Annotated in this window: 55 protein-coding genes and 2 riboswitches; of the genes, 30 read left to right on the forward strand and 25 right to left on the reverse strand. The window is 60.2% G+C overall.

Translation table 11 applies throughout. The features are described from left to right. The first annotated feature begins 142 nt into the window (after positions 1-142). The 5 genes from LH464_RS13180 to LH464_RS13200 all read left to right on the forward strand — a co-directional run bounded on the left by LH464_RS13180 (position 143) and on the right by LH464_RS13200 (position 7,786). On the forward strand, positions 143-1,084 hold the full coding sequence (locus tag LH464_RS13180; protein ID WP_226786858.1) for a phosphoribosylaminoimidazolesuccinocarboxamide synthase: 942 nt from the start codon (positions 143-145) through the stop codon (positions 1,082-1,084). Between the two features lie 52 nt (positions 1,085-1,136). Next, positions 1,137-1,739 (forward strand): TetR/AcrR family transcriptional regulator, encoded by a 603-nt coding sequence (locus tag LH464_RS13185; protein ID WP_226786859.1) that lies wholly within the window; start codon positions 1,137-1,139, stop codon positions 1,737-1,739. Positions 1,740-1,891: 152 nt separating this feature from the next. Next, positions 1,892-3,094 carry an efflux RND transporter periplasmic adaptor subunit gene (locus tag LH464_RS13190; RefSeq protein WP_226786860.1) on the forward strand — a complete coding sequence of 401 codons (1,203 nt, stop codon included), beginning with the start codon at positions 1,892-1,894 and terminating at the stop codon, positions 3,092-3,094. Between the two features lie 23 nt (positions 3,095-3,117). Then, on the forward strand, positions 3,118-6,222 hold the full coding sequence (locus LH464_RS13195) for an efflux RND transporter permease subunit (RefSeq protein WP_226786861.1): 3,105 nt from the start codon (positions 3,118-3,120) through the stop codon (positions 6,220-6,222). Between the two features lie 127 nt (positions 6,223-6,349). Next, positions 6,350-7,786 carry an efflux transporter outer membrane subunit gene (locus tag LH464_RS13200; protein WP_226786862.1) on the forward strand — a complete coding sequence of 479 codons (1,437 nt, stop codon included), beginning with the start codon at positions 6,350-6,352 and terminating at the stop codon, positions 7,784-7,786. Between the two features lie 78 nt (positions 7,787-7,864). On the opposite strand, the gene efp is transcribed toward LH464_RS13200, so the two are convergent. Then, positions 7,865-8,434: an elongation factor P gene (gene efp / locus LH464_RS13205; protein ID WP_226786863.1), complete on the reverse strand. Its 570-nt coding sequence runs from the start codon at positions 8,432-8,434 to the stop codon at positions 7,865-7,867. A gap of 172 nt (positions 8,435-8,606) precedes the next feature. Between efp and epmA the strand changes: the two genes are divergently transcribed. From epmA to LH464_RS13225, 4 genes are all read left to right on the forward strand, one after another. Further along, complete coding sequence (gene epmA / locus LH464_RS13210) at positions 8,607-9,677, forward strand: EF-P lysine aminoacylase EpmA (RefSeq protein WP_226786864.1); 1,071 nt, start codon at positions 8,607-8,609, stop codon at positions 9,675-9,677. Beyond that, the gene (locus LH464_RS13215) at positions 9,674-10,723 is read left to right on the forward strand and encodes a lysine-2,3-aminomutase-like protein (protein WP_226786865.1); all 1,050 of its coding nucleotides are present in this window, start codon (positions 9,674-9,676) and stop codon (positions 10,721-10,723) included. Before epmA ends, LH464_RS13215 begins: the two co-directional genes overlap by 4 nt. A gap of 308 nt (positions 10,724-11,031) precedes the next feature. After that, positions 11,032-11,916 (forward strand): formyltetrahydrofolate deformylase, encoded by an 885-nt coding sequence (purU, locus tag LH464_RS13220; RefSeq protein WP_226786866.1) that lies wholly within the window; start codon positions 11,032-11,034, stop codon positions 11,914-11,916. Between the two features lie 482 nt (positions 11,917-12,398). Then, positions 12,399-12,596: a hypothetical protein gene (locus tag LH464_RS13225; RefSeq protein ID WP_226786867.1), complete on the forward strand. Its 198-nt coding sequence runs from the start codon at positions 12,399-12,401 to the stop codon at positions 12,594-12,596. A 56-nt stretch (positions 12,597-12,652) separates the two neighbouring features. Here LH464_RS13225 and LH464_RS13230 read toward each other — a convergent pair whose 3' ends face one another. Then, positions 12,653-12,889 (reverse strand): Lrp/AsnC ligand binding domain-containing protein, encoded by a 237-nt coding sequence (locus LH464_RS13230; protein WP_226786868.1) that lies wholly within the window; start codon positions 12,887-12,889, stop codon positions 12,653-12,655. Between the two features lie 3 nt (positions 12,890-12,892). Continuing rightward, the gene (locus tag LH464_RS13235) at positions 12,893-13,879 is read right to left on the reverse strand and encodes a LysR family transcriptional regulator (RefSeq protein ID WP_226786869.1); all 987 of its coding nucleotides are present in this window, start codon (positions 13,877-13,879) and stop codon (positions 12,893-12,895) included. A 98-nt stretch (positions 13,880-13,977) separates the two neighbouring features. On the opposite strand from LH464_RS13235, the gene LH464_RS13240 reads away from it, so the two are divergent. After that, positions 13,978-15,261, forward strand: a complete 1,284-nt coding sequence (locus LH464_RS13240) for an NAD(P)/FAD-dependent oxidoreductase (protein ID WP_226786870.1) — start codon at positions 13,978-13,980, stop codon at positions 15,259-15,261. Positions 15,262-15,398: 137 nt separating this feature from the next. Further along, complete coding sequence (locus tag LH464_RS13245) at positions 15,399-16,388, forward strand: P1 family peptidase (protein WP_226786871.1); 990 nt, start codon at positions 15,399-15,401, stop codon at positions 16,386-16,388. 4 nt (positions 16,389-16,392) lie between these two features. Here the strand turns inward: LH464_RS13245 and cobD are convergent, their stop codons facing one another. Next, the gene (cobD, locus tag LH464_RS13250; RefSeq protein ID WP_226786872.1) at positions 16,393-17,403 is read right to left on the reverse strand and encodes a threonine-phosphate decarboxylase CobD; all 1,011 of its coding nucleotides are present in this window, start codon (positions 17,401-17,403) and stop codon (positions 16,393-16,395) included. A 25-nt stretch (positions 17,404-17,428) separates the two neighbouring features. Between cobD and cbiB the strand changes: the two genes are divergently transcribed. Beyond that, on the forward strand, positions 17,429-18,397 hold the full coding sequence (cbiB, locus tag LH464_RS13255; RefSeq protein ID WP_226786873.1) for an adenosylcobinamide-phosphate synthase CbiB: 969 nt from the start codon (positions 17,429-17,431) through the stop codon (positions 18,395-18,397). Here the strand turns inward: cbiB and LH464_RS13260 are convergent. From LH464_RS13260 to LH464_RS13275, 4 genes are read right to left on the reverse strand one after another with little or no spacing between them, the layout of a single operon-like run. Beyond that, the gene (locus tag LH464_RS13260; RefSeq protein WP_226786874.1) at positions 18,381-19,838 is read right to left on the reverse strand and encodes a cobyric acid synthase; all 1,458 of its coding nucleotides are present in this window, start codon (positions 19,836-19,838) and stop codon (positions 18,381-18,383) included. The genes cbiB and LH464_RS13260 overlap by 17 nt on opposite strands. Positions 19,839-19,841: 3 nt before the next feature. Continuing rightward, positions 19,842-20,456: a cob(I)yrinic acid a,c-diamide adenosyltransferase gene (cobO, locus tag LH464_RS13265; RefSeq protein WP_226786875.1), complete on the reverse strand. Its 615-nt coding sequence runs from the start codon at positions 20,454-20,456 to the stop codon at positions 19,842-19,844. Further along, complete coding sequence (locus tag LH464_RS13270) at positions 20,453-21,238, reverse strand: CbtA family protein (RefSeq protein WP_226786876.1); 786 nt, start codon at positions 21,236-21,238, stop codon at positions 20,453-20,455. The genes cobO and LH464_RS13270 overlap by 4 nt, the downstream gene beginning before the upstream one ends. A gap of 12 nt (positions 21,239-21,250) precedes the next feature. Beyond that, on the reverse strand, positions 21,251-21,427 hold the full coding sequence (locus tag LH464_RS13275; RefSeq protein ID WP_226786877.1) for a CbtB domain-containing protein: 177 nt from the start codon (positions 21,425-21,427) through the stop codon (positions 21,251-21,253). A gap of 37 nt (positions 21,428-21,464) precedes the next feature. After that, a riboswitch (cobalamin riboswitch) is annotated at positions 21,465-21,661 on the reverse strand. A gap of 59 nt (positions 21,662-21,720) precedes the next feature. Next, positions 21,721-21,929, forward strand: a riboswitch (cobalamin riboswitch). Between the two features lie 104 nt (positions 21,930-22,033). Here LH464_RS13275 and LH464_RS13280 point away from each other — a divergent pair. Genes LH464_RS13280 through LH464_RS13310 form a run of 7 tightly spaced genes read left to right on the forward strand, consistent with a single transcriptional unit; the run spans position 22,034 to position 30,235 of the window. After that, positions 22,034-22,429, forward strand: a complete 396-nt coding sequence (locus LH464_RS13280; RefSeq protein WP_226786878.1) for a DUF1636 family protein — start codon at positions 22,034-22,036, stop codon at positions 22,427-22,429. Further along, complete coding sequence (gene cobW / locus LH464_RS13285; protein WP_226786879.1) at positions 22,426-23,463, forward strand: cobalamin biosynthesis protein CobW; 1,038 nt, start codon at positions 22,426-22,428, stop codon at positions 23,461-23,463. The genes LH464_RS13280 and cobW overlap by 4 nt, the downstream gene beginning before the upstream one ends. 11 nt (positions 23,464-23,474) lie before the next feature. Next, positions 23,475-26,795, forward strand: a complete 3,321-nt coding sequence (gene cobN, locus LH464_RS13290) for a cobaltochelatase subunit CobN (RefSeq protein ID WP_226786880.1) — start codon at positions 23,475-23,477, stop codon at positions 26,793-26,795. Continuing rightward, positions 26,792-28,102 (forward strand): precorrin-3B synthase, encoded by a 1,311-nt coding sequence (gene cobG / locus LH464_RS13295; RefSeq protein ID WP_226786881.1) that lies wholly within the window; start codon positions 26,792-26,794, stop codon positions 28,100-28,102. Before cobN ends, cobG begins: the two co-directional genes overlap by 4 nt. Further along, positions 28,099-28,728, forward strand: a complete 630-nt coding sequence (locus LH464_RS13300) for a precorrin-8X methylmutase (protein ID WP_226786882.1) — start codon at positions 28,099-28,101, stop codon at positions 28,726-28,728. The genes cobG and LH464_RS13300 overlap by 4 nt, the downstream gene beginning before the upstream one ends. Then, positions 28,725-29,462: a precorrin-2 C(20)-methyltransferase gene (locus LH464_RS13305; protein WP_226786883.1), complete on the forward strand. Its 738-nt coding sequence runs from the start codon at positions 28,725-28,727 to the stop codon at positions 29,460-29,462. Before LH464_RS13300 ends, LH464_RS13305 begins: the two co-directional genes overlap by 4 nt. Further along, positions 29,459-30,235: a precorrin-3B C(17)-methyltransferase gene (locus tag LH464_RS13310; protein WP_226786884.1), complete on the forward strand. Its 777-nt coding sequence runs from the start codon at positions 29,459-29,461 to the stop codon at positions 30,233-30,235. The genes LH464_RS13305 and LH464_RS13310 overlap by 4 nt, the downstream gene beginning before the upstream one ends. On the opposite strand, the gene LH464_RS13315 is transcribed toward LH464_RS13310, so the two are convergent. Continuing rightward, positions 30,214-30,966, reverse strand: coding sequence for a cobalt-precorrin-6A reductase (locus LH464_RS13315; protein WP_226786885.1), 753 nt, complete (start codon positions 30,964-30,966; stop codon positions 30,214-30,216). The genes LH464_RS13310 and LH464_RS13315 overlap by 22 nt on opposite strands. 1 nt (position 30,967) lies before the next feature. Between LH464_RS13315 and cbiE the strand changes: the two genes are divergently transcribed. From cbiE to cobM, 3 genes are read left to right on the forward strand one after another with little or no spacing between them, the layout of a single operon-like run. Continuing rightward, positions 30,968-32,227: a precorrin-6y C5,15-methyltransferase (decarboxylating) subunit CbiE gene (gene cbiE, locus LH464_RS13320; RefSeq protein WP_226786886.1), complete on the forward strand. Its 1,260-nt coding sequence runs from the start codon at positions 30,968-30,970 to the stop codon at positions 32,225-32,227. Further along, on the forward strand, positions 32,224-32,613 hold the full coding sequence (locus tag LH464_RS13325; RefSeq protein ID WP_226786887.1) for a cobalamin biosynthesis protein: 390 nt from the start codon (positions 32,224-32,226) through the stop codon (positions 32,611-32,613). Before cbiE ends, LH464_RS13325 begins: the two co-directional genes overlap by 4 nt. Further along, on the forward strand, positions 32,610-33,389 hold the full coding sequence (gene cobM, locus LH464_RS13330; RefSeq protein ID WP_226786888.1) for a precorrin-4 C(11)-methyltransferase: 780 nt from the start codon (positions 32,610-32,612) through the stop codon (positions 33,387-33,389). Before LH464_RS13325 ends, cobM begins: the two co-directional genes overlap by 4 nt. Here cobM and LH464_RS13335 read toward each other — a convergent pair. Then, a complete protein-coding gene (locus LH464_RS13335; protein ID WP_226786889.1) occupies positions 33,368-34,477 on the reverse strand; it encodes a cobalt-precorrin-5B (C(1))-methyltransferase in 1,110 nt (369 codons plus the stop codon). The genes cobM and LH464_RS13335 overlap by 22 nt on opposite strands. 53 nt (positions 34,478-34,530) lie before the next feature. On the opposite strand from LH464_RS13335, the gene cobA reads away from it, so the two are divergent. The 4 genes from cobA (at position 34,531) to LH464_RS13355 (ending at position 38,002) form a co-directional block, all read left to right on the forward strand. Beyond that, positions 34,531-35,322: a uroporphyrinogen-III C-methyltransferase gene (gene cobA / locus LH464_RS13340; protein WP_226786890.1), complete on the forward strand. Its 792-nt coding sequence runs from the start codon at positions 34,531-34,533 to the stop codon at positions 35,320-35,322. Continuing rightward, positions 35,319-36,632 carry a cobyrinate a,c-diamide synthase gene (locus tag LH464_RS13345; protein ID WP_226786891.1) on the forward strand — a complete coding sequence of 438 codons (1,314 nt, stop codon included), beginning with the start codon at positions 35,319-35,321 and terminating at the stop codon, positions 36,630-36,632. The genes cobA and LH464_RS13345 overlap by 4 nt, the downstream gene beginning before the upstream one ends. Before the next feature lie 12 nt (positions 36,633-36,644). Further along, on the forward strand, positions 36,645-37,232 hold the full coding sequence (locus LH464_RS13350) for an IMPACT family protein (RefSeq protein WP_226786892.1): 588 nt from the start codon (positions 36,645-36,647) through the stop codon (positions 37,230-37,232). 218 nt (positions 37,233-37,450) lie between these two features. Continuing rightward, on the forward strand, positions 37,451-38,002 hold the full coding sequence (locus tag LH464_RS13355; protein ID WP_226786893.1) for a hypothetical protein: 552 nt from the start codon (positions 37,451-37,453) through the stop codon (positions 38,000-38,002). A gap of 170 nt (positions 38,003-38,172) precedes the next feature. Here the strand turns inward: LH464_RS13355 and LH464_RS13360 are convergent, their stop codons facing one another. From LH464_RS13360 to LH464_RS13370, 3 genes are all read right to left on the reverse strand, one after another. Then, on the reverse strand, positions 38,173-38,655 hold the full coding sequence (locus tag LH464_RS13360) for a YciE/YciF ferroxidase family protein (protein WP_226786894.1): 483 nt from the start codon (positions 38,653-38,655) through the stop codon (positions 38,173-38,175). A gap of 459 nt (positions 38,656-39,114) precedes the next feature. Then, positions 39,115-39,597: an AAC(3)-I family aminoglycoside N-acetyltransferase gene (locus tag LH464_RS13365; RefSeq protein ID WP_226786895.1), complete on the reverse strand. Its 483-nt coding sequence runs from the start codon at positions 39,595-39,597 to the stop codon at positions 39,115-39,117. A gap of 28 nt (positions 39,598-39,625) precedes the next feature. Then, positions 39,626-39,859: a hypothetical protein gene (locus LH464_RS13370; RefSeq protein ID WP_226786896.1), complete on the reverse strand. Its 234-nt coding sequence runs from the start codon at positions 39,857-39,859 to the stop codon at positions 39,626-39,628. A 263-nt stretch (positions 39,860-40,122) separates the two neighbouring features. Here LH464_RS13370 and LH464_RS13375 point away from each other — a divergent pair, with 263 nt between their 5' ends. Beyond that, complete coding sequence (locus LH464_RS13375) at positions 40,123-40,428, forward strand: hypothetical protein (RefSeq protein ID WP_226786897.1); 306 nt, start codon at positions 40,123-40,125, stop codon at positions 40,426-40,428. Between the two features lie 175 nt (positions 40,429-40,603). Here LH464_RS13375 and LH464_RS13380 read toward each other — a convergent pair whose 3' ends face one another. Then, positions 40,604-42,226: an ABC-F family ATP-binding cassette domain-containing protein gene (locus tag LH464_RS13380; protein ID WP_226786898.1), complete on the reverse strand. Its 1,623-nt coding sequence runs from the start codon at positions 42,224-42,226 to the stop codon at positions 40,604-40,606. 179 nt (positions 42,227-42,405) lie between these two features. Here LH464_RS13380 and LH464_RS13385 point away from each other — a divergent pair, with 179 nt between their 5' ends. Then, positions 42,406-43,467: a class I SAM-dependent methyltransferase gene (locus LH464_RS13385; protein WP_226786899.1), complete on the forward strand. Its 1,062-nt coding sequence runs from the start codon at positions 42,406-42,408 to the stop codon at positions 43,465-43,467. A 20-nt stretch (positions 43,468-43,487) separates the two neighbouring features. Here the strand turns inward: LH464_RS13385 and LH464_RS13390 are convergent, their stop codons facing one another. The 3 genes from LH464_RS13390 to nirK form a co-directional block, all read right to left on the reverse strand. After that, a complete protein-coding gene (locus LH464_RS13390) occupies positions 43,488-44,183 on the reverse strand; it encodes a Crp/Fnr family transcriptional regulator (RefSeq protein WP_226786900.1) in 696 nt (231 codons plus the stop codon). Between the two features lie 84 nt (positions 44,184-44,267). Then, complete coding sequence (locus tag LH464_RS13395; protein WP_226786901.1) at positions 44,268-45,173, reverse strand: SUMF1/EgtB/PvdO family nonheme iron enzyme; 906 nt, start codon at positions 45,171-45,173, stop codon at positions 44,268-44,270. Positions 45,174-45,272: 99 nt separating this feature from the next. After that, positions 45,273-46,406 (reverse strand): copper-containing nitrite reductase, encoded by a 1,134-nt coding sequence (gene nirK, locus LH464_RS13400; RefSeq protein WP_226786902.1) that lies wholly within the window; start codon positions 46,404-46,406, stop codon positions 45,273-45,275. Between the two features lie 181 nt (positions 46,407-46,587). Here nirK and LH464_RS13405 point away from each other — a divergent pair, with 181 nt between their 5' ends. After that, positions 46,588-47,799: an NnrS family protein gene (locus tag LH464_RS13405; RefSeq protein ID WP_226786903.1), complete on the forward strand. Its 1,212-nt coding sequence runs from the start codon at positions 46,588-46,590 to the stop codon at positions 47,797-47,799. Between the two features lie 40 nt (positions 47,800-47,839). On the opposite strand, the gene LH464_RS13410 is transcribed toward LH464_RS13405, so the two are convergent. Genes LH464_RS13410 through LH464_RS13425 form a run of 4 tightly spaced genes read right to left on the reverse strand, consistent with a single transcriptional unit; the run spans position 47,840 to position 50,297 of the window. Next, positions 47,840-48,142: a metal-sulfur cluster assembly factor gene (locus LH464_RS13410; RefSeq protein ID WP_226786904.1), complete on the reverse strand. Its 303-nt coding sequence runs from the start codon at positions 48,140-48,142 to the stop codon at positions 47,840-47,842. Continuing rightward, entirely contained in the window at positions 48,126-48,659 is a 534-nt protein-coding gene (locus LH464_RS13415) for a DUF2249 domain-containing protein (RefSeq protein WP_390624977.1), read from the reverse strand. The genes LH464_RS13410 and LH464_RS13415 overlap by 17 nt, the downstream gene beginning before the upstream one ends. Then, complete coding sequence (locus LH464_RS13420; RefSeq protein WP_226786906.1) at positions 48,656-50,014, reverse strand: hypothetical protein; 1,359 nt, start codon at positions 50,012-50,014, stop codon at positions 48,656-48,658. Before LH464_RS13420 ends, LH464_RS13415 begins: the two co-directional genes overlap by 4 nt. Before the next feature lie 10 nt (positions 50,015-50,024). Beyond that, on the reverse strand, positions 50,025-50,297 hold the full coding sequence (locus LH464_RS13425; RefSeq protein WP_226786907.1) for a DUF2249 domain-containing protein: 273 nt from the start codon (positions 50,295-50,297) through the stop codon (positions 50,025-50,027). A 220-nt stretch (positions 50,298-50,517) separates the two neighbouring features. On the opposite strand from LH464_RS13425, the gene hemN reads away from it, so the two are divergent. Next, the gene (hemN, locus tag LH464_RS13430; protein WP_226786908.1) at positions 50,518-51,870 is read left to right on the forward strand and encodes an oxygen-independent coproporphyrinogen III oxidase; all 1,353 of its coding nucleotides are present in this window, start codon (positions 50,518-50,520) and stop codon (positions 51,868-51,870) included. A gap of 80 nt (positions 51,871-51,950) precedes the next feature. On the opposite strand, the gene LH464_RS13435 is transcribed toward hemN, so the two are convergent. The 4 genes from LH464_RS13435 to LH464_RS13450 are packed head-to-tail and all read right to left on the reverse strand — an operon-like array spanning position 51,951 to position 56,546. Beyond that, positions 51,951-53,849, reverse strand: a complete 1,899-nt coding sequence (locus LH464_RS13435; protein WP_226786909.1) for a nitric oxide reductase activation protein NorD — start codon at positions 53,847-53,849, stop codon at positions 51,951-51,953. A 7-nt stretch (positions 53,850-53,856) separates the two neighbouring features. Then, positions 53,857-54,669: a CbbQ/NirQ/NorQ/GpvN family protein gene (locus LH464_RS13440; RefSeq protein WP_226786910.1), complete on the reverse strand. Its 813-nt coding sequence runs from the start codon at positions 54,667-54,669 to the stop codon at positions 53,857-53,859. 59 nt (positions 54,670-54,728) lie between these two features. Further along, positions 54,729-56,072, reverse strand: coding sequence for a cbb3-type cytochrome c oxidase subunit I (locus LH464_RS13445; protein ID WP_226786911.1), 1,344 nt, complete (start codon positions 56,070-56,072; stop codon positions 54,729-54,731). A 21-nt stretch (positions 56,073-56,093) separates the two neighbouring features. Continuing rightward, positions 56,094-56,546, reverse strand: a complete 453-nt coding sequence (locus LH464_RS13450) for a c-type cytochrome (protein ID WP_226786912.1) — start codon at positions 56,544-56,546, stop codon at positions 56,094-56,096. Positions 56,547-56,647: the final 101 nt, after the last annotated feature.

A 56,647-nucleotide genomic window follows, 5' to 3' on the forward strand; every position in this document is an offset into this window, starting at 1 on the left:
ATCCCCCACACCCTTCTTATAAGGGCCGAAAAACTCGCTCCTTTGTAATCCTCGGATCGTACCGACCAAGGCCCCTCCGCTTGTATTGCGGCGGCATCGCATGCCATAGGAAAGCCGCCTGAATTATACGAGAAGGTGAACCATGCGCGTCCTGTCCGAAGCCTTTATTCCGGAACTTCCCAATTACTATCGCGGCAAGGTGCGCGAGAACTACGACCTTCCCGACGGCCGCCGCATCATTATAGCAACCGACAGGCTCAGCGCCTTCGACCGCATCCTTACATGCATCCCCGACAAGGGCCATGTCCTGACCCAGACGGCGCGCTACTGGTTTGAAGCCACCAATGACATCTGCCCGAACCATGTCCTGGCCTACCCCGACCCCAACGTCGTCATCGGCACGCGCCTCGATATTCTCCCGGTGGAGATCGTGGTCCGCGGCTATCTCGCCGGCACGACCGGGACATCCTTGCTGACACTCTATAAGCAGGGCGGGCGCAAGATGTACGGTCTAGACCTGCCCGATGGGCTCAGGGACAACGAGGCGCTTCCGCAGCCGGTCATCACGCCGACCAGCAAGGCGTTCCATGGGGGACATGACGAGCCCCTGACCCGGACCCAGATCATCGAGGAAGGACTGCTGACCGAGGCCCAATGGGATACAGTCTCGCGCTATGCACTGTCTCTATTCCAGCGCGGGCAGGAGATGGCAGCGAAACAGGGCCTGATCCTCGTGGATACAAAGTACGAGTTCGGAACCGACAAGGATGGCAACATTGTCCTTGCAGATGAGATCCACACGCCCGACAGCAGCCGCTACTGGATAACAGATAGCTATCAACAGGCCTTTGAAGGCGGAGACCGGCCGGCCAGCTTCGACAAGGACTTCGTGCGGGCCTGGGTGGCTGAGCGGTGCGACCCATACAAGGATGATATTCCGGAGATCCCGGACTCCCTGGTCGAGGCTACAGCGCAGGTCTACCGGACAGCATTCGAAAAGATCACCGGACGCTCCTTCCAGCCGGACACCAACGGCCCGACGGTTCTCGACCGTGTCAGAAAAAATCTGCAGCCCTACTTCTGAGAGAGGGCAACTGGGCGCCGACAATCAACGAACGGACCAAAGTGAGGGGCGATTGCGCAGACCGAGACGCAAGGCAGAAGAAACCCGGCAGGATATTCTCGCCACGGCGGAAGAACTGTTCCGACAGCGCGGCATCGCCAAAACCTCGATAGCGGATATCGCTCTCGAACTCGGAATGTCGCCCGCAAACGTCTTCAAGCATTTTCACACGAAGACCGTGTTGGTGGATGCAATCTGCGAGCGGCACATCAACCGCATGATCGAGAGTTTCGCGACACACGATCACGCTGCACCGGCGCCGGAGCGTCTGCCTCTGGTCGTCTGCAAACTCATGGAAGCCCATCTCCAGCACATCCGCGAGAACCCCTTCTTCCTTGAGATGATGTTTGTGAGGTCCGACACGCAATCGCACAGCGGTCAGCGTTACGGAGCGCTGATCGAGGAGCTTTTCGGCGAACTCATTCGCCAAGGCACTGAAAGTGGTGTCTATCACTGCACCGATCTCGCAGCGACCAGTCGCTACGTCACCGCGGCGTTTGTCAGCGTGCTGCATCCGGTCTTCCTTGCCGACGCGAAGAAGGACGAACTGCAGGATCGCTGCGGCGGTCTTGCCGAACTTGTGAATGCTGCACTGCAAAGTCCGCTTGCAAAGTGACGGTATCTAATTTACGTCACTTCATCTCGGGTCTCTTTGATTCCCACACTCCGTGCGTTCCAGCCTCGATATCAACTCAAGTTTACGCCCATTTGTCGTGGCCCATCCTCGCACCGCCTCAACGCCCACCCTCTTCTTCCCGGATAGTCTCAATGCTCGCACGCAAGCTTTTCCTCCCCCTTTTCCTTTCGCTGGCGCTAGCCGCCTGCAGCGATTCCGGCCAGGGTGGCAACACAGATGCCGGCAACAAGGCCCAAGAGCGGCCGCCGACGCCGGTCAGTGTTGTCGCGATGAAGGCGGGCGACTACCCGATCACGAGGGTGCTTCCCGGACGCGCCACCGCCTTCCAGAATGCGGGCATCAGGCCGCGGGTAACCGGCGCTGTCCGCGAGATCGCTTTCAAGGAAGGCAGCGAAGTGCAGGCGGGCGATCTGCTGTTCCAGATCGAGGACGACACCTACATGGCTGTTGTTGCGCAGGCGCGGGCATCGGTTGCCAAGGCGGAAGCCAGCGTCCCGAGTGCCCAGGCAAACCTTGCGCGTTACGAGCGATTGGTGAACAGCGGCGCGACCCAGATGGAGTATGAAACTGCCCGGGTGACCCTGCTTCAAGCCGAAGCGGACGTCGCGCAGGCGAAGGCTGCGCTTCAGGCGGCGGAAATCGACCTTGGCCTCACCAAGATCCGCGCCCCGTTCGACGGTATCACCAACATTTCGAATGTCAGTATCGGCAACATCGTGACGGCCAATCAGGCTGAGGCTCTGACCACCCTTCGGAAAATCGATCCGATCTATATCAACCTGACGGAATCCAGCACCAACCTCCTTGAAGTGCGTAATGCACTGGCCTCAGGGCGCCTGACAAGCGACCCTCATGAGGCTGAAATTTCGCTCAGGCTGGAGGACGGAACCGTCTATCCGCAGGCCGGCAAGCTCGACATGTCCGAAATGGCGGTCAGCGAGACAACCGGCACCTATCAAATCCGCGCACTTTTCGAGAACCCGAGCAACGTCATCCTGCCGGGAATGTATGTGCGTGCGACCGTCATTCTCGGTATGGAGAAGGGCTATCTCATCCCGCAGCGAGCAGCGACCCGTAACGCTCGCGGCGAACTCGCTGCAAAGTTCGTCACCGGCGAAGGCAAGGTGGAGACCAGGATATTCCCGGTCAGCCAGGTATCCGGAAACAATTGGCTGGTGGCGGAAGGCGTAAGCGAAGGCGATCGCCTGATCGTAGACGGCTTCCAGTGGATCGCCGACGGCGCCGCCGTCGCTCCGGTAGATGCGACGGTTGATGAAAATGGTCTCGTCGTCGAGACCCCGAATAATGCCGCCGAGCCGGCTGCAAAACCGTAGACCGTCGCGGCAGAGGATTTTACATGGCCAAGTACTTCATCCGGCGACCGGTGTTCGCCTGGGTCATCGCAATTGTCATCATGTTGGGCGGGGCGCTGGCGATTTCGACGCTGTCGATCTCGCAATACCCTGACATTGCGCCCACGACAGTGCGCATCTCCGCTTCCTACACGGGCGCAAGCGCTGAAACGGTCGAAAAATCGGTGACGACGATCATCGAGGACGGCATGACCGGCCTTGACGACCTCACCTACATGACTTCTTCGTCCAGCACCGGCAGCTCATCCATCACGCTGACGTTCGGCACGACCGTCGATCCGGAAATCGCACAGGTCCAGGTGCAGAACAAGCTGCAACTGGTCCAGTCGCAGCTTCCCGACGTCGTCCAGCAGAGCGGCATTTCCGTAACCCGGTCCACCTCAAGCATCCTGATGGTCGGAGCTCTTGTTTCGACGGATGGAACGCGCAGCTCGGTCGACCTCGGCGACGTTTTCACGACCAGCATCGAAGACCAGATCAAACGCCTCGAAGGCGTCGGAAGCATTGATATCTTCGGCTCGGGCTATGCGATGCGGATCTGGATGGACCCGCTGAAGCTGCAGAAATATCAGCTGACACCGTCCGACGTCACCACCGCCATCCAGGCGCAGAACACCCAGGTCTCGGTAGGGTCACTCGGCGGACAGCCGACTGCAGAAGGTCAGCAGCTAGCAGTCACCATGACCGCGCAAAGCCAGTTGACCACGGTCGATGACTTTGAAGCGATCATTCTGAAGGTGGAGCAGGACGGCGCAACCGTCAGGCTGAGCGACGTCGCGCGCGTTGAGATCGGACAGGAAAGTTATGGCGGCTCCTCCCGCCAGAACAATCTTCCCTCCACCGGCTTCGCCGTCAATCTCGCGACCGGCGCCAACGCACTCGACACGGCAGATCGTGTCAAGGCGGCCCTTGCCCAGATCGCCCCGACGCTACCGGAAGGCGTCGAAATCACTTATCCCTATGACACCACGCCGTTCGTGCAGCTCTCGATCGAGAAGGTTGTGCATACGCTGATCGAGGCCATTGTTCTGGTCTTCGTGGTTCTCTTGATCTTCCTCCAGAACCTGCGCGCCACGATCATTCCGATGATTGCCGTTCCTGTCGTCCTGCTTGGCACGTTCGGTATTCTTGCGATTACGGGCTACTCCATCAACACGCTCACCATGTTCGCCATGGTGTTGGCAATCGGTCTGTTGGTGGATGACGCGATCGTCGTCGTCGAGAACGTCGAACGCATCATGGACGAGGAAGGTTTGTCGCCGCTGGAAGCAACCGAGAAGTCCATGGACGAGATCACCGGTGCCATTATCGGCATCGCCCTGGTTCTTACCGCGGTCTTCATTCCAATGGCATTTTTTGGAGGCTCTACCGGCATCATTTACCGGCAGTTCTCCGTGACGATCGTGTCTGCCATGCTGCTGTCGGCAGTCGTGGCGGTCGTGCTGACGCCTGCGCTCTGCGCGACCATGCTGAAACCTATTGATCACCACAAAAAGCGTCGTGGCATCGGAGCCTGGTTTAACCGCGGCTTTGACCGTTCCACCAAGGGCTACGTCAGCTCGATCAGTCACCTTCTCAAGCGCCCGCTGCGAGTCGTGATCATGTTTGCTGTCGTGATCGCCGGTTGTGCATGGCTGTTCACGAGACTGCCGAGCTCCTTCCTGCCGCAGGAAGACCAGGGCGTTCTGCTGACCCTCGTCCAGACACCGCCCGGATCCACAACAGCGCGCACCGATGCGGTCGTAAAACAGGTCGAGGCGTATTACCTGGAGCAGGAAAAAGAGAACGTCGATGATGTATTCGGCGTTCTTGGCTTCAGCTTCGGCGGCTCGGGCCAGAATTACGCCTTGGTCTTCACCAAGCTGGCGGACTTCGACAAACGTACCGGTCCGGGACAATCTGCGGCAGAAATCGTGCAGAGAGCAAGTGGCTACTTCTTCACCCTGCGGGATGCTCAGGTCTTCGCCCTGCTTCCCCCTGCAATCCAGGGACTGGGCACGTCAAGCGGTTTCTCCATGTACCTCGTCGACAGCGGCGGTAACGGTAACGATGCGCTTACAATAGCTTCCCAGCAGTTGATGCAGACAGCGGCAACAAATCCCAACATCAGTTCGTTACGCAGCAACAGCCAGCGCTCGGAAACCCAGCTCAAGATTCTCCTCGACCAGGAGAAACTGGGAGCCATGGGCGTTGACCTCTCGGGCGTCAACTCGATGCTCGCGACCATCTTTGCCGGCAGGGATGTCAACGACTTCACCCTGAACAATGAACTGAAGCCGGTCTACGTTCAGGCAGACGCCTCCTACCGCATGCAACCGGACGACCTGAAGTACTGGTATGCCCGTAACAGTGCGGGCGAGATGGTGCCCTTCTCCGCCTTCAGTACCGTGCAGTGGGAGGGCGGTACACCACAGCTGGCCCGATTCAACGGTACAAGCGCCATCTCGCTGGACGGCGCCTCAGGACCAGGCATAAGCACCGGGCAGGCCATGGATGAAATGGAACGTCTGACGGCCGAGCTTCCCGGCGGCTATAGCGTGGCCTGGCAAGGCATCTCTTACCAGGAGAAACTGTCCGGCTCGCAGGCTCCAATGCTCTATGCGCTGTCCGTGCTGATCGTCTTTCTATGCCTCGCCGCCCTTTACGAGAGCTGGTCGATCCCGTTCTCGGTTGTCCTGGCGGTTCCGGTCGGCATTCTCGGAGCGCTCGCGGCGGCCTACCTGTTTGGGCAGTCCAACGACGTCTATTTCAAGGTTGGCCTGCTCACGACCATCGGGCTAGCTGCCAAGAATGCGATTCTGATCGTGGAGTTTGCCAAGGACCGACAAGAGCAGGGAATGGGCATTATCGAGGCAACGCTGGAGGCCGCACGCCTGCGTCTGCGCCCGATCATCATGACCTCGCTTGCGTTCATTCTGGGTGTCGTACCGCTCGCAATTGCCACCGGCGCGGGCTCTGCAGCCCAGAATGCGATCGGTATTGGCGTGCTCGGCGGTATGCTTTCTGCAACACTCCTCGGAATTTTCTTCGTTCCGTCCTTCTTTGTTGTGGTTAGACGGTTATCAAATCGAGAAAAAAAGACGACATAAGACAACAATGATATTCGCTGAATGGCGGATTGCGTTTCGCGGCCGGGTTGCTTTGGGATTCTCGGCCGCGCAAGTGGCTCCAACGGCGCCAGTGTTTTGGTTTTGATAGGGCATTTGGGACAAAAAGATGAAATCTGTTCACGTAACGGCTCCACTCGCCTTGCTCCTCCTGTCTGGCTGCGTTGTCGGACCGGACCATAAAGCACCGGAAATCGCCCTTCCCGCCAAGTTTGCGGAAGGACCGACGAGCAGTAACGGCGACGTATCGACCAACGCCTGGTGGACAGCGTTTAACGACCGTATGCTCAACAGCTATGTTCAGCAGGGCCTTTCCCAAAACCTGGATGTGCTACAGGCACTGGAGCGAATCAATCAGGCGCAAGCCAGCGTTGTGATCGCCGGCGCACCGGGACTGCCCGCGGTAACAGTCGCTGCTGATGCCTCGCGTGCCGGCGCCAGAGGTTTCCGTACCACCCCTAACATATCGCCAACCACAAGCGCCCGCGGTGTCGTTGATGCATCGTGGTTCCTTGATCTGTTCGGTCGCTACAAGCGCTCCAGCGAAAGTGCACTTGCCCAGTTGGATGCCGCCTATGCGGGTGTTGACGTTGCACGTCTGACGCTGCTCTCACAGGTCGCGGGAGCCTATATCGACGTTCGTTTCTTCCAGGAGCGGATCGCCTTGGCGAACCAGAACCTTGCATCGCGCAGGGAAACCCTGGACCTGACCCGCCTGCAGCTTGAAGCCGGCGCCGCCTCAAGGCTTGACGTCGTCCAGGCGGAAGGCCTCGTGAATTCAACAATTGCAGAGCTTCCCGGGCTGGAGACTTCGTTCCGTGGGGCCTCGCATCGCGTTGCAACGCTGCTTGGGCTACCAGCCTCGACGCTGATCCCGGAATTGCAGAAGGGCGCCCGCCAGCCGGTAGCGCGCTTCAACGCCAAGGCCGGTGTTCCTGCCGATCTCGTGCGTAATCGCCCGGACATCCGTGCCGCGGAACGCCAGCTTGCCGCCGCCGTCGCGGACATCGGCGTAGCCCAGTCGCAGCTCTATCCCAGTATCAGCCTTGGCGGCTCCATTACGCCGACTTACGCCCGCACAGGCAGTGCCGACACGCGTCTTCTTTCCTGGTCCTTCGGGCCGGCACTCAACCTTCCTATCTTCGACGGTGGCCAGTTGAAGGCCAACGTGACCGCTTCTGAATCCCTGGCGCGCGAAGCTTACCTTATCTGGAAGCAAACCGTTCTTAACGGGGTCGAAGAGGTCGAAAATGCTCTTGCGGCGATCGCGCGTGATGCCCGGACTGTTGCCGCGCTGCGCGACACCGTGGCCTCCTACGACGAAGCGCTCGAGTTGGCGACCGCCAGCTATCGCGACGGCGCATCCTCGCTACTCGACGTCCTGGACGCACAGCGGGAAGTCTCGACCGCTCAGGCAAGTCTCGCAGCGGCCGTACAGCAGATGGCGCAAGACTTCGTATCCCTGAACGTTGCAGTGGGCGGGGGTTACGCTTACGGCAGCCCCAATACCCAGGTTGCATCCGCTGCCGCTGGTCCGGCAAAGTAAGCGGAAGCAGTTCCACTTCACTAAAAAACCTCCGGTGCGACGCATCGGAGGTTTTTTATTCCCGCAAAACTTTACGGATCAGTCCTTGGCGCGTTCGACGTAGGAGTTGTCTTCCGTTGCGATAACGACGCGTGTACCGGCATTGATATGCGGGGGAACCAGGGTGCGCAGGCCGTTCGACAGGATGGCCGGCTTGTAGGACGAAGAAGCCGTCTGGCCCTTCACGACCGGTTCGGTCTCCATAATTTCGAGTGTGACATGGCGCGGCAACTGCAGGGCCAGCGCAATGCCGTTGTACATGGACAGGATGCAGGTCATGCCTTCCTGCAGATAGGCTTTCTGGTCGCCCATCGTGTCAGCATCGACAACAATCTGGTCGTAGCTTTCCGGGTTCATGAAGTGGAAGCCTTCGCCATCTTCATAGAGATACTGGAAGTTCACGTCTTCCACGAAAGCGCGTTCGACCTGCTCGGTAGTGCGCCAGCGTTCCGATACCTTCACACCGTCGACGATGCGGCGCATATCCACCTGCGTGACCGGCGTTCCTTTGCCAGGATGGAAGTTCTGTGCCGTGAGCACCACATAAAGCTTGCCCTCGACTTCGAGGACGTTGCCCTTGCGGACGGAGGAAGCGATGACCTTGACCATGAATATCCCTTGTACATGCCGGCTTGTAACCGCCGGAGATGCGTCGTAGAGGAGCGGAAGCCAATCCGCAGGGCGGATAACCTCTTTCCTGGCGCACCTAGCCTAAAAACAGGCAAATAGGAAGCCTTGCCGGACAGCGCACGCCAGAAAAGCTGACGATCAGGATCATCGAATGCACCGAGCGGGCTCAACATCCAACCGATCGCCGTGGTGGGAACCGCAAGTTCATGCGGACCGCCGCCCGTTTCTGCTCGGCCGCAATCGCGTTCTATCCAGGCTTCGCCGACATTTCGAAGATGGCGGGTTCCTGGAAGTCGATCCTGCGGCACTGCAGGTTTCCCCCGGCAACGAAATGCATCTGCACGCCTTTGCAACGGAAGCGCTGACCACCGACGGACAGCCGACATCTCTTTTTCTGCATACCTCGCCGGAATTTGCCTGCAAGAAGCTCCTCGCCGCCGGCGAAACACAGATATTCTCCTTCGCACACGTCTACCGTAATCGAGAAAGGGGCCCGCTGCACCATCCGGAATTCACCATGCTGGAGTGGTACCGCGTAGGAGTTCCCTACGAAGTCCTGATGACGGACTGCGCAGAAATCCTTGCACTGGCGGCCGAGGCGGCAGGCACGCGCCAATTTACCTACCGCGGCATTTCGATCGATCCCTTCGCCGAGACGGAACGCGTGACATTGGCCGACGCCTTCGACCGGTTCGCTAATATTGATCTGCTCTCTTCCGTCGCCCATGACGGCGAGACGGATCGCGAGGCACTGGCTGTAGAACTCAAAAGAACAGGCATCCGGTTTGCGCAGGACGATACCTGGGCTGATCTATTCAGCCGCGTTTTGGTGGAAAAGGTCGAACCGCAGCTTGGGAAGGATCGTGCCACGATCCTGTGTGAATATCCGGTCTCCGAAGCGGCACTGGCTCGCCCTTCATCGCGGGATGCGCGCGTGGCGGACAGGTTTGAGCTCTACGCCTGCGGCGTCGAACTGGCCAATGCGTTCGCAGAACTGACCGACGCAGCCGAGCAGCGCCGACGCTTTGAACACGAGATGACGGAAAAAGCGCGCATTTATGGCAGCGCCTATCCGATTGATGAGGATTTCCTGCAAGCCCTGAACGTCATGCCGGAAGCAAGCGGAGCAGCCTTGGGCTTCGATAGGCTCGTCATGCTCGCGACAGGGGCGGCTCGCATCGATCAGGTCATGTGGGCACCAGTGGTGGAGCCGGCCACATGAGCAGGCAACCTGCCTTGAAGACCCCCGATGACCTCCTGGCGGCAGGGCTTATCAATCCGGCCGACCTTCCCCGGCTGCGTGAAGTTGCGAGACGCTACGCCGTTGCGCTTACGCCGACAGTTGCCGACCTGATCGATCCGACCAGGTCTGATGACCCGATTGCCCTGCAGTTCGTGCCCGATGGACGGGAAATGACAACTGTCTCAGTGGAGCGGAACGATCCTATCGGTGATGATGCCCACACGCCGGTAAAGGGGATCGTACACCGTTATCCGGACCGTGTCCTTCTGAAGGCTGTCCATGTCTGCCCCGTCTATTGCCGGTTCTGTTTTCGACGGGAGATGGTTGGCCCGAACGGTGATGGTGTGCTCAGCCCGGAAGAGCTCGACGACGCCTTCGCCTATATCGGTGCGCATGAGGAAATCTGGGAAGTGATCCTGACCGGCGGCGATCCGCTTGTCCTGTCACCGCGCCGGCTCACCGAAATCATGCAGCGCCTTTCGAGCATACCGCACGTCAAGATCGTCCGCTTCCACACCAGGGTTCCGGTTGTTGACCCGGACACTGTGACGGAAGATTTGATCACCGCACTGAAGGCAAGCGGCAAGACCACCTACCTTGCACTTCATGCCAACCACCCCCGAGAACTAACCGGCGCCGCGCGGGCCGCCTGCGGGCGGCTGGTTGACGCAGGGATAGCAATGGTGAGCCAGACCGTCCTGCTTCGGGGAATTAATGATGACCCGGCCGTTCTGGCAGAGCTGATGAAGGGTTTCGTCGAGCTCCGCGTAAAGCCCTACTACCTGCATCATCCGGATCTTGCCCCCGGCACAGGCCATTTTCGCCTCGACATCGCTGAAGGCCAGAAGATCGTCGCCGCCCTTCGCGGTCGGATCTCCGGGCTTTGCCAACCAGCCTACGTGCTCGACATACCGGGCGGCTATGGAAAGGCCTCTCTTGGAGAAAGCGCTGTCCGCGGCTCCGATGACGGCTGTTACAGCATCAGTGACTTTCGCGGCAGCGAACATCGCTACCCACCGGAGTAAACACGGCCGCCCATAGCGAACGCGTCTCGGTGGACGTTTTTCACCCCAGCAACCGGCTACGTTTTCAGAACGCGACGGGGAAACGCCGGTGGAAGGCGCAACCAGACCTGCACCCGCCACCCAACCACTTAAATTCGCATCTCAAAGGGCGGCCTAGGTAATCCGGTGCTTCACGCCAATGAGGATGCTCTTTATGGTACGAACTGGTGACTCACTTCACCGGCTTAACCCATAAAGGCGCTGGATCCTCGTCCTGCGCCTTGTTCATGTAATGCAGCGGCCATGGAAATGGCGGGGAAGAAACGACAATGACGAACTATGTCCTGACCGTAACCTGTAGCTCGACCCGCGGCATCGTTGCCGCCATTTCGGGTTACCTGACGGATAAGGGCTGCAACATCATCGACTCCTCGCAATTCGATGACCTCGACACCGGCAAGTTCTTCATGCGTATTTCCTTCATCTCCGAGCAGGGCGCGATGCGCGATGACCTGGTCGAAGGCTTCACTCCTGTTGCTGACAAGTTCGGCATGGAGTGGGAGATTAACGACGCAGCGAACCGGATGAAGGTCCTGCTGATGGTCTCCCGCTTCGGCCATTGCCTCAACGACCTTCTCTACCGCTGGAAGATCGGTGCACTGCCGATCGACATCGTCGGCGTCGTGTCCAATCATTTCGACTACCAGAAAGTGGTGGTCAATCATGACATCCCGTTCCATCACATCAAGGTCACCAAGGATAACAAACCCCTGGCGGAAGCTCAGCTCTTGGACCTAGTGGAGCAGACCGGTACCGAGCTCATTGTTCTCGCGCGGTACATGCAGGTTCTGTCGGACCCTCTCTGCCGCAAGATGTCGGGCCGTATCATCAACATTCACCATTCATTCCTGCCAAGCTTCAAGGGCGCCAATCCTTACAAGCAAGCCTATCAGAGAGGCGTAAAGCTCATCGGCGCTACGGCACACTACGTCACGGCCGATCTCGATGAAGGCCCGATTATCGAGCAGGACACTGTCCGCATTACACATGCGCAAAGCCCCGAAGACTATGTGTCGCTCGGCCGCGACGTGGAAAGTCAGGTGCTCGCACGCGCGATCCACGCGCATCTGCACCGCCGTGTGTTCCTCAACGGCAATCGCACGATCGTCTTCCCCCCTAGCCCCGGCAGCTATGCATCCGAACGGATGGGCTGACACAGCCTTTTTTTCCAGCTGAGCTCAACGACATATCGGGCTTCCCCGGTGGAGGCCGCGCAGTTTTCCGCCTGCAGGAAAGCACACGCTTACCCGCCGCAGACTGTTGCAATCGCCTCGGCTACACCTATCTAGCTCTCAGGGCTTCCCCAGCCCATTGTGCAATAAATTTTCACAATCCGGCCTTTGTTCTGTCATCTAACGGAAAAATATCCCCGGTATCGTGATTTTCGTTGCTGACGAATCTAATTAGAACTAGGGTCTTTTCGGCTGGAAAGTCTAGGATTTCCCGGCAAAGACGCAACCACAAAGGAGAGTGACATGTTGGATATGACGCGCGTCGCCGCCTTGTGGGTAGCGTCGAAAGTGAATGGCACAGAGCTTGCTCCTCTTATGTGCTGTCGAATGTAACGATCCGGTTCAACCGTTCCAGAAATCTCATTCGTCAGAACTGTCACCGACAGTCACAGAGGAGTCTGCCTATGCAGAAGCAAGTTATTGAATATGGCGGCGAGCCCGTCGGAATTGTCGTGCCGGATCAGGACAGGCTGAAGTTCATCGCCGTCAAGTTCCATGTGATCGATCTGGACGAGCGTCGTTTTGGCTCGACCGACGAAGTGCAGGTAGCCATCAGAGATCTGGTCCGTGAAAAGAATACCGGCACGGCTGCACATGTTTGATTTGTATTCGATTGGATGAAGCCGCCCTGCGTTTTTTTTGCAGGCGGCTTTCCTGATCAGAATGCAGTAAAGGTCAGGGTCGTCAGAGATCGCTCGATGCCTGGAATGCTAGCGATCCTTTCATTCACGAAGCGTCCGACCTCATCCCCATCCTTGATATAGATCTTGAGAAGCAGATCCCAATCGCCGCTGGTCGAGTAAAGCTCCGAGACGAGTTCGGTCTTGTAGATAGCGTCGGCCACCTCGTAGGTCTTGCCTGGCTTGCATCGAAGTTGGACGAAGATCGGTTTCATGTGTCAATTCCTGTCAATTGCCGCATCTGCAGACGGTGGCGCAGTTCCTGAACTATTGGCCGATGCCTCATCCGACTGCAACCCCGGCTGGCCCCGGTCACCCCCAAGCCCCTCCTCCACAAGCCATGCCTTAAACGTGTCGAAGGGCAGAATGCCTTCACGATCTGCCGGGTGCGCCAGGTAATAGTTGCCAGCACTGAAGTCCTTGGCCTCCACCGCCTTTACAAGTCGCCCTGACTCCAGCTCAGGCCTTATCAGGAACGCCGGCAGAAGCGCTGCCCCCATCCCCGAAGCCGCCGCCTCCACGATGGTCATGAACTGGTCAAACAGCGTTCCGTGGAGACTGCGGAAGGAAACCTCCTGGGACGAGAACCAGTTCTCCCAGCAATCCGGGCGCGTGTTCAAGTGCAGCAGCGGCGCACCCAAGAGATCGTCCGGTCGCTCCAGGGAGAACCGTTGTTTGAAGTCACGACTGCATACGGCGACGGTCTGCTCCTCCACGAGAAACGACAGCTCAGCCCCCGGCCATCGCGGCTCTCCGAAGTGAATGGCAGCATCGATTGAATCGAATCTGAAGTCGAACGGCTCAAGACGGCTCACCAGATTGACGGCAATCCCGGGATTCTGATCGAGAAACCTCCCCAGTCGCGGCGCCAGCCAACGCGCGCCAAACAATGGCAGCACGGCAAGATTGATCGTGCCGCCTTGGGGATGTGCGCGAAGATTGAGCGATGCGTTCGAAATTCGCCGAAGCGCCTCACGGATTTCACGAGCATAGCCATCACCCGCAAGCGTCAGCCGGATCGTCTGCCGCTCACGACGGAAAAGCGGAACTCCCAATTGATTTTCTAGGGCGGAAATCTGCCGACTGACTGCACTCTGGGTGAGGCCGAGCTCGTTGGCGGCGGCAGTAACACTGCCGGTTCGGGCGGCAGCCTCGAAGGCCGCCAGCAGTGAGAATGAGGGCAGAAAGCGCCTGGGCGGCAGCATGTCATTCCTCCGTTGAATGATCTGTTGAGAAACTGTCGATATTCACGCCGCAGCGCCCTCTGTAAAGTCCGATCTAACTCCCGATGGAATATCGAAAAATGCTCAATGATCCGCGCTCCCACGGACTGTGGGAAAAAACAGCCCCGCCCGCTCCGTTGACCGAGCCATTGCATGGGACGGCATCGGCAGACGTTGTAATCGTTGGAGGCGGCTATACCGGCCTGTCAGCGGCCCTGCATCTTGCCGAAGCTGGAACAAGCGTGGTGCTTCTCGAGGCACAGGAGTTCGGGTTCGGGGGCGCCGGTCGCAATGTCGGCCTCATCAATGCGGGCATGTGGGTGACGCCCGAGAACTTCCCGAAGGAACTCGGCTCCCTTTACGGCGAACGCCTTCTCGATCTGCTCGGGAACGGCCCTTACGTCGTCCGTGACCTCATCGACCGTCATGACATTCCCTGCGAACTGGAACGAAACGGGACGCTTCACTGCGCTACAGACGAAGAGGGACTAAAGGAGTTGGAGGAACGGGCACGGCAATGGCAAATGCGTGGAGCAGCCGTTGAACTACTCGATGCCGCTGAGACTGAGCGCAGGATAGGTACTCAAGCCTATAAGGGTTCCCTTCTGGATCGCCGCGCCGGAACCCTGCAGCCCCTCGCCTACGCCCGCGGTCTTGCGCATGCGGCGCTCAAGGCCGGAGCACAATTGCACACGAAAAGCGCAGTGACCGCCTACGAGGACAGGGGCAGTCGCAAAATTGTGCGCACCAACGAGGGTGAGGTGTCGGCAGACTGGGTGATCGTGGCCACAGACGCCTACAGCACCGGCCCGTGGGAAGTGCTCCGCCAGGAGCAGGTTTATCTCCCTTATTTCAACCTTGCGACCGAGCCGCTCTCCGAGAGCCAGCTGAAGACCATCCTGCCCGGTCGCGAAGGATGCTGGGACACGAAGGAGGTGCTGTCGTCGTTTCGAATGGATCAAGCTGGAAGGCTGGTGTTCGGCTCGGTGGGCGCCCTGCGTGGAACGGGTACATCGATCCACAAGGCCTGGGCGCACCGTTCGCTGAGCCGCCTGTTTCCCCAGTTGGCCAACATATCATTCGAGGCCGAGTGGTATGGCATGATCGGCATGACGGACAATGCCCTGCCCCGCCTCCACAAGTTCGCCCCGAATGTCATCAGCTTCTGCGGTTACAATGGCCGTGGTATTTCTCCCGGCACGACCTTCGGCAAGGTACTGGCCAACCATATCCTCGGCCGCATAGACGAGGCTGCGCTGCCCCTCCCCTTCACGGATCCGAAAATGCCGCCGTTGCGCCCCATGAAGGAGGCCTACTACGAATTGGGCGCCCAGATCGCCCACTTTGCCGGCGAGCGCTTCTGATTGCAGAACCGTCGGCGATCGGTACATTGACGAAATTCGACATCCGGAAGGACTGACATGACGCCCGCCAATCTCGATCTCGCCGCACCCTGCCGCTGGCGCAGGGCGTCAAGTTCGATATCGAGTAAGCGAAACCGATGGCGCTGAACCTCCTGACCGATATCGAGGGCGTGGCTGTCGGCCATGCCACCGATCTCGTGCTCGGTTCCGGCGTCACGGCAATCATCTTCGACGCGCCGGCAATCGCTTCCGGCTCGGTTCTCGGCGGCGCGCCTGGCGGGCGCGATACGGCATTGCTCGACCCCGCCATGACGGTCCAGACAGTCGATGCCTTCGTGTTGTCCGGTGGCTCCGCCTTCGGTCTCGACGCCGCCGGCGGCGTCCAGGCGGGCCTGCGCGGCATCGGGCGTGGCTTGCAGGTGGGCGAAGCCCGGGTGCCGATCGTACCGCAGGCAATCCTGATGGATCTCCTTAACGGCGGCAACAAGGATTGGGGCCTGCACTCACCCTATCGCGACATGGGCTATGACGCCTTCAATGCCGCCGACAAGGGCCCCTTTCCCCTCGGGACAGTCGGTGCCGGCACCGGCGCCACGACCGCGACCTTCAAGGGTGGCATCGGTTCGGCAAGCGCGACGACATCGGCAGGACATACCATCGCGGCATTGCTTGCCGTCAACGCCATGGGCTCGGCCACGTTGGGTGATGGGCCTCATTTCTGGTCCGCCCCGTTTGAAAAGGGCGTCGAGTTCGGTGGCCTCGGCCTGCCGCAGCCATTCACCGAAAGCCATTCGGCGTTGCGGATGAAAGGCGTCAACCTAAAGGCGACGACCATCGGTGTGATCGTCACCGATGCGCTCCTGACGAAGGCGCAAGCGCATCGCCTATCGATCATGGCACATGACGGGCTTGCCCGCGCTGTGCTGCCGGCACACCTGCCAGGCGATGGCGATACGATCTTTTCAGCGGCAACAGGTGCAAAGCCGCTTGGCGACATGGCCGCTTTTGCAGAGCTTTGTCACCTCGCGACACTGGTGACGGCCCGCGCCATAGCGCGCGGTGTTTACGAAGCGGCCTCGCTGCCCGTCCAGAACGCGCAACCCGCCTGGCGCGATCGCTTTGGATAACCCCTCATAGCGCAAGGTCTTCCAGCGCTCGCTGCAGACGCTCCCATCCGTCGTCGCCCGGCAGGCCGATGCGCAGATCCATGGGCCGCTCCTCGAACCGCCGAACGAGAACACCGTTGCGGCCAAGGGCGCTGAAAATTGCCTGCGCCTCAGAATGTTGGACGTAGCGAAAGAGCGACGTGCCCCCCGTAACGGGTACCCCCCGTTCCGCCAGCAACGCGTCGAGGCGCGCAGCACCCTTCTGCAGCCTAGCGCGCATGTCGCGTTTCCAGGCATGATCGCCAAGAGCTTCGTTCGCGATATGCAGCGCCGGCCCCGATACGGCCCATGGGCCAAGCTTCTCCTCAACCCGAGCAATGACATCAGGATGCGAGATGGCAAAGCCCAGCCTCACCCCTGCCATACCATAGAATTTCCCAAACGAGCGAAGGACAAGCAGCCCACCGGCATCTACCGCATCGGCAACGCTGCCTTCCCCGGCGACATCGTGGAACGCCTCGTCCACGACAAGAAGACCGCCCTTGCTCCGCATCTGCGCTGCCAGATCCAGGAGATCGGATTTTGGGATAGTTCTTCCGGTTGGATTGTTGGGATTGACCACAACGGCGAGGTTCGCTTCGGCAAGAACGCCAGGATCGCTGACCTCCCTTACCTCATATCCCGCCAGACGCGCTGCGCGGGCATGTTCGGCATAGGTCGGCGACAGGATCGCGGCGACGGAACGCGACCGGACCAATCGTGCAACGATCGGCAGCAGAATTTGCGTCCCCGGTCCGGCAGCGACATGGCGAAGTGAAGGTGCACCATAGGCCTCGGCTGCGAGCAACTTGAGACGTTCTGCCTCCCCGGGCTCCGGCAGCCGTGAGAAAGCGGTGGCAGGCACGGGCGAATGCAAATAGGAATGCGGATTGATGCCGGTGGAGAGATCCAGCCACGGCTCGGGTGCCTGGGGAAACAGCGCGCGGGCACGGGCGAGATTACCACCGTGCTGAATTGGTCCACTTGATCCCGACATTCCAGCCTCAGACGCCATAAGCCGCATGTACCTCCTTCTTGCCTTCCTTGCTCTGCTGACCGAGCGCGTGATCGGTTATCCGGATTGGCTTTACCGGCTGATCGGGCATCCTGTCACCTGGATCGGTGGATTGATTTCAGTTCTGGATCGCCGCTGGAACCGGGAAATCGACGATCCCGAACGCCGCAAGCATTGGGGTATTGTCAGCTTGCTGGTGCTGCTGTCGATTACGATCACCGCCTCGCTCCTGATCGAGAACATTCTGCTCGTCTTTCCCTTCGGACTGCTTCTGCTGGTCCTCGCGGCTTCGAGCCTCCCGGCGCAGAAGAGCCTCGAGAACCACGTCGAAGCAGTGGCCGCGGCCCTGGAGGCAGGCGGCATTCAATCCGGCCGCAACGCTGTATCGATGATCGTCGGCCGTGATCCGGACGAGCTGGACGAAGCGGCCGTCTGCCGTGCTGCGATCGAGAGCCTGGCAGAAAACTTCTCCGATGGCATTGTTGCTCCTGCTTTCTGGTTGGGTGTTGGCGGATTGGCCGGAGGCGCGGCATACAAGGCCGCCAATACGGCCGACAGCATGATCGGCCATCGTTCGCCCCGCCATCAAGCCTTCGGCTGGGCTGCTGCGCGCTTCGATGACCTCATCAATCTGCCCGCATCGCGCCTTAGCGGTGCGCTGTTTGTTGCCGCTGCAGCCCTGGTTCCGGGAACTTCGCCTCTCAATGCCCTTGCCGCAATCCGTCGCGATGCTCGACATCACCGTTCGCCGAATGCTGGCTGGCCGGAGGCGGCCATGGCCGGAGCACTCGGTATCGCCCTCGCTGGACCACGCAGCTATGGCGGCCAGATGATCGAGGCACGCTTCATGGGCGAAGGAGGACGGGCAAACCTGACGTCCGAGGACATTCGCCGTGCGTTGAAACTTGCCCGCGTGGCCGATGGGCTGTTGATTACCTTCTTCGGCCTCGGCGCTTTCATTATCTCGCAAGTCTGAGCAGCCCTGTAAGATCGAGATGCTGTTCCATATGCGCAGCAAGACGATCGAGGACCGCATCCACGCCGGCTTCATAGTTCAGGCCTGAGGACGTGCCGCCCAGGCGGGCAAGCCATGCCGCGCGCTGCCGGTCGTTGGAAAAGAGCCCGTGAATATAGGTTCCGATGACCTTTCCATCCGCAGAGATCGCACCATCGGCGCGATCGGCAACGGCTGCAAAAGGGCGCACACAATCTGCCCCCAGTGTCCGGCCTATATGCATTTCATAGCCGTGGAGCGGCAAGCCATCGAAGCTTCGTCCCGAGACTGCCTCCAGCCGCTTGTCGCCTGAGAGAACGGTATGGACATCGAGAAGGCCAAGCCCCTCAATGGAGCCCGGCTCCCCTTCTATGCCGTCCGGATCCGAGATCGTCCCACCGAGCATCTGGTAGCCTCCGCAGAGACCCAGAACCCGACCGCCGCGCCGGACATGCGCGACGATATCGTGATGCAACCCTGTCTCCTTGAGGTTCCTCAGGTCCGCTATTGTCGATTTCGACCCCACGAGGAGGACGAGATCGCAATCCGCGGGGATGGATTGATCGGGCCGGACGCGAACGAGCTCGACATCTGGTTCGGCTTCCAACGGATCGAGATCGTCGAAATTAGAGATGTGCGGCAGGATCGGCACTGCAATGCGGACGCGCGCATCGGGCTTTCTTTCCGTTGCCTGGTGGACGCCAAGGGCATCCTCGGCCGGCAGCCGCGAGGCGTCGCGGAAGAAAGGCAGCAGACCGATAGGCTCCCATCCGGTGAGGCTCGCAATGGATCTCATTCCTTCCGCAAACAACGCCGGATCACCACGGAACCGATTGACGATGAACCCTTGGATCATCGCTGCGTCCTCGGGCGAAATAACCAGTTTGGTGCCGGCAAGACTGGCTATGACCCCGCCCCGATCTATATCGCCGATCAGGATGACCGGGACATCGGCGGCACGCGCAAAGCCCATATTGGCGATATCATTGTGGCGCAGGTTTATTTCCGACGCACTGCCCGCACCCTCAACCAGAATCAGATCTGCCTGGCTGCGCAGGATTTCGAAGCTTTCCAGAACGCGCGGCATCAGCATCGGCTTGATGCTCTGGTACTCTGCCGCCCTGGTACTACCTTCGACACGGCCCTGCACCACAAGTTGCGCGCCGACGTCGCTTTGCGGCTTCAGGAGTACCGGGTTCATGTGGACGCTGAGAGCAGCACCGGCCGCACGCGCCTGTAATGCCTGCGCCCGACCGATCTCTCCGCCATCAACCGTAACGGCGGCATTGTTCGACATGTTCTGCGGCTTGAACGGCAGAACGTTCAATCCGCGCAAGGCAAAGGCGCGGGCAAGACCGGCCACGACCAGCGACTTGCCCACGTCAGAACCCGTCCCCTGAAACATCAGCGAGCGAGCAGTCATGCGTCAGAACTCTATGCCGGCCTGGGCCTTTACGCCGGCCTTGAAGTGATGCTTCACCAGCGCCATCTCCGTCACCAGGTCGGCCGCCTCGATCAATGCCGGCTTTGCGTTGCGTCCGGTGACGACCACGTGCAGGTCCGGCCGCCGGCTTGTCAGTTCGGCGACAACCTTCTCCACATCGAGATAGTCATAGCGTAGCGCAATGTTCAGCTCGTCGAGGATAAGCAGGCCAATCGTCTCGTCAGCCATCAGGGCGACTGCCTTTTCCCAGGCCTTTTCGGCCGCGGCAACGTCCCGTTTCAGGTCCTGCGTCTCCCAGGTGAAACCCTCGCCCATCGTGTACCAGACCACACGGTCGCCGAAGACCGCGAGTGCCGGTTGCTCACCGGTGGACCACGCTCCCTTGATGAACTGCACGACCCCGACGCGGCGATTGTTGCCGAGCATCCGAAGTGCAAGGCCAAAGGCGGCCGTCGACTTGCCCTTGCCGGGACCTGTGTGGACCATGAGAAGACCCTTTTCCAGGGTCTTCTCGGCGACTTCCGCATCCTGCACCGCTTTGCGGTTCGCCATCTTGGCACGGTGACGTTCAGCGGCGGCTTCGTCGATGTCCTTCAATGTGCTGCAAGCTCCCGGTTGGATCCCGCTACCTCGACTTCACCAGCCCGGAATTTCTCGCGAACGAGCCCGGCTATGACGCCGAGTACGGCCCAGAACACCAGGTTGGTGGCGTAGACGGCATTGACGAAACGGGCATGCAATTCCATCGGCACGGCCGTGTCATGGGTCGGCGGCAGGGGCGCACCGATAATGTGGGGTGCGATCAGCAGCAGGATTGCGACCGCCGCGAGAAGCGCGGAACGGGTATAGGCGAGAAGGGCAAGGCCAAGCGCCGTGCAGACCACCGTCGACATCCACCAGACCTGACGGGGACCCAGTTCTGCGGCCGGCATGCCAGGCAGTTCCGGCGGCAGACCGAGGCCGGGCGCAAGACTTACCGTCAGGAAGCCCGCGATGCCGAACATCAGCCCGTTGCGCCAGCCGCCAAGTCCGCCGAGCGCTTCAGCAACGGCAATCAGAAGAAGGCCGAACCCGATCGCCGAAAGAATGTTCGCCCCGCTCGTATAGAAGAGGCGCTCGAATCCGTCGGCCGGGGCCCATGCCTCATCGTCATGATGGTGGTCCGCGGCAGCCAGTGCGGCGGTCGGCGCGGCGGTCCCTGCCACTGGTGCCGCATCGTGGGCATGGCTATGCCCGGCTTCTTCGCCACCGGCATTTTCATAGGTTTCCGCCTGCAGAATCAGCGGCACGGTCGAGAAACTCTGCATCACGGTCATCAGCAAGCCGGACAACAGGCCAGCGATCACCGCCGTGAAGACGATGTTACGAAACAATAGCATTGGAAGATCTCCTCAGTGGCAGGGAAAGGCCAGCGAATGGCGCGTGTCATGTGCTGCGTTGTGCACGGCTTCCATATGCGAGAAGCCCACAAAGCCGACTATGAACAGGCCGAGGAAGGCCGACATGCTGAGGGGAATGAATTTTGATGCGGGAACGCTGGCCGTAGCGGCAGCGGTTTTCGTAACCATGGATTTGTCCTTCTGCCCTCCACCCGAGGGCTGTTCAACTAACCGTATGTCTGTGGCAGGTCTCCTGGCTCGCGGATCGAGCGCCTTCCTCCACCTTCCCGGATCTCTCCAGTGGCTTTCTTGGACGAAGGCTCTCCGCTTACAGTTGCGGGGGCAGCCGCGGGATTGACGAGTAATTTCGTCGCACCGCATTCCCTTGAAACCCTTACGGGCACCACAGGCACGGGCACTATAGACGAATTGAACGACCCGGCAATCGTCTTTCCGACGCATTGACATCAGCCGGAGACCGGGCTTACTGGAGCTTCGACGGTCCTTTTCCGGCAACGGGAGAGGTTACAAGGGAATGCGGTGCGATCTCGTCATGGAGATCAAAGCCGCGGCTGCCCCCGCAACTGTAAGCGGAGAGCCCCTGCTAACAAGCCACTGGGATAAACCCGGGAAGGCCAGCAGGAGGTGAAGACCCGTGAGCCAGGAGACCTGCCGTCATACGACATATGCTTCTCCGGGCGGGGTGCTCCGGATGCGGTTGAGATCACTGGCGGAGATCGGCACCAGCCATCCCGCACCGCGCCCCATGTTAGTCTACCTGGCAGGAGCACGGCATTGAGTGACGTTAAATCCATGAGCGACGCAGAGGTGACGATCTTCGTGTGCACGAATTGCCGCGATGGTTCCGATGCCGACCTGCGCCCGGGAATAGCGTTGATCGACGCACTCCGTCGGGCGACTGCGGACAAGCCGATTGCGGTGAAACCCGTTACCTGCCTGGCCAACTGCCAGAACAGCCCAAGCGCCGCCTTTTCCCATCGCACGGGCTGGTCCTATGTCTTTGGCCATCTGGCCCTGGAAAACGTAGATGCCATTGTCACGGGGGCCATGATGCTCGCAAAGGACGAGCGCGGCTTTCTACCACTTCGCGATCGACCCGCCTGCCTTCGCGGCAACGGCATGTCGGCGCGTATCCCACCCTTCAATCATCACGAGGATATGCCAATATGAGCGTCAGCTTTGACCGCGTCCCCTGCACTGTCATTACCGGGTTCCTTGGTGCCGGAAAGACTACGCTGATCCGCAATCTGATCGAAAAGCTGGATGGCAAGCGTGTCGCGATCATCGTCAACGAGTTCGGCGACGTCGGCATAGATGGGGACGTCCTGCAGGGCTGCGGCATCGAAAGCTGCCCGGACGAGAATATCATCGAGCTGGCCAATGGATGTATCTGCTGTACGGTCGCCGATGACTTCGTGCCGGCGATTGACCAGATCCTGGCGCGCGAGCCTCGTGTCGACCACATCCTGATCGAAACGTCGGGTCTTGCACTGCCCAAGCCGCTCGTGCAGGCGTTTCAGTGGCCCGCCGTCAAAGCCCGTGTCACTGTCGATGCTGTCGTCGCCGTCGTCGACGGTGTGGCGCTTGCCGAAGGCCGTGTGGCGAACGATCACCATGCGCTCGAGGCGCAGCGCGAGGCAGACAGTTCGATCGATCACGATGATCCGATAGAGGAAGTGTTCGAGGATCAGATCGCCTGCGCAGACATGATCGTTCTCACCAAGACAGACCTTCTCGACCAGGCTGGTCTTGCTGCAGCAAAGGGGCGCTTGCAGGCTCACCTGCCGCGGGCAGTGAAGGTCGTACCTGCCGCCAATGGCGCGGTCGATCCTGCTGTTCTGATCGGCCTTGGTCTTGCCGTCGAGGACGACATCGAAAACCGCAAGACGCATCATGACGACGAGCTCGACCACGATCACGACGATTTCGACAGCTTCGTCGTTGATCTTCCTGCCGTCAGCAATGCCGACGAACTGGCCACGCGTATCTCCGCAACCGCGAAGGCAGAAAACGTCCTGCGCATTAAGGGCTTCATCGACGTCGCGAACAAGCCGATGCGCCTGCAGGTACAAGCGGTAGGCTCTCGGGTAAATCACTATTTCGACCGGGCCTGGGCGCCTGGTGAAAAGCGGCTCAGCCGCCTCGTCGTCATCGGCGAGAAAGGCATCGACCGCGACGCGATTGAAAGGATGCTTTCCGCCTGAGGCTTTGATCGATGCATATTCTAACCACCACATCGTCATCGCTTGATGACCTCATCGAGCCGGTCGACCTCAACCAGGCACCGGCGGATGTGGTGGTTTTGTCTTTTTCCGCCAGCGACCTTAACGGCCTCGCATCAGCCTGGTCGACGACGGCCAAGGTCGGCCTTTCGGTCGCAAATCTTGGCGAATTGCGCCATCCCATGTCAGTCGATCTTTGGCTCGAAAAGACGGCGGCCAATGCCAAGTTTGTCCTGGTCCGCATTCTCGGCGGCTACGACCGCTGGCGCTACGGAGTGGACGAACTCTCAAGGCTTGCCCGTCAACGCGGTATCAAGCTCGTTCTCCTGCCCGGAGAATGCAGCATTCGCGATGAGCGGCTTGCTGGTGCTTCGACCGCAACGGAGGAAGAGCAGGCAGCAATTCTCGCCTGCTTCCGGGAGGGCGGCGCACAAAACATGCAGCTTCTCGCTGAGAGGCTCACCGCGTTCGCGTGCCACGAGGCGATTGGTCCTGAGAGGGTAGCCACGATGCCCAAGGCCGGTTTCTACCAGCCAGGCCTGGGTATTGTCGGGTTTGAGGACATCGTTGCGGCCGCGCCGGACACGGCACCGCGATTGCCCATTCTCTTCTATCGCTCAATGCTTCTGGCAAACGATCAGGCCCCCATTGACGTCTTGTTCGAGGCGCTCAGGTGTGAAGGCTTCGCGCCCGTCCCGATCTTCGTTGCAGGATTGAAGGATACGGAATCCCTCGCCTTTGTCGAAGACGCCTTGGAACGGCTGCAACCAAGCGCCGTCCTCGCTGCCACTGCCTTCGCCAGCGGTGCAGATTTGGGTGGCCAGACGATCTTCGACCGGCTCGGCGTGCCTGTATTCCAGGTCGTCATTGCCACGACCAGGCGAGAAGGATGGGTCGAAGGCCGCAGGGGCCTCAATCCATCTGACCTCGCCATGCATGTCGTGCTGCCGGAACTCGATGGCCGCATCCTCGCGGGCGCGATCTCGTTCAAGCAGGGCGAAACCTCGTCAAGCCTGGTCAACCAGCCGGAACTGGATCGCATCAGGCACGTCACGGAGAGAATAGCACGTTTTCTCTCGATGAAGTCGACCCCGCGGGCGGATCGCAAGATCGTCGTGCTGATTCCCGACTACCCGAATGCGCCCGGTCGAACAGGCTATGCGGTCGGCCTCGATGTGCCGCAAAGCGTGCTTTCCATGCTGCATCAGCTTTCGCAGGCCGGTTACCTGGTAGAGGGCATTCCAGATACACCGAGGGAGCTGCTGGACCTACTCGATCATCGAACAGAGGGCGTGTCCCTTGGCGATTACAGATCGTTCTTTGAAAGCCTTCCTGACGACGCCCGCCAGGCCGTGGCCGCCACCTGGGGCTCATCGCCCTCAGACATGGGTGGCCCGGAAGAACGCCTTCGCTTCCGCGCTGCCCGCTTCGGCAACATCACGGTTGCACTCGCACCCGATCGCGGACGCAATGCCGATCGACGAGCCGACTATCACGACCCGGATTTGCCTCCGCGCCACGCGCTGATCGCATTTGGCCTCTGGATGCGGGAAGCGATCGGCGCTCACGCTATCGTTCATGTCGGCGCTCACGGAACACTTGAATGGCTGCCCGGCAAGACGGTTGCCCTGTCGGAAGCCTGCTTTCCCGAAATCGTCACCGGCGCTTTGCCGGTCGTCTACCCATTCATCGTCTCCAACCCGGGCGAAGCAGCAGTCGCCAAGCGCCGGATTGCCGCCGTTACCATCGGCCACCTTCCGCCCGTGCTTTCCGGTGCCGGACTTTCACCGGAGCAGAAGAGACTCGAACTGCTCGTCGACGAATATGCGCAGGCCGACGGCCTTGACCGGCGACGACGCGACCGGCTTGCAAAGCTGATCGTCGAGACTGCCCAGTCCGTCGGGCTTGCCTCCGAAGCTGGTGTTTCGCGTGAAGACGATCCCGATACCGCTCTGGCGCGGATCGATGCCTTTTTGTGCGACCTGAAGGATTTTGCCATCAAGGACGGCCAGCACGTGTTTGGCCACATCACACCCGGGGACGACGATCCATTGCGGATCATGAGTGCGAACGCGGAGCGCAACGGCCTGCTTGCAGCGCTCGATGGGCAGCACGTGCGTCCCGGCCCCTCCGGCGCACCCTCGCGTGGACGGCGTGACGTGATGCCGACGGGTCGCAACCTGTTTGCCAGCGATCCGCGCACGCTGCCGACCCCAACCGCCTTTGAACTGGGCCGGAACGCAGCAGACGAGGTCCTTCGCCGCTATCTGCAGGATCATGGTGACTGGCCCAAAAACCTTGTCTTTGATCTTTGGGGCAGCGCGTCGCTCAGAAGCGGCGGCGAGGAGGTTGCCCAGGTTCTGGCGCTCATGGGTGCAAAGCCGGTCTACGACACCGCGACCGGGCGCGTAACGGGCGTCGAGGTTCTGCCGCCGGCTGCACTGGGGCGACCGCGGATCGATGTGACGCTACGCATTTCCGGCCTGTTCCGTGACATGTTCCCGGCGCTCATTGCGCTCCTCGATACCGCAATACGGGCGATCGCCGCCCGCGAGGAAGCGCCCGGGGACAATCCTCTTGGAGAGGAAGCCGCCCAATCAGGAGAAATTCCGCCGCGCATTTTCGGTTCGGCTCCGGGCACATATGGGGCCGGCGTCGAGGACAAGCTCGCGGACGGCAAATGGGACCGGCGCGAAGAGCTCGGCCGCATCTATCTGGATTCCACGAGCCATGCCTTCTCGGGCGTTGAGGGTAGCGAAACGGAAGTCACCGGCCAGTTCGCCGAACGGATAAAGGCAGCCGACCTCCTCGTCCACACGGGTGATGATCCGGGTCGCGATCTGCTGGACGGGTCTGCGGACGTAGCCTTCATCGGTGGCTTTGCCGCAGCAATCGCAGCGCTCGACGGCAAGGCGGACATCATCGCTCTCGATACGACCGATCCGGCAAGACCCCGCGCACGCTCCATCACGGAGGCCATCACGAGGGTGGTTCGCGCACGCGCCATCAATCCACGCTTCATCGCCGGGCAGATGCGCCACGGACCCCGTGGCGCCGCCGAGCTGGTGGAGACCGTCGACCGGCTGATCGGCTTTGCCGAAACCACACACGCGATACCCCAGTCTCTGATCGAGGCAACATATGAAGCCTATGTCGCCGATGAGACGGTACGTGATTTCCTCCTGTCTCAGAATCCAAAGGGCGCTCGCTACATGGGCGAACGCTTCCGTTCAGCACTTAGACGAGGTCTGTGGCACCCGCGCCGCAACGCCGTCGATGCCGAGCTTGATCTGCTGGTGAAGGAGATCGCATGACGAGGCTTTCGCATGATCAAGACACCTCTGGAACGCGGCGCGGCGCCTGCCCCGCCCTTTCCGCGCCCATGCAGACCGGTGACGGCCTTTTGGCGCGCGTCGCTCTGACGGACGCAATCACACCCGCCGAACTTGTTGGCCTTTGCCGGCTGGCGCGCGAGCACGGCAATGGCATGATGGATATATCTGCCCGTGGCAATCTGCAGATCCGTGGCCTGACCGCGTCCTCCGCGTCGCTGCTTGATGCCGACGTTCGCGCGCTTGGACTACCGCTTCGTGAAGGGCTTGCTGTCGAAACTCCGCCCTTTGCAGGATTGGACGAGACGGAGATCGCCGACCCGCGGCCACTTGCAGAAGCGATCCGTTCCGGGGCTCGCACCATCGTCGGCCTCGCCCCGAAAATGACGGTGATCGTCGACGGTGGCGGCCAACTCCGCCACGCGGAACTCCTGGCCGATATCCGGCTGCTTGCGCATGCCACGCCGAACGGTGTCCGCTGGACGGTGTTGCTGGGAGGGATCGAAGCCACAGCCGGCGTATTGGATGTCGTGGACGACACCACCGCCGTCAAAATGACATTGGAGACATTGCGCCAGCTCGCCGCCGCGGGCGAATTTGCCAGAGGCCGTGACCTTGCCGCTGTGCTTCCGAAACACGAAGCGGCGGCTCCATCCCCTTCTCCGTTTGCCACCTACCGGCTCTCGGACAAGCTCTGGGCGGTTGGAATCGGCCCCGCTTACGGCCAGGCTGAAGCTGGACGGCTCCTCGAACTCAGCGCCACCGCAGCACGTCTGGGATTAAGGACGCTGAGGCCCGCATTGAATCATTCGCTGATTTTCTTCGGATCAGGACAGGCTTGTGAGGCACTGGCTTCGATTGCCGAAAACAACGGCTTTATCACGCGTCCCAACGATCCGCGCAGTTTCATCGCCGCATGTCCCGGCAGCCCCTCCTGCACCGCAGGATCGATCGACACCCATGCGCTTTCTCACATCGCGATAGAGGAACTGGGCGATGTGCTCGACGGCTCATTCACGCTGCACGTCACCGGCTGCCCGAAAGGCTGCGCGCATCCCCGAGCCGCCGAGCTTGTCTTGTGCGGCACTGCCGACGGTGTCGCGTTCGTGGCTGGCAAAGCGTCAGATCATGCTTTTGGCTCCACCGCCGAACGCGACGCCCGCACCTCTCTCAACCGTATCGCGGCGCTCGTGCGGGCAGAGCGCCGGAAAAACGAAACCACCACGGCATGCATTGCCAGGCTTGGCCAAAGTCGGCTCGCCCTTTGCCTCACGTCAGGAAGACCATGACCACATATGACTACATCCGCGAGGGTGACGCGATCTATCAGAAGTCCTTCGCTATCATACGTGAAGAAGCAGACCTCTCGGATTTCACCACCGATCAGGCAGAGATTGCCGTGCGCATGATCCACGCGTGCGGTCTCGTCGAAGCCGCTTCGCATTTCCGCTTCTCGGCGGACTTCGTCTCGAAGGCGCGAGGGGCTTTGCACGCGGGAAAGCCGATTTTTTGCGACGCGGAAATGGTCTCGCACGGTATCACCCGCGCACGCCTGCCGGCGGATAATCCGGTCATCTGCACATTACGTGACAGCCGCACGATCGAGCTTGCCAGGACCATCGGCAATACGCGCTCGGCAGCAGCCCTTGATCTGTGGGACGAAATGGACGGTGCGGTCGTGGCCATCGGCAACGCGCCCACAGCCCTTTTCCGCCTACTGGAACTCCTGGATGCGGGTGCCCCGCGTCCGGCCGCCATCATCGGCATGCCGGTAGGCTTTGTCGGAGCGGCAGAATCCAAGGAAGCCCTGATGGAGAGCACCCTCGGCATCCCCTATGCGATTGTACGAGGCCGCATGGGCGGCTCGGCCATGACTGCCGCAGCCGTCAACGCTCTTGCGAGGGCGGGCTTGTGAACACAAAGACCAAAGGACGTCTTACAGGTGTAGGCACCGGTCCCGGCGATCCCGAACTTCTGACCTTGAAGGCGGTGCGGGCGTTGAACGAAGCCGACGTCGTTGCCTTCTTCTGCAAAAAAGGCAGCAGCGGTAACGGCCGCATGATTGTGGATGCCCACATCCGTCCTGGAACGATCGAAATGCCGCTCGTTTATCCCCTAACCGTGGAAACCCACAAGGACGGGGCCGATTACCGCGGACCGATCGCCGACTTCTTCGATTGCTCGGCAAAGGATATCGCCATGCATCTCGACGAAGGGCGCAACGTCGCCGTCCTGAGCGAAGGGGATCCGCTGTTTTATGGCTCCTACATGCATCTGCACGTGCGACTGGCGCCGCATTACCCTGCCGAGGTGGTCGCCGGCGTGACCGCGATGTCGGGATGCTGGTCGATGGTCGGCCTGCCGCTCGTGCAGGGCGATGATATTCTCAGCGTCCTGCCCGGCACGCTGTCGGAAGAAAAGCTCGCCGAGCGCCTGCGCAACACCGATGGTGCCGTCATCATGAAGGTGGGCCGCAATCTGCCCAAGATCCGGCGCGCGCTGGAGGCAACGGGCAAGCTTGCCTCCGCCGTCTACGTCGAACGAGGCACGATGGCGAATGCTGTGACGCAAAAGCTGGAAGACCGTGACGAATCTCCGGCGCCCTACTTTTCAGTGATCCTCGTTCCGGGCTGGACCGCGCGACCATGACGGACACGGCGACCGGATCACTTGTCGTTGTCGGCCTCGGTCCCGGCAATCCGGATCAGATGACACCGGAGGCAGCCAATGCCATTGCCGCGGCCGAGGACTTCTTCGGCTACTTTCCTTATATCGACCGGCTTTCGCTCAGCCCCGACCAGCGTCGACATGCATCGGACAACCGAGAAGAACTGGCGCGCGCCAAGGCAGCCCTCGTCATGGCTGCCGAGGGGCGTCGCGTTTGTGTCGTGTCCGGCGGTGATCCCGGCGTATTCGCCATGGCCGCGGCGGTCTGCGAGGCTATCGAGGACGGACCCACGGAATGGCGGAATATCGACCTCTCCGTTGTTCCCGGTGTGACCGCCATGCTGGCGGTCGCCGCAAAAGCAGGCGCACCGCTCGGACACGACTTCTGCGCCATTTCGCTCTCCAACAACCTGAAACCATGGGCTATTATCGAGAAACGGCTTGTGGCGGCCGCGGAGGCTGGCTTCGTGATGGCCTTCTATAATCCCATCAGCAAGGCGCGACCTCACCAACTGGACCAGGCTTTCGATCTTCTGCGCGATCATCTACCTGAAGACGTCCCCGTAATCTTCGGGCGGGCGGCAGGGAGGCACGATGAGGCCACGCGGATCGTCCCGTTGAAGGATGCGGCCGGCGGAATGGCCGACATGGCGACATGCGTGATCGTCGGCTCGCCCGAGACACGGATCATCTCACGGGACGGGAAACAGCCCCTCGTCTATGCACCGCGTAGCTATAGAGGCGGCAGTATATGATCGATACGGGACAGGGCTTCCTCCACGCTATCGACGGACGCCACCTCGGGCAATTCCGGCCGCTGGATCAACACGACCTCGATCCCCAGAGCTCGGGCAGCGGCGATCTTGCCGTAGCTCGCCGGGCCACCGCTGTTCTTGGCCACGATGACCTCGATCTTGTTCTGCTGCAGCAGTGCCATCTCGTCTGCCTCGACGAAGGGACCACGGCTCGTCAGGTAGCGGGCTTGCGGCAATTCGAGCGCGGGTTCAATGGGATCGACGCTGCGAATGAGGTAATCGTGCTGCGGTGCCGCTTCGAAAGGCAGCAGTTCCTGACGCCCCAGCGTCAGAAATACCCGGCGGGGGCTATCCCCCAAAGCCGAAACGGCCTGCGGGACGCCTCCAACGTCATGCCACAGATCCCCCTCTTGCCGCTTCCACGGTGCGCGGCGCAGCGCAATCAGCGGAATATCCGCCAGCCGGGCAGCCTCCACAGCGTTGCGCGACATGCGCGCGGCATAGGGATGCGTGGCGTCTATCATCAGTTTCACGTCGCGCTGGCGCAGATGGTCGGCAAGGCCCTCCGCACCACCAAAACCGCCGATCCAAACGGGAACGGGTTGCTCAACCGGCGAGCGCGTACGCCCAGCCAGCGAAAGCTCGACCGCATATCGTATGTCCTTCGCCATGCGTTCTGCCAGCTGCCTGGACTCGGCCGTACCGCCCAGAATGAGAATGGAGTGTTTCACTATGCCTCCTGAATCATCTACCGACCATGTAACGCCCAACGCCTGGCTGTCTATCGTCGGTATCGGCGAAGACGGAATTTCCGGCCTTGGAGCGCAGGCGAAAGATGCAATCGCGTCTGCGACAGTTGTCTTTGGCGGCAAGCGTCACATTGAACTGGCCGCCCCCCTGATTTCTGGCGAAGCTCGTCCGTGGTCGACGCCCTTTGATACTGCCATGCATGAGGTCATGACACTACGCGGCACACAGGTCTGCGTGCTTGCGTCCGGCGATCCATTCTTTTTCGGTGTCGGGGTCACTCTGATGCGACATGCTGCTCCGCAGGAATGCCGGACCTATCCGGCGCCGTCCTCTTTCTCGCTGGCCGCCTCCCGCCTGGGATGGCCGCTACAGGATATCGAGACCGTGTCACTGCATGGGAGGCCGATCGATCTCGTTCGGCCCCTCCTCCACCCGGGCCGTCGCGTGCTGGCGCTCACGTCGGACGCGCAGGGACCGGCAGCACTGGCACAATTGCTTGCGAGCTCAGGCTTTGGCCCATCCCGGATGACAGTCCTTGAGGCATTGGGGGGAGCAGACGAACACCTAAGGTCCTGCACCGCATCCGACTTCGCCTTCGACCGGGTCAATGATCTCAACATCGTCGCGCTGGAGATACGTTCAGACGGACTTCCCCGCATACTCCCTCTCGCTCACGGGCTGGACGATTCCCTGTTCGAGCATGACGGCCAGATAACCAAGCGTGAAATCCGCGCCGTGACCTTGTCGGCACTCGCGCCGCGGCGTGGAGAACTATTGTGGGACGTCGGCGCGGGATCGGGCTCCATCGGCATCGAATGGATGCTCGCGCACCCCTCCATGCGGGCGATTGCAATCGAGGCCAACGCCGATCGCGCCGCCCGCATCAGGCGAAACTCTGCCGCTTTCGGTGTGCCGGGTTTAGAGATTGTCGAAGGTTCAGCACCGGTGGCCCTGCATGGTCTGGCGCCACCCGATGCGATCTTTCTTGGTGGTGGAGGCAGCGATCCGGGAGTATTGGAGGCAACAATCGAGCACCTGAAAGCCGGTGGACGATTGGTTGCGAATGCCGTCACCCTTGAGATGGAGGGCATCCTCCTCGCGGCGCACGCCAGGCATGGCGGCAATCTGATCCGAATTCAGGTGAGCCGGGCAGCGGCGGTCGGCGCCATGCAGGGATGGAAGCCGGCCATGCCCGTGACGCAGTGGACATGGATTAAAACAGGGACAGAGCAAGAGCAATGATCGTAGCAGGTCTGGGATGCCGTAGCGGAACCACTGCGGAGAGCATATTTTTCGCCCTCGAGGCCGCCTGTGAGGAAGCCGGCATCGAGCCCGGGGCGATCGCAGCCTTGGCAACGGGAGAGATCCGTCGCGAGGAGCCAGGCATACTTGAACTGGCCCGGAAGCTCAGTCTGCCACTGCATATCGTCGATGATGGCGCCATGCTTGCCGCAGAGCCAAGAACAAAGACCGTCTCGCGGCACAGCCTTTCCCAGACGGGCTCGTCGAGCCTTTCGGAAGCGGCAGCGCTTGCTGTGGCCGGCGACACATCCGAACTGATTGTTCCTCGCATGGTCGCCTATGGCGCGACCTGTGCACTCGCGCAAGCGAAGGGCGCAGCCCCATGACTGTCCACTTCATCGGCGCGGGCCCCGGCGCAGCGGACCTCATCACCGTACGCGGCCGCGACATTCTCGCGAGATCTCCGGTATGCCTCTATGCAGGCTCGATCATGTCGCAGGAACTGCTCGATTACTGCCCGAAGGATGCGAAAATCGTCGACACGGGGTCGCTGTCGCTGGACGAGATCGAAGCGGAATACGTGGCCGCGCATCGAGACGGAAAGGACGTCGCCCGACTTCACTCCGGCGACCTGTCGGTCTGGAGTGCGGTTGCGGAGCAGATCCGCCGTCTGGACAAGCATCGCATCGACTATACCCTCACCCCCGGCGTCCCCTCGTTTGCCGCAGCGGCCGCGGCGCTGAGGCGCGAACTGACAATACCCGAAGTGGCGCAGAGCCTTGTTCTGACGCGTATATCCGGTCGCGCTTCCAAGATGCCGGATCGCGAGACGCTCGCAGCGTTTGGCGCAACCGGCGCCACGTTGGCAATCCACCTTGCAATTCACGCGCTGGATCGCGTCGTGGCGGAACTAACCCCGTTCTACGGCGCGGATTGCCCGGTCGCTATCGTCGTCAAGGCATCCTGGCCGCAAGAGCGGATCATCACTGGCACACTTGCGGACATTGAAGCAAAGCTCGCGGAAGACCCCGTCGAGCGCACCGCGCTGATTTTTGTCGGCCAGGGACTTGGCGCTTCAGACTTCCGCGAAAGCCAGCTCTATAATGCAGATTACGTTCGCCGCTTCAGACCAGGCTGGCCTCAGGGCGACAAGGCTTGCTGATGATCGCTCAACGTAAACGGCGCATGTCCTTGGAGTTTGCCGTCCCGGTCGAAGACCAGGACTTCGAGCGCGATATCGGGCGTTTCGAGTGCCTTCGCCGCAGTTCTCCAGGCAAGGGCGGCGATACGGTCGCCAAGAGCGATGTCGGCAGCAGCCGCGATCTCGAATGCGCCGGCAACTGTGTTGGCAACCAGGATCTCCTTGACGAGTCCGGGCGTCGCGCCGGCATCGCGCGCAACTTCTGCCAGAGCCTCGAGGTCGGCCAGACCGCGCTTCGAGTGAACGTCGAGCATCCCTTGTGCCAGCTTCGTCATCTTGGCCACGCCACCGGCAATGGTGACCTTTCGAACCGGGTGCGCTCGCAGATATTTCAGCATGCCGCCGACGAAATCACCCATATCGATCAGAGCGATTTCAGGCAGGGTATGGTGGGCGGCAACGGCCTTTTCAGACGTATGGCCCGTTGCACCCGCCACGTGATCGAGACCCGCGGCGCGGGCGACGTCGATGCCGCGCCAAATGGAGTGGATCCAGGACGAGCACGAGAAGGGAATGACGATGCCCGTTGTTCCGAGGATGGATATGCCGCCGATAATACCGAGACGGCCGTTCAAGGTCTTTTCGGCAAGCTTCTCGCCATCGGGCACGGAAATTTCAACCTCGAAATCCGCGTCCGGCCCCGCCACTTCCACAATCGCAGCAGCAATCATCTTTCTCGGAACAGGATTGATGGCCGGTTCGCCAGGCGGCAGCGGCAAGCCCGCCCGGGTGACGGTGCCCACCCCGCGGCCTGCCTTGAACACTATTCCGGAGCCGGGGCTTGTCCGTCTCACCGTACTGACGATCAGCGCCCCATGGGTCACGTCAGGATCGTCACCAGCATCCTTGACGATGCCCGCGCGCGCAAAGTCGGCCCCCTCCTCCTCCAGTGCCAGGGCAAAGGACGGACGCTGACCACCTGGCAACGTAACCGCGACAAGGTCGGGAAACTTGCCCGTGAGCAACGACTGGCAGGCGGCCTTGCTTGCCGCCGCAGCGCAGGTTCCCGTGGTCCAGCCACGACGCAGGTTCTTGCCTTCCACATCCATGGACGCTTCTATATCCCGGCCGCAAACGAGCGTCACCGGCAAAAGGTTTTCGCATGAGCTTCAATGACATTATCTCTGCCATTTCCGCAGCAAACCCGACCTTCGAACCCGGGCATGTCTGGCTTGCGGGCGCCGGGCCCGGGGACCCGCGCTATCTGACCCTGGAGGTCGCCGACGCACTCTCCAAGGCAGACAGCATCGTCTATGACGCTCTTGTCTCTCCACAGGTTCTGGCGCTTGCAGGTGACGCCGAGCTTCATTTTGCGGGCAAGCGCGGCGGAAAGCCTTCTGCAACACAAGAAAACATTACTGCCCTGCTGATCGAGCTTGCAAGGACGCGAAAGAAGGTTCTGCGCCTCAAAGGTGGCGATCCGTTCATCTTCGGGCGCGGCGGGGAAGAGGCGGAAGCGCTGGTCAATGCCGGCGTTCCGTTCCGAATCCTGCCGGGTCTTACCTCTTCACTCGCAGCACTTGCTTCTGCCCGCATCCCGGCCACCATGCGCGGTATCAGCCGATCGATCACACTTGCGACCGGTCACGCAGCCGGAACAGATGAGGATCTGGACTGGCGCGCACTTGCCAAGGTCGGCGAACCAATTGTCGTCTACATGGGCATCAAGATGATTGGCGAGATCACGCGCCTGCTGATCGAGGGCGGATTGCCGGCCGAAACGCCCGTCGCCGTGATCATGTCTGCGACTACCCCGGACGAGAGGCTTCTGACGGCGACACTGGCGACGGTAGAGGCGGAAGTCGAAAGACAGGATTTTGCCGCGCCCGCGCTTATCGTCATCGGCGACATCGTCTCCATGCGACAGGTCCTGACGGCGGAGGTCCCCCGTTGACCGCCCGTGCACTCATCATCGGCGCCCCGCGCTCCGGTTCCGGCAAGACAAGCGTCACCATCGGCCTGCTGCGCGCCTTTGCCCGTCGCGGCGTGAAGGTACGGGGCATCAAGACCGGACCCGACTACATCGACCCCGGTTTTCACGCTGCCGCAACTGGATTGCCAGGCCTCAATCTCGACAGCTGGGCAATGGAGCCTGGTCTCCTTCGCCATCTTGCCAACACGCATGCCGAGAGTGCTGATCTCCTGGTCATCGAGAGCGCCATGGGCCTTTTCGACGGCATCCGCAGCGAACCGAACAGAAGCGGCGCAGCCTCGGACCTTGCGCGACTGTTCGGCGTGCCGGTCTTGCTGGTACTGGATGTTTCGGGGCAGTCGCAGACAGCAGCAGCCATTGCCTATGGCTTCGCCCACTACGACCCGCAGGTGAGTATCGCCGGCTGCGTGCTGAACCGCGCCGGCAGCGAGCGCCATCGCACGCTCTGCACCGATGCAATCAACGACATCGGATTGCCCGTACTCGGCACTGTTTTGCGCGACCCCACGCTCATCCTGCCGGAACGACACCTGGGTCTGGTGCAGGCAAGCGAACATCCGGAGATGGACGCCCACATCAACCGGCTCGCAGATGCGATGGAGGCGTCGCTGGACCTCGATGCTATCTTCAACGCTGCCAGACCCTTCGAGATACCGGGCGGGTCGAACGACAGGGCACTTGCTCCTCCAGGGCAACGCATCGCTCTCGCGCAGGATGCCGCGTTCACCTTCCTGTACCCGCATCACACGCATCACTGGAGGGCGGCAGGCGCTGAACTGGTTCCGTTCTCACCGCTGGACGATGAGGCACCGCCCGCAGATTGCGATGTCTGCTGGATACCGGGCGGCTATCCCGAGCTGCATGCGGGCCGTCTCGCCGCCTGCGACAATTTCCGCATGGGACTTGCCCAATTTGCGGAAACCAAACCGGTCCATGGCGAGTGCGGCGGCTACATGGTACTGGGCGAAACACTGGAGGACGCGGATGGTGTCACGCACCGGATGGCGAGCCTTCTGTCGCATCATACAAGCTTTGCAAAACGCAAGATGAACCTCGGCTATCGACAAGCCACACTCCTGTCCAATTGCCCCTTGGGCAGAGAAGGCGAAACGGTGCGCGGTCACGAATTCCACTATGCTCGGGTCGTCTCTCCCGGCGATGACACGCCGTTCGCCATGATCGCCGATGGCCTGGGCAAGCCGATCGGTCCATCCGGCGGCCGGCGCGGCCATGTCAGCGGAAGCTTCTTTCATGCAATCGCTGCAGGGTAGTTTTTCAACGGCATGTTCACCCTCCTTTCGCCCCACGTTCACGAGCAGGAAATCAAGCGGAGCCGCTTTATTGCGACGGCCGGCCCGGTAGCCAACGAGGATGGTGCAAAGGCTTTCATAGCGGCGCATTCTGTCGGAGACGCAAACCATAACTGCTGGGCCTGGCGGATCGGTCAGACTTACAGGTTCAGCGACGACGGCGAGCCCAGCGGCACGGCTGGCAAGCCCATATTGCAGGCAATCGACGGACAGGAACTCGATGGCATCGCCGTTGTCGTGACCCGCTGGTTCGGCGGCATCCTGCTCGGCAGCGGAGGACTGGTCCGCGCTTACGGCGGGACCGCCTCGCTTTGCCTTCGGGCAGCAGAAAAGCTGCTCATCGTCCCGTCCGTGGAAGTGAGCATCGACGTCACATTCTCCGATCTCGCGCTGGTGAAAGCCCGGCTGTTCGCGGTCGCGGATGTGCAACTGACGGAGGAACACTTTACGGAAAGCGGCGCGGTGCTCACCGTTTCTCTACCTGAGGTGGGAGCAGACGAGGCGCTGACCATGGTGACAGACCTTACGAGCGGCCGCGCACGGATCGACAGAGGATCATAAATCCCTGCACCCGTGTTAGATTCCGGGCGGCGACTCCAAATATTTCAGCATAAGATCAAATATCTAGTGCGCAGCCATAAGGGTGCACCCACCGTGGAACATATGCCCTGAGCGACTAATGGACATTCGCGCCCTCAGATGAGATCCCTCGCCCCCAGACTTTGTCCATTAGCGAGATGTGTTAGACTCCAGACATCTGTAAGGGAGGACGGATCATCATGGGAGAGGAAATAGACGACGAACCAGAGGATGAGGGGGAGCCGGAAGACGGCGGCAGCGATGTATTCCATCAAGCCGTTGTTCTAGGGACAGTCCAGTTCGAAATACCTGACGCAAACATGACCCTGACCGGTCGAATTCCGATTATCCAGTTGGCTCTCGACGACAGGGATAGCTACGAGAGGATCTTCGAAGTTACGCGGAGAATGGAAATCATGCTCTTTGAGCGGTTTCGCTTCGCCATGTTGATATCAGATGGTGATGTTTCCCAAGGCACTTTGACGTTTCGAAACGGCAAGATCATTGTCACCACAAAGACCTTAGCTTTGATCCTGGTGGCCTACCACTTCGTCGTAGGCTATGAGGACCTGCGCAAAGGCTTAGAGCTAATACTTGATGATACCCGCAGCGCTGTATGTTCCGTTTCCGGCGCAACTGGCGCGCAAAAAGTGGTCGTCACGCCATCGGACATTGACAGTCTCGTCAATGCCGTAGCGCGGGAGCTACCCGAAAACGGACCAATACCGCGTGTGCGGCCCAAGGGGCGTTAGTAATTTCGGAGCGAACCTCCGACAACGCGGTTGACAGCGGCCTACTCTACCGACTGAGCTACACGCCATTGTCGGTTGTAGCCCTCACCCCGTGGACCGCACTACACTGTCTTGGCCTGTTGAATTGGCTTCTTCCCGACCGCCTACTTGTGGCAGCAAGGATAAGCGAACTATGCCTTTTTGGCCGTGTTAATCGACGTCACAGCAAGATTGGTCAGCTTGTTGTTGGTTGCTTTCTCCTGGTCGAGGATTTCGCTCAAAAGCTTGTGCGCCTCGTCATGGCCAAGATCCTTGGCCCATTCGCGCAGCGATCCGTAACGAGCGATCTCGTAGTGCTCGACGGCTTGGCAGGCGGCCAACAGACCGGCATCGAGAGCGGTGCCTTCAGCGTCTTCGATCAGCCCGTCGGCCTCCTTGATCAGACCCTCGATGGCATCGCATTTTTCGCCAGACGCCTTCTTGCCGATCGACTTGAACACTTGCTCAAGCTTTTTGACCTGGTCCTTCGTTTCCGAAAGGTGGTCCTCGGCTGCCTTCTTCAATTCGGGACTTTTGGCAGCCTTTGCCACTTTGGGCAGCGCTTTGATGATCGCGGTCTCGGCATAATAGACGTCCTGCAAAGTGTGCTCGAAAATATCGGACAGCGTCTTCATGGTTTACTCCTTGGCGAATGGTTTGCCGTGGAGAATGCAATCGGCACGGGAATCGTTCCAACATCATGTCGAAGTGTGAAAACCACCCGCCTTAGGCGCGTCCGCCAAGACGTCACCTACCTATTCCGCGCAGCCCCGAGGGTTCCGAACTTTGACAGCATCGACCATATTCACGCTGACCGTGGATGTGGCCGGAGCGCTATCTCCACTAGTGCGCATCTCGTTTCGAGCTTCTGTCCCGAGTGGGTCTCTGACCCTTGGGATCTATTGGCCTTGCGAATAGTTTGGCAACAGAAAGGAGAACGACCATGGACGACAAGAAACGGCCTACCGCTACCGATGGTTCGACCGACGCAGTGACGCCTAAAGACAGTGCCGTTTTCACTGGGACAGGCGAGGACGTGAATAGCATAAGCGAGAACACGGACGGCGACGGTCAGCACAAGATGAAGAAGGAGGTCAATGAGGCTTCTGCCCAGGAAAAATCTGCTCGACTGAAATATCGAAGTGCATGACATCCTCACGAGTGCCGAGTTTCGTGTAGAGGGTGATTGCCGGATCGTCTCCGTAGTCGGCCTGCACGTATATTATCCAGGCGTCGCGGGCGCGGGCGATGTCGCGGAGATGCTCAATAAGCGCTGTAGCTATTCCCCTGCGGCGATGCTTTTCATCGACTGCCAGGTCATAGATGTAGATCTCAAGTCGCTGGCGTTCGAATTTCTGAAGTTCGTATGCGACCAGGCCACCAACCACCTCGTCGTTCTGTAGCGAGACAAGAGCGATGACGTGATCCTTGGACAACAGGTTCGACACGTAGTCTTCGCTGGGTGGTTCTCCAGTATAGGTCTCCGGATCATCGAAAGCCTTGCCGAACATGGCATTCAGTTTCCGGAAAGCGAGCTTGTCTTTCGGACCCAGACGTCGGATGTTCCGTGACTGCATCGGTTGCCTCCCTGTCAACGGCTTGGTTTTACCAGTCAACAACGTCCAAGACAGTTTCGGCCGCGCTGTATAGCATTTCGGAATCGTTCCAGAGCATCCAGGCTCCGATTGCGACAGCGGCTAGCAACGCCAGCCCGAACAGCTTGCGGACCACGGTAAACGCGAACCATAGCGCCACAACGGCGATCAATCCGATGATTATGGGCGAGTAGTTTTCGATAGGAATGGCTGCCTCCTGAATCAGCTGCTTTATTCCGTACACCTTCCGCCGCCCTACAGCGGCTTTTTCATGTCCGACAGTGACCAATATGGATTGGGAAGGCGGCACGTTTCGATCAGCTGCCGCTACAGGGGTCAGGCAGCAGTTCGGAAACAACACGACCCCTACATGACGCCGTATTTTATGGAATTGCACGACATCGAAGTGAGCTGCGAAACTAGCTGACTATTTATCGTCTTGCCTTTAACAGTAGCCTGGAGGAATTTCTCATCCCGTGCGTTTTTCAGGACTGGCATTTAAAACCTATGAGCAACACAGTCGTCGACAGTTTGACCGGAATGTACTTCACGTTGGACGATCCGGATGGAAGCTATGGCACCGGTCAAGTCATCCGTCTCGCTGCTGAGGGCGTCTACTTCGTGCGCTTCGATGGCGACGATGTGACGTTGCCGCTAGAGCTGGTGACGATCGGTGAGATGTTGGAGACAACCGAAGAAGAGTACAAGCTCTGGCGGTTCTTCGACACGATCGAAGAGCGGGATAAATGGATCGAGTGGCTAGACGAGCCATCCAAGCCCCGCGTTCTGTCGCTCGTGCGACCGACCAAGTGAGCCACCACCGGATCCTAGACCCTTTCCAGTGGTGGAATGATCGCGGATCGACCCGGTAGCACTCGACTACAGTCTTCCCCGGCTGGGGGACAGGCTATGCCGGGCGCCAATAATTCGCGGACTGGAAGCCCGCAAGTCCGGCCTCAGGGCTTCCAGCTATCCGGCTTGAAAACGACTAGCTGCGCAGTCCTGGCGCTTCCTGGCCGGTCCGTTCCACATATTCCGTGTAACCGCCGCCATACTGGTGGACGCCATCGGGCGTCAGCTCCAGAACGCGGTTCGACAGGGCCGCCAGGAAATGGCGGTCGTGGCTGACGAACAACATCGTCCCTTCGTAAGCCGAAAGCGCCTTGATCAGCATTTCCTTCGTATCGAGATCAAGGTGGTTTGTCGGCTCGTCGAGGACGAGGAAATTCGGCGGATCGAACAGCATCGCCGCCATCACGAGCCGCGCCTTCTCGCCTCCAGACAACACCCGGCAGCGCTTTTCGACATCGTCACCAGAGAAGCCGAAGCAACCGGAAAGGGCCCGAAGCGGCGCTTGCCCGGCCTTCGGAAAACGCTCCTCCAGCCACTGCAGGACAGTGCTTTCGCCATCGAGCACATCCATCGAATGCTGCGCGAAGTAGCCCAACTTCACACTGGCACCGATATTGACGTTGCCTTTGTCCGGAACTGTCGCGCCAGCGACCAGCTTGAGCAGCGTCGATTTGCCGGCGCCGTTAACGCCCATGATGCACCAGCGCTCGCGCCGACGGACCATGAAGTCGAGGCCGTCATAGATCGCCCGATTGCCGAAGGCCTTGTGAACGCTCTTGATGTTGACAACGTCTTCGCCCGAACGGGGAGCGGGCAGAAAATCGAAGGCCACAACCTGGCGTCGGCGCGGCGGCTCGACACGGTCGATCTTCTCAAGCTTCTTGACCCGGCTCTGAACCTGCGAGGCGTGGCTTGCACGTGCCTTGAAGCGCTCGATGAACTTGAGTTCCTTGGCGAGCATGGCCTGCTGGCGCTCGAACTGGGCCTGCTGGTTCTTCTCGTTGAGGCCACGCTGTTCTTCGTAGAAGCCATAATCACCGGAATAGCTGTTGAGCGAACCACCGTCGATCTCGATGATCTTGGTAACGATCCGGTTCATGAACTCGCGATCGTGCGAGGTCATCAGGATTGCGCCTTCATAGCCCTTCAGGAATGACTCAAGCCAGATCAGGCTTTCAAGGTCGAGGTGGTTGCTCGGTTCGTCAAGCAACATGACGTCCGGGCGCATCAGGAGAATACGCGCGAGTGCCACGCGCATCTTCCACCCGCCTGACAGCTTGCCGACGTCGCCCTCCATCATCTCCTGGCTGAAGCTCAGGCCGGCCAGCACTTCGCGCGCACGCCCGTCCAATGCATAGCCGTCAAGCTCCTCGTAACGCGCCTGGACCTCTCCGTAGCGCTCGATGATCTCATCCATCTCGTCCATGCGGTCCGGATCCACCATCGCGGCTTCCAGTTCACGCAGTTCGGCTGCAACCACGCTGACGGGCCCTGCCCCCTCCATGACCTCGGCCACGGCGCTCCGCCCCGCCATTTCGCCGACATCCTGGTTGAAATAGCCGATCGTCACATGCTTTTCCGTCGAGACCTGTCCGTCATCGGGCAGCTCGTCGCCGGTAATCATGCGGAAAAGGGTCGTCTTGCCGGCGCCATTCGGGCCCACAAGACCAATCTTCTCGCCCTTGTTGAGGGCCGCAGATGCTTCGATGAAAAGAAGACGATGGCTGTTCTGCTTGCTGATGTTTTCAATGCGGATCATGTAACGGTAGTCCAAGCCTGAAGATGCGGGGCCTTATGGCACGGCACAGGGCGGATGTCAGAAAAATTCCTGCCGCCTCTCGGCCCGGAACACTGCCGTGTTTCGGCAAGTGTGATTTGACCGTATATTATCAGATGCTAATTTTGTATATTTCAATCACGCTACTGGGGGAGGTTCCGATGCGTGAGCCGGATATGCAAAAACTCGACGCGCTCGTTGGTCGACTTGTTGGCGACGTTGGCGCCGCAATCTCTGGTGCCTTGGTCGTGCTCGGCGATCATGTGGGAATATTCAAGGCCATGGCCGACGGGACACCCTTGAGCGTTCAGGAACTGGCCGAGAAGACTGGGGTCAAAGAACGTTACCTACGGGAATGGCTCAGCGCTCAGGCCGCTTCGGACTACGTCACCTACCACGACGATACCGATCGTTTCAGCCTGACGCCCGAACAGGCAATGGTGTTCGCCGAGGAAAACAGCCCGGCATTTTTCGTTGGTGCATTCGAACTCACGCAATCCATATGGATGGATGAGCCGAAGATCGCCGACGCCTTTCGAACGGGCAAGGGTGTCGGTTGGCACGAACACAGCACCTGCCTTTTTCGAGGGACCGAGCGGTTCTTTCGCCCCGGTTACAACAACCATCTCGTAGCCGAATGGATACCTGCTCTTGAAGGGGTCGAGGAAAAGCTGAAGGCTGGCGCGAACGCCGCCGACGTGGGCTGTGGCCACGGTGCATCGACAATCCTGATGGCGCAAGCCTATCCCGCCTCCCGTTTTACCGGGTTCGACTACCACGGCCCATCGATCGAGAGAGCAAAGGCGGTCGCCCGGGATGCAGGTGTCGCCGACCGCGTGACGTTTGCGCAGAGTTCGGCGGCAGAGTTTCCGGGGCGCGATTATGACATGGTGGCCATGTTCGACTGCCTTCACGACATGGGGGACCCGGTCGGCGCCGGTCGACATGTCAGGGAAACACTCGGCCCCGATGGAACATGGCTGATCGTCGAGCCTTTTGCGCACGACCATCTCAAGGATAATCTCAATCCGGTTGGCCGCGTTTACTATGGCGCTTCAACGATGATCTGCACGCCGGCGTCGCTTTCGCAGGAAGTCGGACTTGGGCTCGGCGCACAGGCAGGGGAACTGAAGCTCAGAAAGGTCGCACTCGACGCCGGCTTCAGCCATTTCCGCCGCGCCACGGAAACTCCATTCAACATGGTGTTTGAAGTGCGGGCCTAGTTGGTCAAAGTCATATCTGACTATTCCTTGGCATTGTCGGCGAGATTGGACAGGCCCTGGACGTCCCTGACGAGGAGCTTCTGGCGTCCACCCTCCACCAAGCCCTTGCCTTCCCATGCGCTCAGGATGCGGGACACGGTGTGAAGCGTGGTGCCCGTCATTTCGGCAATGTCCTGCCGAGAAATGGGGAAATCGATCCGAATTCCAGCCTCTTCCTGTTTTCCGGCCTGTTTCGTCAGGCGCAGAACCGCATGGGCAACACGCCTCTCAACCTCTTCCGTCGACATTTCCCTGATGCGCGTGTGGGCTTCCTCCAGCCGCTGGCCAATCGTCTGCATCGCGGAAACCGCGAGCTTGGGATGATGATCGATAAAATCGGGCCAGAGTTGGCTCGGCCAGCTGAGAGCAATGCTTTCCGCAACCGCAATCGCAGTACCGGGGTAGTCCTTCCGCTTAAGTGCTTCGGCGAAACCGAACAAATCCCCAGGATGGACGACGCGCACGATGATCTGCTGGCCGCTCGTCGTAACCTGCGTCACTTTCAGGCGTCCATGGAGGAGCAGGAAGAAATGACTTGCCGCTCCGCCCTGCTCGAACACGGCTTCTCCGGGCGGGACACGACGGGAGGCCGCGTGAGTCAGCAACTTGTCCAGGCTTTCGTCGCTCATCTTGTCGAACAGCGGAAATGCCCGGACCAGGCTCTTGTCGATTTTCACTCTGCAACTCTCCGATGTGGCGGAGCGCACGATACATGATCAGAACCGCAGCCGAAAGGGGCCAACCGAGGCTGCGGCATCGCGTTACAGGCTTAGGTTGCTATCGCGAAACACTTTCAGAAAGGGAGCGTACCATGTTGTCGACTTCACAAGCCGGAAGCCCAGGTTGTCGGGCGGGGTCCCTACAGAGCATCCCCCGCCTCTTGGGTCGCGGATGAATGTGCTGGTCGGAGAACGGTGCGGCCCCACTGCTACGTTGACGCCGCAAATCATCTCAACGTCCTTCTGCGCTCCGTTCGCGTGAAGGTGGACCCGGCGATGGCAGGTGCTGGTCCATTCCCATATGTTGCCTGCGAAATCCGTCAATCCGAACTCGTTGTCTCCGAAACTGCCGAGCGGGCGCGGGGCCGGGTCGCGCTTGGAGCGCGAGGCTGCTTCCCGCTCATAGTCGGCTATCCATCGCAAGGCAGGGTTCTTGTTGTCCGGATCAAGGCCGGATGCGTCATCCGGAAAGCGCTTGCCCGCGGCAAAGGCGAGGTCCTGATCCGATGGCAGCTCCCAGTATTCTCCCGTCTTTTCAGAAAGCCAGCGGGCGTAGATTGCGGCATCGTCGTAGCTGACACCGGAGACGGGCAGATTGGGATTTGAAGCGGCATTCGCTGCCGGCTGGCAAGCACCGTCAATGACGCATTCGTCGTATTCCGACGCGGTCACCTGGTATTTCATGATGGTCAGCGGACGGGTTTCGATCACCGTCTTCATGGGAGCATCAATGGCCAGGATGCCGCGGATGTACTCTCCATCGGCGCGGTACTGGAAGGTTCTTGGCGCAATCACGACTGTCTGCGGCTGATAGAGAGCGGCCGCCGGTGGCGTGGCACGAAAGAAGCCAGCCTGATGAAAGACGCCGATCGAAAGCGCGGACAGGAGTGCAATGGGAAGAGCGGTATGAAAAAGTGAGAAAGCCGGTTTGTTTTCTGCGGCAGACATGATCGCCTCCTTGGGCGAACCTCGGACTTTTGTCCGGAAGCATGTCAGGACATGAGCAGGATGCGCGGGCAGACTGCCCGCGCATCCCTGTTCTGGTGATTAGCTTCCAGTCGGTGCAACGACCGCTGTCATCAGATCGTCGTTCCATTCACCGGTGACCTTGAAGTGAGCGGCTGCGCCCAGTTCAAAAGCTTCGATCAGGTTGTGGTTCACGTAGGCGTAGATGCCGGGCTGCTCGAAGGTGTAGAATGCTGCGCCGGCGGTGCCGCCCGGGATAAACCAGGTTTCCTGGTCGACATCCGGTGGGTTGCGGAACTTGCCGGTTGCCCAAACATAGTCACCGTGGCCGCCGATCAGGTGTGGACGCGTGTCCCGGTTGGCCTGCGAATGGATGATCAGGACCTTTTCGCCAACGGCGGCTTCAAGTGCCTTCTCGCCGGTCAGGGCACCAACAGCGCCGTTGAAGACGATGTGGCTCGGGGTCAGCGTGCGCATGACGGCAAGCGTATCCGCATACGATTCGCCCAAGCTGTCATACTTCTTGAAGTTACCGTCTTCGCCCCGCGGCACATAGAAGTCCTGCTCGCCGACGTAGTAGGCCCGGTCATAGACCAGATCCTTGCCATGGCCATCGGTCAGGCCTTCACGTGGCAGCACCATGATGGCGCCGTTCATACCCGAGGTGACGTGCCAAGGCACCATACCGGGAGGTGCGCAGTGGTAGACGAAGACGCCAGCCTTGGTGGCCTTGAAGCGCAACACTGCCTTTTCGCCTGGGTTGACGATTGTCAGTGCGCCGCCACCCAGGGCTCCGGTCGCCGAATGGAAGTCGATATTGTGCTGCAGCTCGTTGGTTTCCGGGTTGATGAGCGTCACCTCGACATAGTCGTTCTGGTGGACGACCATCATCGGGCCGGGAACCGATCCATCGAATGTCATCGCATGGATTTCAGTACCCTTGTCATCGATGACCAGCTTCTTTTCCTGGATGGTCAGCGTGAATTCAACGATCTTCGGCGGGCCGTCTGCCTTCTGGGTATGCGCATGGACGAACGGGGGCTTTAACAGTTCGAGTTTCACGCGCTTAAGTGACGACAGATCGGTGGGGGTAGTCACGGGTGCGACCTCTTCATTCGCTTGTGCAAACGAAGCTGTGACAATCGGACCAATAGCACCGGCAATGGCGGCACCGGCCAACATCGAGCGTCTGGTCAGGTTAAACTGCTGGGTCATCGTCTTTCTCCTAGACTGGGAGCGAAGATTTCTCCGCTTCCCTGACAACCAAGGTAGTATTGCTTCTCATAAGCATCTTTGATCGGGAACAAATATTGCCGGTCTTTTTGCTTGCGTATTCGCAAAGAGGTTTCGACACCCGCGCAATAGACAAAGATCAAGATAAGAAGGAGTTTTCATCATGATCTTTGGATCCGTTGATCGGACCAAAAAAGGCGGCATACCGCGCGGCTTGTCGCAAACGGCGCCTATCCTGTTCTGTTACGGTTTCCGGCCGTTTTTCCTAGGGGCCGCTATTTGGGCCGTTGTCGTGATGGCTTTGTGGATCGCCAGCCTGACCGGTGTGATTGCGATAGCAGAAGACTACGGTCCAACGCACTGGCACGCCCATGAAATGCTTTTTGGATACTCGTCCGCAGTGCTTGCCGGCTTCCTGCTGACGGCCGTTCCCAACTGGACGGGGCGGCTGCCGGTATCGGGCTGGCCGCTGTTTTTCCTGTTCGCTCTGTGGGTCGCCGGCCGGCTGGTTTTCCTCCTGCCCGACGTGGCGGGCGGAGCAGCAGCGGTGGTTGACAGCCTGTTTCTACCGGTCCTGCTTCTAATCTGCATCCGGGAAGTCGTGGCGGGCAGGAAGTGGAAGGACCTGAAGGTGATGAGCGGCCTGCTCGCGCTTTCCGCAGGAAATATCCTCTTCCACCTGGAAGTTATCCGTGGAGGGCATCCGGATGTGGCGATCAAACTCGCCGTGTCGGCCTACGTGCTCCTCGTGATGATTGTCGGGGGCCGGATCATCCCGAGCTTCACCCGCAACTGGATCAACAAGAGCGGACGGACGGATTTTCCCGCGCCCTATGACAGGTTCGACAGCGCAGCGATCGTGACGGGAGTTGCCGCTCTCGCGGCCTGGATCATCCTGCCGCCAGGTCCATGGGTCGCTCTGCTGACGGGAGCCGCATTTCTGATGCAATTCGCTCGTCTGACCCGCTGGCGAGGCTGGACGGTGACAGACGAACACCTCGTCACGGTACTGCACGTCGCCTATTTCTTCGTGCCACTCGGCTTCCTGGGCCTCACACTTTCAGCACTCGAACTGGTTTCGCCGATGGCGGCCCTGCATGTGCTGACGGTCGGAACAGTCGCATCCATGATGCTCGCCGTCATGACGCGGGCCACGCGCGGCCATACCGGACGTGTCCTGACAGCGTCAACGACGACATCGCTTGCCTACGCAGCGATAATTCTCGCAGCGCTGCTTCGTCCGGCCGCAGATTTCTTTCCCGGCCAGACCCCGACGCTCTATGCGGCATCCGGTCTCGCCTGGCTCGTAGCGTTTAGCCTGTATCTGATCGAATATGGGCCGATGCTGGCCAAGGTTCGCCGGAAAATCGGCTGACAACAACAATAGGGCCGCATTGCGCGGCCCTTCCTCCACCTCACGGCTCCATCATTCCAGGGTGCCAGCGCGGCTCATGGACCAGTTGCACGTCGACTGAGAAAACCCCTGTAACAGCCTGTGCGGCATAGCGCACCGCATCGACAATAAATCCTGACGCTGGACATCCGGGCGTCGTTGTCGTCATGACGATACGGACTTCGCCTGTATCGCTCGCGTCGATGAGATAGATCAAACCAAGCCCGACAATGTCGCGGCCGAGCTCCGGATCGATCACATCCTGAAGGCCGGCGCGAATCCTTGTCGCAAGGTCGGTTTCGATCTCCTCAGTCATGGCCTTCATTTTCTTCATCTCCGACGCGAATCATGATGCGATAGAACGTGCCGCCAGCATCAAAATTACCGACCCATTGATGTCCGCGCCGTGTCAGCTCCGGGAAGAGGAAAAGCGGCTCCCGTGAGAGAACCGCGAAAATGACCTCGCCAGGATCAAGCCGTTCCGCTTCTGCGAGCAGGCGTACCATTGGCTCGGGAGGATCCAGGTCCGAGAGATCGAGGTCGATGGAAGGCTCAGGCCAGAGGTCGGGCGAGACGACGTCTTCGGAATGCTGGAGGTTAATGGCTTCCTTCGGCAGGAAGCGCACCTCAAAACCACCGTCGGGCAGTTCTTCCAGTTCATAGTCGAAGCCGCGGCGCTCCATCACCGAGAAAAGCGGCTGGGGTCGGAAGGGTGCTATGAGCCGGAAGCCCTCGCCCGGCGCTAGGTCATCGACAGTTCCCATGATGGCCTGGAAAGGCTCCCCGCCCGATGCGAGGATGGGCCGGACGTCCAATGTCTTGAAACCGATGGCCATGATCATTTCCTTTTAATCGGGGTGGGCAGGAAGAGAGGTGGATGCTGCAGGTTCTCTCCGTCTGCTGCTGGCGCAATAGCAACATACGAAAGCTTGCGAGTTCGTGCGAGTTCGATAACCAGGGCCGCCACGGCAATCAACTGGATCAGGGCAGCGAGGCGGAAAAGCAGCGGCATCTCCAGGAGCAGAGCGAGTACCGAAGCTGCGACGCAACCGGCATACAGGTAGAACCAGGAGCTGGCTCGTCTCTCGTTGATGAGATCCTGGATGCGGGGAACCGGCTTTCGCCCGAGAACGGGACCGTAGTACTCAAGCCAGGTGATGAAGGCGACGATCTTGTAGAGTTGGCCGAGGCCGAGCACGGTCAACCAACCGAAAGCGATCAGATAGACCAAGGCGCCTATCTGGGAGGCGAGCGTTCCGGACAAGGAGAGGAACAGGAAGAGGCCGATCGCCAGCATCAATGCGCCAACGGCAACGGCGCTCATCTGCGTGTTCAGTTCGAGCGATCGGCGTTTTCTCTGCCGATAGATGTTCACGACGTCATAGGCGAAGAGACACGCGGCAATGATGGCGATGGCGATGGCAGCATGGACACCGGCCGTCGCGTCCAGGCCGTAAGCCGCCACGGGGATTGCCACGATGACGGCCAGCACTGCCACCGTCAAAAACAGCCATGCGGCACTAGTGGTCCGACGATCGATCTCGGGCGCCAGGAGAAACATTGCGAGCATCCGATAACTGACACCGAAAGCGCTGACGCTCATCCATCCGATCAGTCCCAGAAAGGCGTGAAGCGAGAGACCGTTCACCAACAACTGGTCGAGGAAGGACGCTTCGATCACGCCGGAGAGATCGAGCGCAAAGCTGACGCCGAGAATTGCGGTTGCTGTCAGCGCTACGAGGCCGGTGGCGACAAACCGGGCAGGCAAACCGATTGGTCGCGCCGACAGTAGCGTACCACCCACCATGTAGACGACAAAACCGAAACCCGCGGCGAGGAACATGCCGCCAACGGGAAGGAGAACGAGCCCGCCATCGAAATAGCCGGCGAGGTGCACGAAGCCGCAAACGAGACAGAGCAGTCCCGCGATCAACAGCAGGAGTGCGTGAAGAGCGAGGTCCGGTGCGTGCAGGGGCTTCGACACGAGGACCGGAACGAACTGCAGCAGAGCGCCGCAGAACAGCAATCCAAGCCAGCCGATGGCGAATATATGAACCACGACCAGCGTCTCGGGTGCCTCGATCGGCAGGACAGGAAAACCGAATCCGGCGGCGAAAAGCGCTTCCCCCCCTAGTAGGAAGAAAAGTGCGGCCGCGAAATAAGACATTGTCCAGCGGGAGATCGAGGCACCGGTCATGGCCGATCCGTCAGTCGCCGCAGCAGCAGTCGCACCCGGAACTCTTGGCGCGGGTGATCTCGACACGCCAGGTCTCTGGTCCCTGCTCGAGATAGGCCCAGTCGAACTGCTCCGGATAGCGGCTTTCAATCTGATAGTGCAAAGGACGGGGGTCATGATCGCTGGCGACATGCATGGACGTGCCCGGCTCAAGCGAGGTCAGCACGCCGAAAATGCGCGGATGGCGCTCTGCAGGGGGCAGGACGCGTACGTCGATCAGCGGAATCTCGGATGTGTTCGGCATATATCTCTTTCCGAAGGCCTGATTGATCATCCCGGGAGAGCAGGCCGGCTCTTCCCAATTCCCCACATTACTTCTCATCCCGACAATTCAATTTGTGGTGCGACAAACAACCGCGAATTGGCAGCTACCGCCGGCCGCGAACCTAGTAATTGACATTGCGCAAAGACCTCGTCGCGCATGCCCGATACCTCCTTTTGCAAGACGAACGAAAGGAATGACGATGTCCCAGACAATCGTGGAGAAATACGGCGAGGCGCGGCTACCCCGGTATACGAGCTATCCGACCGCCCCGAATTTCAGCGCGGACGTGACACCCGGCATGTATGCGGACTGGTTGCAGGCAATTCCTTCCGAGCAGCCGACATCCCTCTATCTTCACATCCCGTTCTGTCGCTCCATGTGCTGGTATTGCGGCTGTCACACCACGATCACCGAGAAGGACAAGCCAATCCTCGACTACCTCGAGGTCCTTCACCGGGAGATCGACCTGATCGCCAATGCGCGCGGGCGCAGTTTCAATATCGGTGAGATCCACTTCGGCGGCGGCACACCCACCATCATCCAGCCGGCTGAGTTCATCGCCCTGATGGATGCAATGCGCAACAGGCTCGGCTTCGCCGCACAGGTCAACGCAGCCGTGGAGATCGATCCGCGTCGGATGCAGCCCGGGATGGCGGATGCGCTTGGACAGTCCGGCATAACGCGGGCCAGCCTCGGCGTGCAGAGCTTCGACCCGAAAGTGCAGAAGGCGATCAATCGCATCCAGACGGCGGAAACGACGCTGACGACAGTGGAGAGCCTGCGAAAGAACGGCATCCAGGCAATCAACTTCGACCTAATCTACGGATTGCCGTACCAGACCGTGGAATCCTGTGTCGAGACGGTGGACGTCGCCGTCGCGATGCGGCCGGATCGCTTCGCGGTGTTCGGCTACGCCCATATCCCGAGCTTCAAGAAACACCAGAGACTGATCGACGAGGCAGCCCTCCCCGATGCACGGGGGCGGCACGCCCAGGCGGAAGCGATCGCGCAACGCCTCGTCGAGGCCGGTTACGAGCAGATCGGCCTCGACCATTTCGCACTGCCGCAGGACGACCTTGCGATCGCCCAGGGCGAAGGGCGCCTGCATCGGAATTTCCAGGGCTATACAACGGACTCCTGCAAGACCCTTATCGGGCTCGGCGCCTCGGCCATCGGCAAGTTCGGCCAGGGCTACCACCAGAACGAGGTGCCGCCAGGCCTTTACGCCAGCCGTGTTTCGTCCGGCGAGCTGCCCACTGCAAAGATCTACGGCCTGACTGCGGAAGACCGATTGAGGGCCGACGTGATCGAACGGCTGATGTGCGACTTCACGGTCGATATCGGCGCTCTTTGTGCCGCACACGGTTTTGATCCCGACCGGCTGCTCTTGGAAAACAAGGTTCTCGATGAGCTCGAGAAGGACGGCCTGATCCAGCGGGACAATGCCGTGGTCCGTGTGGACGACAGGCATCGCTTCGTGGTCCGTGCGGTGGCAGCCGCGTTCGACGCCTATCTGGACGCATCGAAGCGCACCTACAGCAAAGCCGCCTGATCCATAAAGAATGATGCGGTTAACAGAAAGAGCCCGGTAGGGGATGTCCTTCCGGGCTCTTTCGTGCGGCCAAACCTCTCCTAGACGGTTAGGCCGCGATAGATGGCCGGCAGGGCCGCCGGCAACCTTGAGATATCTCCCACCATGGCGAAGCCGTTGCGCCCGAACATGACCGGCAAATAGCTCTGCGCATCCCGATCGACCGTAACAGCGAAGACCTTGGTGCCGGACCGGCGCGCTTCCTGAACGGCACGGCGGCTATCCTCGAGCGCAAACCTGCCCTCGTAGTGGTCTATGTCATTTGGCTTTCCATCCGTCAGCACAAGCAGAAGCTTGGTCCGGTTCGGTCGTTTCTGGAGTTCCGCCGTCGAATGTCTCAGGGCCGCACCGAGGCGGGTGTAGTATCCGGGCTTCAGGGCTCCGATGCGATTTTCGACTGCAGGGCCTGTAAGCTCATCGAAAGCCTTGACGGTTTCAACGCGAACCCACGACCGTCGCCTTGACGTGAACGTCAGGATCGAATGGTCCGTGCCGATGGCCGCAAGACCCTGCGACAGGACAAGCAATGCCTCTTTTTCGACGTCCAGCACCCGGCGGTTGTCGATCCAGGCATCGGTGGACAGCGAGACGTCGACCAGAATGGTCACGGCGAGATCCGATGCGTGAGGACGGCTCATCATGTGGATGCGGTCGCTTCCCTGCCCCCCGGCAGCCAGGTCCGTGCGCGACCGCACGACGGCATCCATGTCCAGCTCCGCGCCGTCCAGTTGTGCCTTGAGCAGCTCATTGCGGGGGCGAAGGATCTCGAACTGGCGTCGTACCTTTTTCACCAGCCGACGTGTCTCGTCCCCCTGCACGAGAGCGTCACCTTTTTCTGATGCGGGGGCGGCGAAAACCCTGCAATAGTCCTTGAGGTAAGCACCTTTGCGGTAGTCCCATTCGGGATAACTCAGATCGGCTTCGATCTGCGCAACGTCGAGCATTTCGGGGGGCAGGTCGAGATCGAAGCGGAAACGCGAGGACGGGCGCTCGCGTCGCCGCCCCAGGACTATCTCGTCGAGGTCGTCGGCCGCCTTGCCGTCGTCATCGTCCTTGTCGTCGGTGGGACGGTCGACATTGACCATTTCCGCCATCGCGAGGATCTTCTCGAAGCGGTTTAAAATAAACGGGCTGCGCTCCGACCGTTTGTCGTCCGGCCGCTCGCGTTGGCCCACCAATCGCTTTCGATCGGCAGATGTCTTGGCCTCGCTTAATGGAATATCCGCATCCGCCCCGCCTGGTGCGGTTTCCTCCGCGGCAAAAAACTGCGGCCATAGTGGAATGTCCATCATCGGCAGGTAGCCGGGCGGGGCGGCGCGCGGAAAGATGGACGGGGGCAGTGGATCAACCACGCCGGCACCTACACGCAAGAGGCTGAGAATGCGGTTCTCAACCAGTTGCTCCACGGGAGGCAGCTTGCTCCTGTGCCTATCCTCGAGCATGGCAGTGCACAGCCGGCGATAGCAGCGTTTCAAGCCGGGGAACGCCTCCAGCGTCTCCTTCACGGTCTGCGCTGCAGCGTCGATCCGGCACAGATCGTGCACAAGTGGATCGTTGCCGGAAAGGTTCAAAGGAGGGACTGTCGCCAGATAAGCGGTCAGCCAGATGTAGAGGTCCCTGTTGAGGCTCCTGTCAGGAAATAGATCCGCCTCCGTCGGAAGCATGACGCGCGCGAAATCCCGCCCGACGCGTGCCACACGCTCCTCGCCGAGCCCGACCAACTGTCGCAGCTTGAGCCTATGACCGGAAGTCTTCTGCGCCGCCGGCACCAGCTGGCAGGTGCTTTCGCCGCCGAAGCCACGAAAACATGAGGCGAGGACAGACGAAACCTCGTCAAGCTTCACGGCATGTTCCGGGTAGCGGGGCATGCTGTGGGTCTGCCCGACAAGGCGGTGCCACGCCTTGCCGACAGTTTCTTCCAATTCCAGGAATTCGAACATGATCGCCTCAGGGAATGATCGCGTCAGCTACTTCGCGCAGGGCCTGCCGGACATCCGGATCGTCGGTCAGCGGCTCGATCATCGCTGCCAGTATGGCATCGCGCGGGCGCAGCCCACCTTCGATAAGCGAGGCGCAGTAGACCAGCAGGCGCGTCGAGACACCCTCCTCCAGGTCATGGCCCTTCATCGCGCGAAGTCGATGCGCAAGATTAACGAGGGGCGCAACATGGCGCTCGTCAAGGCCGCTTTCGGCCGTCACGATCGCTATCTCCTGGTCCTTCGGGAGGAAGTCGAACTCGATCGCCACGAAACGCTGCTTGGTGGACGGCTTCAGGGCCTTCAGAATGCTCTGATAGCCAGGATTATAGGAAACAACGAGCATGAATTCGGCCGGCGCCTCGAGTATCTCGCCGGTGCGCTCGAGCGGCAGAATGCGGCGATCGTCTGTCAGCGGGTGTAGAACGACTGCGACGTCCTTGCGGGCCTCGACGATCTCATCGAGGTAGCAGACGCCGCCGCTGCGGACCGCGCGTGTCAACGGCCCGTCAACCCAGACCGTGTCCCCGCCCTTCAGCAGGTAACGGCCCGTCAGGTCGGCTGCAGCAAGGTCGTCATGGCAGGATACAGTCGACAGAGGCAGGCCAAGTTGTGCGGCCATATGACTGACGAAGCGGGTCTTTCCACATCCTGTCGGACCCTTGAGGAGCAGCGGCAGCCTGCGCTTCCATGCAAGCTCGAACAGCTCGCACTCGTTGCTGGCCGGAATGTAGTGGGGCACGAGCCGTTCGCCCTGCGCCGTTGCGGATAAGTTCAAGGTCATCGTTCAGGTCCTTTCTAGGAGGGGAGTATGCGGCCCCGTTCAAGACGGGGCCGCACCACTTATTCGGCCGGAACTGCCGTAGCGGCGGAGGCATGCCGCTCGCGGCCGGGGACGAACAAGGCCCAGAGGAACATCAAGGCGGAGATCAGGACGAAGACGCCCGACCCGAGCCGTACCCAGTAGAACATCGCGAGCTGATCCTGAACGTCCATGTAGCTTTCGCCCAGGACCCGCTGCAGGTGGACCTGCAACACACCCGCGAAGGTCAGCGCAAAGGTCATTACCGACATCGCTGTGCACATCATCCAGAAGCTGACCATGGAGAGCATCTGGTTATAGGGCGCCCTCCCGAGGATCTCCGGTACCGCATAGGCCATGACGGCGAGGTTGAGCATCACGTAGGCACCGAAGAAAGCGAGGTGGCCATGTGCGGCGGTCACCTGGGTGCCGTGGGTATAGAAGTTAACCGACGACAGCGTGTGCAGGAAGCCCCAGACCCCGGCGCCGAAGAAAGCCATCACCGAGCAACCTATCGACCACAACAGCGCGGCGCGATTGGGATGCTTGCGGCCCGCCTTCCAGGTCATCACGAAGGTGAAGATCATCATGGTGAAGAAGGGTGCGACTTCAAGCGTGGAGAACAGCGAGCCTATCCACTGCCAGTACCCAGGGGCGCCGATCCAGTAGAAGTGGTGGCCGGTTCCGAGGATGCCGGAGAAGAGGGCGAGGCCAACAATGACATAGAGCCACTTTTCGACCACTTCGCGGTCGATACCGGTGAGCTTGATCATCAGATAGGCGAGGATCGAAGCCATGATCAGTTCCCACACACCCTCAACCCAGAGATGGACAACGTACCACCAGTACATCTTGTCGAGCGCCAGATTCGTCGGGTTGTAGAAGGCGAACAGGAAGAAGATCGCGACACCCCAGAGACCGAAGATCAGGATGTTGGTGACCACCGTCTTGCGGCCCTTGAGAACCGTCATGGTGATGTTGAACAGGAACATCAGGCAGACGACGACGATGCCGACCTTGATGATGAAGGGCTGTTCCAGGAACTCGCGCCCTTCGTGGATCTTGAACATGTAACCGACGACGGCAACCGCCGCGGCGACAAGGAAGATCCAGAACTGGGCGATGGCGATCTTGGGGCTGTAGAGCTCCGTCTCGGCTTCTTCCGGAAGGAGATAGTAGGTCGCTCCCATGAAGCCGATCAGCAGCCAGACGATCAGTGCGTTCGTATGGATCATCCGCACGATATTGAACGGCAGAAGCTCGGAGAGCGTGTTGGGCAGCACGTAGATCGTTCCGGCGAGAACACCGAAAAGAACCTGCGCCACGAAGAGGCCGAGGGCGCCGTAGAAATACAGCATCGCGACCTTTTGGGTTTGATATTTCATCGTATACTCCTTTCCCTCAGGTCAACCGGCGTCGTTCGGCGGCCAGTTCTGCGTATTGATTTTGCTTGTCCATTCGAGGAAGTCGGCCAGGTCGTTGAGTTCCTGCTCCGTCAGATTGAACTGTGGCATCTGGCGGCGGCCTTCGATGCCTGTCGGCATGGCGGCCATCCAGGCCTTCAGCGTCTCGCGCGCAGTTTCCGCGTCTTCATGCCCGCCGTAGCGCTTCCAGACGTTCCCAAGTTCCGGTGCGAAATATGCGCCTTCACCGAGGATCGAATGGCAGTTGATACAGGCATTCCTTTCCCAGACATGCTTGCCGCGGGCGACACCGTCGGTCAGCGTCGTTTCGTCGGTCGACGTCGTGCGTATGTAGTAGTGGCTGTGCGCGGTGAGCCCGAGGAAGATCGCGAAGAAGAACGCGGATCCCCCATAAAAGACATTTCTCGCTCCGGTCTTTGTCAGTCGTTCTGACATTCCGAGATCCCTTTCCTGACAACCAACCGAGCAGCGCTCGGTGGGTCTGTTGCGTCGAGGCCACCGACGCGACTTCAGATCGGACTCGGTGGGCCGCAGTC

Source organism: Pseudorhizobium xiangyangii (genome assembly GCF_020531965.1).
Classification (GTDB): domain Bacteria; phylum Pseudomonadota; class Alphaproteobacteria; order Rhizobiales; family Rhizobiaceae; genus Neorhizobium; species Neorhizobium xiangyangii.

Coding starts and splice junctions, on each gene's coding strand:
- LH464_RS13180 (WP_226786858.1), top strand. CDS start 143: ATGCGCGTCCTGTCCGAAGCCTTTATTCCGGAACTTCCCAATTACTAT.
- LH464_RS13190 (WP_226786860.1), top strand. CDS start 1,892: ATGCTCGCACGCAAGCTTTTCCTCCCCCTTTTCCTTTCGCTGGCGCTA.
- LH464_RS13195 (WP_226786861.1), top strand. CDS start 3,118: ATGGCCAAGTACTTCATCCGGCGACCGGTGTTCGCCTGGGTCATCGCA.
- LH464_RS13200 (WP_226786862.1), top strand. CDS start 6,350: ATGAAATCTGTTCACGTAACGGCTCCACTCGCCTTGCTCCTCCTGTCT.
- efp (WP_226786863.1), bottom strand. CDS start 8,434: ATGGTCAAGGTCATCGCTTCCTCCGTCCGCAAGGGCAACGTCCTCGAA.
- epmA (WP_226786864.1), top strand. CDS start 8,607: ATGCACCGAGCGGGCTCAACATCCAACCGATCGCCGTGGTGGGAACCG.
- LH464_RS13215 (WP_226786865.1), top strand. CDS start 9,674: ATGAGCAGGCAACCTGCCTTGAAGACCCCCGATGACCTCCTGGCGGCA.
- purU (WP_226786866.1), top strand. CDS start 11,032: ATGACGAACTATGTCCTGACCGTAACCTGTAGCTCGACCCGCGGCATC.
- LH464_RS13225 (WP_226786867.1), top strand. CDS start 12,399: ATGCAGAAGCAAGTTATTGAATATGGCGGCGAGCCCGTCGGAATTGTC.
- LH464_RS13230 (WP_226786868.1), bottom strand. CDS start 12,889: ATGAAACCGATCTTCGTCCAACTTCGATGCAAGCCAGGCAAGACCTAC.
- LH464_RS13235 (WP_226786869.1), bottom strand. CDS start 13,879: ATGCTGCCGCCCAGGCGCTTTCTGCCCTCATTCTCACTGCTGGCGGCC.
- LH464_RS13240 (WP_226786870.1), top strand. CDS start 13,978: ATGCTCAATGATCCGCGCTCCCACGGACTGTGGGAAAAAACAGCCCCG.
- LH464_RS13245 (WP_226786871.1), top strand. CDS start 15,399: ATGGCGCTGAACCTCCTGACCGATATCGAGGGCGTGGCTGTCGGCCAT.
- cobD (WP_226786872.1), bottom strand. CDS start 17,403: ATGTCGGGATCAAGTGGACCAATTCAGCACGGTGGTAATCTCGCCCGT.
- cbiB (WP_226786873.1), top strand. CDS start 17,429: ATGTACCTCCTTCTTGCCTTCCTTGCTCTGCTGACCGAGCGCGTGATC.
- LH464_RS13260 (WP_226786874.1), bottom strand. CDS start 19,838: ATGACTGCTCGCTCGCTGATGTTTCAGGGGACGGGTTCTGACGTGGGC.
- LH464_RS13270 (WP_226786876.1), bottom strand. CDS start 21,238: ATGCTATTGTTTCGTAACATCGTCTTCACGGCGGTGATCGCTGGCCTG.
- LH464_RS13275 (WP_226786877.1), bottom strand. CDS start 21,427: ATGGTTACGAAAACCGCTGCCGCTACGGCCAGCGTTCCCGCATCAAAA.
- cobW (WP_226786879.1), top strand. CDS start 22,426: ATGAGCGTCAGCTTTGACCGCGTCCCCTGCACTGTCATTACCGGGTTC.
- cobN (WP_226786880.1), top strand. CDS start 23,475: ATGCATATTCTAACCACCACATCGTCATCGCTTGATGACCTCATCGAG.
- cobG (WP_226786881.1), top strand. CDS start 26,792: ATGACGAGGCTTTCGCATGATCAAGACACCTCTGGAACGCGGCGCGGC.
- LH464_RS13300 (WP_226786882.1), top strand. CDS start 28,099: ATGACCACATATGACTACATCCGCGAGGGTGACGCGATCTATCAGAAG.
- LH464_RS13310 (WP_226786884.1), top strand. CDS start 29,459: ATGACGGACACGGCGACCGGATCACTTGTCGTTGTCGGCCTCGGTCCC.
- cbiE (WP_226786886.1), top strand. CDS start 30,968: ATGCCTCCTGAATCATCTACCGACCATGTAACGCCCAACGCCTGGCTG.
- LH464_RS13325 (WP_226786887.1), top strand. CDS start 32,224: ATGATCGTAGCAGGTCTGGGATGCCGTAGCGGAACCACTGCGGAGAGC.
- cobM (WP_226786888.1), top strand. CDS start 32,610: ATGACTGTCCACTTCATCGGCGCGGGCCCCGGCGCAGCGGACCTCATC.
- LH464_RS13335 (WP_226786889.1), bottom strand. CDS start 34,477: ATGGATGTGGAAGGCAAGAACCTGCGTCGTGGCTGGACCACGGGAACC.
- cobA (WP_226786890.1), top strand. CDS start 34,531: ATGAGCTTCAATGACATTATCTCTGCCATTTCCGCAGCAAACCCGACC.
- LH464_RS13350 (WP_226786892.1), top strand. CDS start 36,645: ATGTTCACCCTCCTTTCGCCCCACGTTCACGAGCAGGAAATCAAGCGG.
- LH464_RS13355 (WP_226786893.1), top strand. CDS start 37,451: ATGGGAGAGGAAATAGACGACGAACCAGAGGATGAGGGGGAGCCGGAA.
- LH464_RS13360 (WP_226786894.1), bottom strand. CDS start 38,655: ATGAAGACGCTGTCCGATATTTTCGAGCACACTTTGCAGGACGTCTAT.
- LH464_RS13365 (WP_226786895.1), bottom strand. CDS start 39,597: ATGCAGTCACGGAACATCCGACGTCTGGGTCCGAAAGACAAGCTCGCT.
- LH464_RS13375 (WP_226786897.1), top strand. CDS start 40,123: ATGAGCAACACAGTCGTCGACAGTTTGACCGGAATGTACTTCACGTTG.
- LH464_RS13380 (WP_226786898.1), bottom strand. CDS start 42,226: ATGATCCGCATTGAAAACATCAGCAAGCAGAACAGCCATCGTCTTCTT.
- LH464_RS13385 (WP_226786899.1), top strand. CDS start 42,406: ATGCGTGAGCCGGATATGCAAAAACTCGACGCGCTCGTTGGTCGACTT.
- LH464_RS13395 (WP_226786901.1), bottom strand. CDS start 45,173: ATGTCTGCCGCAGAAAACAAACCGGCTTTCTCACTTTTTCATACCGCT.
- nirK (WP_226786902.1), bottom strand. CDS start 46,406: ATGACCCAGCAGTTTAACCTGACCAGACGCTCGATGTTGGCCGGTGCC.
- LH464_RS13405 (WP_226786903.1), top strand. CDS start 46,588: ATGATCTTTGGATCCGTTGATCGGACCAAAAAAGGCGGCATACCGCGC.
- LH464_RS13410 (WP_226786904.1), bottom strand. CDS start 48,142: ATGAAGGCCATGACTGAGGAGATCGAAACCGACCTTGCGACAAGGATT.
- LH464_RS13415 (WP_390624977.1), bottom strand. CDS start 48,659: ATGATCATGGCCATCGGTTTCAAGACATTGGACGTCCGGCCCATCCTC.
- LH464_RS13420 (WP_226786906.1), bottom strand. CDS start 50,014: ATGACCGGTGCCTCGATCTCCCGCTGGACAATGTCTTATTTCGCGGCC.
- LH464_RS13425 (WP_226786907.1), bottom strand. CDS start 50,297: ATGCCGAACACATCCGAGATTCCGCTGATCGACGTACGCGTCCTGCCC.
- hemN (WP_226786908.1), top strand. CDS start 50,518: ATGTCCCAGACAATCGTGGAGAAATACGGCGAGGCGCGGCTACCCCGG.
- LH464_RS13435 (WP_226786909.1), bottom strand. CDS start 53,849: ATGTTCGAATTCCTGGAATTGGAAGAAACTGTCGGCAAGGCGTGGCAC.
- LH464_RS13440 (WP_226786910.1), bottom strand. CDS start 54,669: ATGACCTTGAACTTATCCGCAACGGCGCAGGGCGAACGGCTCGTGCCC.
- LH464_RS13445 (WP_226786911.1), bottom strand. CDS start 56,072: ATGAAATATCAAACCCAAAAGGTCGCGATGCTGTATTTCTACGGCGCC.
- LH464_RS13450 (WP_226786912.1), bottom strand. CDS start 56,546: ATGTCAGAACGACTGACAAAGACCGGAGCGAGAAATGTCTTTTATGGG.